Here is a 55,353-nt window from a genome sequence, read left to right as displayed (position 1 = left end):
CGAAGAAGTGGTCGCGGATGTACGAGCCGGGCTCGGTGGCATACGTCTGGAACTGGCCGTCGGGCGTGGTGTTCAGCTTGTTCACCAGGACGCCGTCGCGGTCCTGCGCGAGCAGCGGGTCCCAACTGCGGTCCCAGACCAGCTTGATGACGTTCCAGCCGGCGCCGCGGAACTGCGACTCGAGCTCCTGGATGATCTTGCCGTTGCCGCGGACCGGGCCGTCGAGGCGCTGCAGGTTGCAGTTCACCACGAAGGTCAGGTTGTCGAGGCCCTCGCGGGCCGCGATCGACAGCTGGCCGAGCGACTCCGGCTCGTCCATCTCGCCGTCGCCGAGGAACGCCCAGACGTGCGACGCGGAGGTGTCGGCGATGTCGCGGGCCTGCATGTAGCGGTTCATCCGCGCTTGGAAGATCGCGCCCAGCGGGCCGAGGCCCATGGAGACGGTGGGGAACTCCCAGAAGTCCGGCATCAGCCGGGGGTGCGGGTACGACGACAGGCCGTACGGGGCCTTCGACTTCTCCTGGCGGAACGAGTCGAGCTGGCCCTCGGTGAGGCGGTCCAGGAGATAGGCGCGGGCGTAGATGCCCGGCGACGCATGGCCCTGGAAGAAGATCTGGTCGCCGCCCGTGCCGTCGTCCTTGCCGCGGAAGAAGTGGTTGAAGCCCACGTCGTAGAGCGAGGCGGAGGAGGCGAAGGTGGCGATGTGGCCGCCGACCCCGATGCCGGGGCGCTGGGCGCGGGAGACCATCACCGCGGCGTTCCAGCGGGTCGCGTTGAGGACCTTGCGCTCGATCTCCTCGTTGCCGGGGAAGAAGGGCTCGTCCTTGGTCGCGATCGTGTTGATGTAGTCCGTGCTGCGCATCTCGGGCACGGCCACGCGCTTCTCGCGGGCGCGCTCGATCAGCCGGAGCATCAGGAAGCGGGCCCGCTCGCGCCCGCGCTCGTCGACGGCGGCGTCGAGGGAGTCGAGCCATTCCTGGGTCTCTTCGGGATCGAAGTCCGGGACCTGGCTGGGGAGGCCGCCAATGATGATCGGATTGCGATCGGATCCGGAAACCACGCTGTTCCTTCACTGTCGGTCGAGATGTGCAATTGGGTGCAATGGGGCTGCGCCGCTCCCCATCGTGTACCTCGGGGACGCAATCGTCATCTGTACCGAGGGGTAATCCGGGTGATTCCCCGGGGATCCCCGGACGGGTGCGACCAAATCGCAACGATACGCTCATGTGGTTCACCGGTTTCGTGAGGCCGTTCGGCCGAGGTGGACGACCGTCATCCACAGGGTGGGCAAATCCGGCAGATCGGTGTGGCATAGATCACCGACCTGCGGGGATCCTTGACTGGAGTTGCGGCGACACCGCCTGGAACGTCACCGTTTCGGCGGTCTCGGGGGCCGGGTACTTGCGCGATCCGCCCCGCCCGTGTGGACTACGGCCAACGCTTCGCGCACGCGCGAAGCCGCAGACAACTTCGTAAACATGATCAGGAGGCAAACCGTGAGCGCGACCGCGGACCACGCGGAGACGAACCTTGCCGTAAGGCTTGGTTTCCAGCCCGACCAGGTGGTCCAGGAGATCGGCTACGACGACGACGTCGATCAGGAGCTCCGCGAGGCTATCGAACAGGCCATCGGCTCCGAGCTCGTCGACGAGGACTACGACGACGTGGCTGACGCCGTGGTGCTCTGGTTCCGTGAGGACGACGGGGACCTTACTGACGCTCTGGTGGATGCCATCGCGTACATGGAAGAAGGCGGTTCCATCCTTCTCCTGACGCCGAAGACCGGGCGTGACGGGTACGTCGAGCCGAGCGAGATCGGCGAGGCCTCCACCACAGCAGGTCTCTCGCAGACCAAGAGCATCAACGCGGGCAAGGACTGGAACGGCAGTCGGCTCATCACCCCGAAGGGGGCCGCCAAGAAGCGGTAACCCTCCGGCGGAACCGGGATCCCCTTGTGAGGCCTTCGCGGGCGCGTTCAAGCGCGGCCCGCGGAGGCCTCACGTGCATGCGCGCGGCGGGGCAGCAGTCACCAGTGGGGCACCGGCTCCGCGGCGGCAACTAGGCTGAGCCACCCGAACAGCCCCATCGAAGGGAAGCTTGAACCATGGCGATCGAGGTCGGCACGAAGGCTCCGGATTTCGAGCTCAAGACGCAGCACGGCGAGACCGTGCGGCTCTCGGACTTCCGGGGTGAGAAGAACGTGGTGCTGCTCTTCTACCCGTTCGCCTTCACCGGCGTCTGCACCGGCGAGCTGTGCGCCCTGCGGGACGAGCTGCCGAAGTTCGTCAACGACGACGTCCAGCTGCTCGCCGTGTCCAACGACTCGCCGTTCAGCCTGCGCGTCTTCGCCGAGCAGGAGGGCCTCGAGTACCCGCTCCTGTCGGACTTCTGGCCGCACGGCGAGGCCTCGCGCGCTTACGGCGTCTTCGACGAGGAGAAGGGCTGCGCGGTGCGCGGCACCTTCATCATCGACAAGGAGGGCGTGGTCCGCTGGACCGTCGTCAACGGCCTGCCGGACGCCCGCGACCTCAACGAATACGTCAAGGCGATCGACACCCTCTGACCCCTCAGGGGTCACAAGGGCGTGCTCCGCGCATCTCTCAGGGGTGTCCCGGGGATGACACCCTGGGATTCTTCGGGTGCGGAACCTGTGGCTGCCGGGAACCGGTCACTAGGATCCAGACGTTGATCCGATACCAATGCACGACGGGGCTCCCCGCCCCCGACACCAATGGGAGGACTCGTGGGAGTCAGCCTCAGCAAGGGCGGCAACGTATCGCTGACCAAGGAGGCTCCTGGCCTGACCGCGGTCATCATCGGCCTCGGGTGGGACGTTCGTACCACCACGGGCACGGACTTCGACCTTGACGCCAGCGCCATCCTGACGAACACGGAGGGCAAGGTCAGCAGTGACGCCAACTTCGTCTTCTTCAACAACCTGAAGAGCCCGGACGGCTCGGTCGAGCACACCGGCGACAACACCACGGGTGAAGGCGAGGGTGACGACGAGCAGCTCAAGGTCAACCTCGCCGGCGTCCCGGCCGATGTGGACAAGATCGTGTTCCCGGTCTCGATCTACGACGCCGAGAACCGGCAGCAGTCGTTCGGCCAGGTGCGCAACGCGTTCATCCGCGTCGTGAACCAGGCGGGCGGGGCGGAAATCGCCCGGTACGACCTCTCCGAGGATGCCTCGACGGAGACCGCCATGGTCTTCGGCGAGCTGTACAGGAACGGCGCGGAGTGGAAGTTCCGCGCCATCGGCCAGGGCTACGCCTCGGGTCTGCGCGGCATCGCGCAGGACTTCGGCGTCAACGTCTGAGCCGAGCACGACCGTATGACCGTCCGGCGTCGCACGCGAGTGCGGCGCCGGACGTGCTGGACAACTCAAGCGACATCACACCGGGGAGGACCACGATCATGGGTGTCACGCTCGCCAAGGGGGGCAATGTCTCCCTCTCCAAGGCCGCACCGAACCTCACACAGGTGCTGATCGGACTCGGCTGGGACGCGCGATCCACCACCGGAGCCGACTTCGACCTCGACGCCAGCGCGCTGCTGTGCAAGGACGGCCGGGTGCTCGGCGACGAGTGGTTCATCTTCTACAACCAGCTCACCAGCCCGGACGGCTCCGTCGAGCACACCGGCGACAACCTCACCGGTGAGGGCGAGGGTGACGACGAGTCGATCCTGATCGACCTGTCCAAGGTGCCGGCGTTCTGCGACAAGATCGTCTTCCCGGTCTCGATCCATGACGCGGACAACCGTGGGCAGACGTTCGGCCAGGTCAGCAACGCGTTCATCCGCGTGGTCAATCAGGCGGACGGCCAGGAGCTCGCCCGCTACGACCTGAGCGAGGACGCGTCCACGGAGACCGCGATGATCTTCGGCGAGGTGTACCGGTACGGCGGCGAATGGAAGTTCCGCGCCGTCGGGCAGGGGTACGCGTCGGGCCTTCGGGGCATCGCTCTAGACTTCGGGGTCAATGTTTCGTAAAGCCGTGCGCGGAGCGGGGGAGCCCCGTCCTACCGGCGCGGGGGAGACCCGTACACACTTGATGGGGTAGCCAGTGGTTTTGAAAACCTTCGGCTGGTCGTTCGCAATTACTGCGCTCGGCCTGGTCGCGGCTGTGTTCTACGACGGATGGACAGCATTCGGGGTCGTCGCGATCCTTGCTGTCCTCGAGATCTCGCTGTCCTTCGACAACGCGGTGATCAATGCCGGGATCCTGAAGAAGATGAATGCCTTCTGGCAGAAGATCTTCCTGACGGTCGGTGTGCTGATCGCCGTCTTCGGTATGCGACTGGTCTTCCCCGTCGTGATCGTCGCGGTCAGCGCCAAGCTCGGCCCCATCGAGGCGGTCAAGCTCGCGCTCAACGACAAGGACAGGTACCAGCAGCTGGTGACCGACGCGCACCCGTCGATCGCCGCGTTCGGTGGCATGTTCCTGTTGATGATCTTCCTCGACTTCATCTTCGAGGACCGGGATGTCCAGTGGCTGCGCTGGATCGAGCGCCCGCTCGCCAAGCTCGGCAAGGTCGACATGCTGTCGGTCTGCATCGCGATGATCGTGCTCCTGATCTCCTCGTTCACCGTGGCCACGCACGCCCACCAGCACGGCGGCGTCCATGTGGACAAGGCCGAGACGGTACTCATCGCCGGCATCGCCGGTCTGATCACGTATCTCATCGTGGGCGGTCTCTCCGGGTACTTCGAAAACCGACTGGAGGAGGAAGAGGAGCGCGAGCACGAGGCCGAGGAAGAGGCCAAGAAGAGCGGCAAGGCCGCGCCGGCCATAGCGATGGCGGGCAAGGCCGCGTTCTTCATGTTCCTCTACCTGGAGGTCCTCGACGCTTCGTTCTCCTTCGACGGAGTCATCGGCGCCTTCGCGATCACCAACGACATCGTGCTGATGGCGCTCGGTCTCGGCATCGGTGCCATGTACGTCCGTTCGCTCACGGTCTACCTGGTCCGCCAGGGCACCCTGGACGATTACGTGTACCTGGAGCACGGCGCGCACTACGCGATCGGCGCGCTCGCCGTGATCCTGCTGGTCACCATCCAGTACGAGATCAACGAGGTCATCACGGGCCTGATCGGCGTCGTCCTGATCGCCTGGTCGTTCTGGTCGTCGGTGCGCCGCAACAAGCGAATTGCGGCCGCCGAGGGAAAAGCGACGACCCCGGGCGAGAAGGCTGAGGTTTCGTCCGGGCTCTGATCCTGGAACGCTGTGAGCGGGGCGGTCTGCGAGGAGAACTCCTCACCGGCCGCCCCGTCGGCGTAACTGGACCATGAAACACGGGCACTTGGGGGCGAAATGTCCTTCTGGGACGGACTGTGGCGCGGGCGTGCGGCGGATTTCGAGTCGGGCAGCGCCGCGTCGAACTCCATCGAACTCACCAAGCGGCACCCGGTCGTCTCGCTCACCAAACAGGGGGCGGCCACCGGAAATCTGCGGATCAACCTGTCCTGGCGGATGCGGACTTCGGACATCGGCGGCCCGGAGCGCGAGAGCCTGCTGCGGCACCCCTTCAAGCTGTTCAAGCCCGATGTGGTGCAGGCCCATACGCAGAGCATGGTCAATGTGGACCTCGACCTCGGCTGTCTGTACGAGCTGACCGACGGGGAGAAGGGCGTGGTCCAGCCGCTCGGCAGCTTCTTCGGCGCGCTCAACGCGCCGCCGTACGTGAAGCTCAGCGGGGACGACCGCTTCGGCTCGGCGTCGGGTGAGACGATCTACGTCAATCTCGACCATCGCGAGTCCATCAAGCGACTGCTTGTCTTCGTCTACATCTACGACCAGACACCGGCGTTCGACCGTACGCACGCCCACGTCACGCTCTACCCGAGCAACGGCCCGCGCGTCGAGATCAGCCTCGACGAGCGCGCCCCGCAGGCCCGCTCCTGCGCCGTCGTCACGATCGAGAACGTCAAGGGTGAGCTGATCGTGCGACGCGAGGTGAAGTTCGTGTACGGGTTCCAGGCCGAGCTGGACCGGCTGTACGGGTGGGGCCTTCAGTGGGGCCGGGGGTACAAGTCCAAGGTCGGGGAGCGCTAGGGCATCTCCGGCGGATCGGACGCCGGGGCCCTGTTCCGTCGCCCGGTCCGGCCCCGAGTCGCCCGGGGCCGGTCGCGGGCTCAGCGTGAGATGAACTGCGGGCCCTGCGGCGGCAGGGCGAAGTTCGGGTCGGGCAGCGGCTGCACCGGCTGCGGATAGCCGTAGGCGGGCTGCGTCGTCGGCACCGGCATGACCAGCGGCGCGGGCTGCGTGGGCGCCGCGGGCGGGTACCCGTACGAGGGCTGGGAAACGGGCTGGGGCGCGGGCTGAGGGAGCGACGCGGCGATGGGCTGCTGCGTGGGCGCCTGCGGATACCCGTAGTCCGAACCCGAACCCGAACTCGAACCCGAACCCGAACTCGAACCCGAACCCGAACCCGAACCCGAACCCGCACCCGACCCCGATCCCCAATCCGGCTCCGACCCCATGATCGAGGTGTCGGGGGCCGGAGGCGGGAAGGACGGCTCGGCGGCCGGCATCGGGCCCGGAGGCGACGATGTCTGGAGATCCGGCGCCGGCTCCGACTCGTCCACCGAGATGCCGAAATCGGTCGCCAGGCCGACCAGGCCGTTCGAGTAGCCCTCGCCCAGGGCCCGGAACTTCCAGCCCTCACCGCGCCGGTACAGCTCGCCGCAGATCAGCGCCGTCTCGGCGCCCGTCTCCGGCTTCACGTCGAAGCGGGCGAGGGGCTCGCCCTCCGCGGCCGCGGCGTCGTAGATCAGGATCCGCAGGGCGGGTACGCGATCGAAGGGGACGTCGTCCGCCGAGGCGACGAGCAGGACGCGGCCGACCTCGGGGCCGAGGCCCGCCAGGTCCGACTGGATCGTGTCGGTGAGTCCGTCGGCGGCGCGCTTCTTGCCGAGCCGCCAGACCTTGCCCGAGGGGTGCCGGGGCTGGTTGTAGAAGACGAAGTCCTCGTCGGACCGTACGCGACCGTCGGGGCCGAGGAGCAGCGCCGAGGCGTCGACGTCGGGCACGCCCTGGCCGGTGGCCCAGCGCAGCACGGCGCGGACCGCCGTGGCCTCGAGCGGGACGTTCGACCCCTTCAGCATCGCGTGCGTCATGCGGTCATCCTGCCTTCCCTGTCCTGGCCAGGACAACGCGGGGGCCCGAGACTGTGGGACCGAGGGACATACTCGACATGGGTGGGTTACCTGAATTTCATGCCCGGTGGGAACCCTTGACATGGATCCCTACGTACTATTACCGGCCACTAAAATTCGGGCCAGAGCGGCACGACGGGGGAGTCTCATGCGTCATTTCGGGCATATCGCCCCTGAGGTGCGGCAGCAGCTGTTCCACCGGGAGCCCGGTGACTTCACCGCGGACTCGCCGCCCCGCATGCTCGCGGCGGCCCTCGGAGCCACGCTCTACAGCCCGGCCACGCGGCCGCGCCTCGCCGACGACGTCCTCAAGCAGGCGGGCCGGGGTGTCGTCTCGATGGTGCTGTGCCTGGAGGACTCGATCGACGACGCCGAGGTCGCGGACGCCGAGGAGAACCTGGTCGCGCAGTTCACCGACCTCGCGGCCCGGCCGGACGCGCAGCCTCCGCTGCTGTTCGTCCGCGTCCGCGCCGCCGGACAGATCACCGACCTCGTCCGCCGCCTCGGTCCCGCCGTGCGGCTGCTGTCCGGATTCGTACTGCCGAAATTCACCGAGGAGCGTGGCGTGCCGTTCCTGGAGGCGCTCTCCGCCGCCGAGGCGGCCACCGGGCGGCGCCTCTTCGCGATGCCCGTCCTGGAGTCGCCCGAGCTCCTGCACCTGGAGACGCGGGGCGACACCCTCGCCGGGATCGCCCGCACCGTCGACAAGTACCGCGACCGCGTCCTGGCCCTGCGCCTCGGCGTGACCGACTTCTGCTCCGCGTACGGGCTGCGCAGGCCGCCGGACATGACCGCGTACGACGTCCAGATCGTGGCCTCCGTGATCGCGGACGTGGTCAATCTGCTCGGCCGGGCCGACGGCACCGGCTTCACCGTGACCGGGCCCGTCTGGGAGTACTTCCGCCACCAGGAGCGGATGTTCAAGCCGCAGCTGCGCCGCAGCCCCTTCCAGGAGAGCCGGGCCGTCGAGCTGCGCCAGGCCCTCATCGAGCACGACATGGACGGCCTGCTGCGCGAGATCGAGCTGGACCGGGCCAACGGCCTGCTCGGCAAGACCTGCATCCACCCCTCGCACGTGATGCCCGTGCATGCACTGTCCGTGGTCAGTCACGAGGAGTACGGCGACGCTCAGGACATCCTGCGGCCCGAGCGCGGCGGCGGTGGCGTCCTCAGGTCCGCGTACACGAACAAGATGAACGAAGTGAAGCCGCACCGGGCCTGGGCCGAGCGGACCCTCCAGCGGGCGGAGGCCTTCGGTGTCGCCCGTGAGGACGTCGGCTTCGTGGAGCTGCTCAACGCAGGCCTGCCCGCGTGACGAGCGCGCGAGTCATGATGATGATGAAAGCAAGGAAAAGGGGCGAAGTGGTCTGGTCGGGGACATGGGTCGCACAGCGGCTCGGGGTCGAGCTCGTCGGTGACGAGGAGATATCCGGGCTGCTGGGCCTTGCCCTGCGCCGCAATCCCAAGCGGGCCCATCTGCTCGTGTCGAACGTCCTCGGCAAGCACGTTCCCCAGTCCCCGGCCGTGGTCTGGCGCGCCGGGTACGACCTCGGCCTGAGGGTGCGCGAGCTGCTCGGCGACGACGCGGCGCGACAGGCGGTCGTGCTCGGATACGCCGAGACGGCGACGGGTCTCGGGCACTGCGTCGCCGACGGCCTGGGCCACGCGCCCTATCTGCACTCGACGCGGCGCCCCGTCGACGGGGTGGCGCGCGCGGGAGGCTTCGAGGAGTCCCACTCGCACGCCACCTCGCATCTGCTGCTGCCGGAGGACCCCCGGCTCCTCGCGGGCGACGGGGCGCTCGTCCTCGTCGACGACGAGTTCTCCACGGGCAATACGGTCGTCAACACGATCCGCGCCCTGCACGAGCGCTACCCGCGCGGGCACTACGTCATCGTCGCCCTCGTCGACATGCGTTCGCCCGACGACCGGGGCCGCCTGGCCGACTTCGCCCGTGAGATCGGCGCCCGCGTCGACCTGGTCGCGTCGGCGTCCGGCACCGTCCGGCTTCCCGACGGCGTCCTCGCCAAGGGACAGGCGCTCGTCGCCCACCACGAGTCCCTCGCCGGGACCCCGACGGAGCGCACAGGGCCGGGCAGCGAGCCGCCCACAGAGCCGGGCAGTGAGCCGGGCAGCGTGACCCGCGTGGACCTCGGCTGGCCCGCGTCCGTGCCCGACGGAGGCCGGCACGGCTTCACGCCGGAGCACCGCGCGGCGCTCGACGCCGCGCTCCCCTCGATGGCCGCCCGCCTGAGCGCGCCCCTGGGGGACGCCCGCCGCGTACTCGTCCTCGGTTTCGAGGAGCTGATGTACGCGCCGCTCGCCCTGGCCCGCGAGGTCGAGAAGGGCACGGGGGCGCAGGTGCGCTACTCCACCACGACCCGTTCGCCGGTCCTCGCCGTCGACGACCCCGGCTACGCGATCCGTACCCGACTCGTCTTCCCCGCCCACGACGACCCGGCCGACGGGCCGGGCCAGCGCTACGCGTACAACGTCGCGGGCGGTGACTTCGACGCGATCGTCGCCGTCGTCGACTCCACCGCGGACACGCCTCAACTGCACGCCCCTGACGGCTTGTTGGCGCGCCTTGCCGAGCACACCCCGCGCGTGCTGCTCGCCGTCGTGCCTTCCTACGTCCCCCAGGGGACTGCCCCCGAAAGGCCCCTTGTGTCCCCCACGCTCCCCGAGCCCCTCCGCGGCCCCGCCTTCTCCTCGTACGCGCCCGACGAGGTCGGCTGGCTGCTCCAGGACCTCTCGGACGTCGCGCTGGAGGCGCCGACCGAGGAGCGCGAGGAGGCGATACAGGGCGGTGGCGCGCACTACGCCGAGTCGCTGCCCGTCGAGTACCAGCCGAGCGCCGAGTACCAGGCGCTGTTCCAGTCCGCCCTCGAGGTATCGGCCGCGCGGATCGCGCAGGCGGTCGGCGTCGTGACCGAGACCGTGCTCGCGGAACGGTCCCCGCGTCCCGTACTCGTCTCGCTCGCCCGCGCCGGGACGCCCGTCGGCGTGCTGATGCGCCGCTGGGCGCAGGCGCGGCGGGGCCTCGACCTGCCGCACTACGCGGTTTCGATCGTGCGCGGCCGCGGCATCGACGCGAACGCGCTGCGCTGGCTCGCCGCCCACCACGACCCGGCCGATGTCGTCTTCGTCGACGGCTGGACCGGCAAGGGCGCGATCACCCGCGAACTGGCCGAAGCACTCAAGACCCATCAGCGTAATGAGGGCGGCCCCGGATTCGACCCGGAGATCGCGGTACTCGCCGACCCCGGGTCCTGCGTGCGCACCTACGGCACCCGCGAGGACTTCCTCATCCCGTCCGCGTGCCTCAACTCGACGGTCTCCGGGCTGATATCGCGTACGGTGCTGCGCGCCGACCTCGTCGGACCGAACGACTTCCACGGCGCCAAGTTCTACCGCGAGCTCGCCGAGGCGGATGTCTCGACGCACTTCCTCGACACCGTCGAGGCCTGCTTCGACGAGGTCGCCGACGCCGTGGACGCCCAGGTCAAGGAGATGCTCTCCGCCGACCGCGCGCCCACCTGGGAGGGCTGGGCGGCCGTCGAGCGGATCAGCGAGGAGTACGGGATCCACGACGTGAACCTGGTGAAGCCCGGTGTCGGCGAGACGACCCGTGTGCTGCTGCGCCGTGTCCCGTGGAAGATACTCGCCCGCACGGGCGCCGGCGCCGACCTCGACCACGTACGCCTGCTCGCCGAGCAGCGCGGGGTACCGGTCGAGGAGGTCGCCGAACTCCCTTACACCTGCGTCGGGTTGATCCACCCGAAGTACACGCGGGGCGCCACCGGCGCGGACGGCAAGGCGGTGGCCGCGAAGTGAGCGCCACGCCCGTCACCCTGGTCGCCAGTGACCTCGACCGCACCCTGATCTACTCCGCCCCAGCACTCGGCCTGACCATGCCCGACGCGCAGGCGCCACGCCTGCTGTGCGTCGAGGTCTACGAGGGCAGGCCCCTCTCCTACGTCACCGAGGCCGCGGCCGAGCTGCTCGGCGAACTCGGCCGCAGCGCTGTCTTCGTCCCGACCACGACCCGCACCCGTGAGCAGTACGGGCGCATCCACCTCCCGGGCCCCGCAGCGCAGTTCGCGATCTGCGCCAACGGCGGACACCTGCTGGTGGACGGCGTCTCCGACCCGGACTGGCGGGCCGCTGTCGACGAGCGGCTGGCCGCGCAGTGCGCGCCGCTCGACGAGGTGAGGGCGCATCTGGTGCGGACGGCCGACCCGGCGTGGCTCCTGAAGGAGCGCGTCGCCGAGGACCTCTTCGCGTATCTCGTGGTCGAGCGGTCCCTGCTCCCGGAGGGCTGGGTCAAGGAACTCGCCGTCTGGGCGGAGCCCCGCGGCTGGACGGTCTCCCTCCAGGGCCGGAAGATCTACGCCGTGCCGAAGCCGCTCACCAAGAGTGCGGCCATGCGTGAGGTGGCCCGCCGCTCCGGCGCCGACCTCACGCTCGCGGCCGGCGACTCCCTGCTCGACGCGGACCTGCTCCTCGCGGCCGACCACGCCTGGCGCCCCGGCCACGGCGAACTGGCGGACGCGGGCTGGACGGCGCCGCACGTCACGGCCTTGGAGGACCGGGGCGTCGCGGCGGGCGAGACGATCCTGCGGGAGCTGGTCGAGAGGGTCCGGCAGCCGCGTCCGCACCCCTGAGGGACCTCTGCGTTCACCCGCAGCAGCCCCCGCCGCAGCAGCCCCCGCCTCCGCCCCCGCCGGCGGGGCGGGCCGGTGCGGCGGCCGATGCCGTGCCGCCCACGGCGACCGTCGACAGCAGCTTCACCGTGTCGTCGTGGCCGGCGGGGCAGTCCGCGGGGGCCGAGGACTCGGCCATGGGGCGGCTCAGTTCGAACGTGTCGCCGCAGGTCCGGCAGCGGTACTCGTAGCGTGGCATGGGCACAGGTTAGCTGGCCGTGCCCCGCGGGCGTCAGCGTACGACCGTGCCCTGGCCCGCGCCGAGCAGCCCGAGTTCCGCCCGTGTGGGTGCCCCCTCCCAGTCGCCCGGCTGCGCGACCGCGAAGGCGCCCGTCGTCACCGCCCGGTCGAGGCGCCCGGCGGTGTCCTCGCCGTCGAGGAGCGCGGAGAGATAGCCGGCGACGAAGGCGTCACCGGCCCCGACCGCGTCCACGGCGCGCACCGGCCGCGCCGGGACACGCAGCTCACCGTCGGCCGAGTGGGCGATCGCCCCGTCGGCGCCGAGCTTGACGACGACCTCGCGCACCCCGAGACCGAGGAGGGCCTTGACCGGGTCGAGCCCGGGCGGCGCGCACAGCGGCAGCTCGTCGTCGGAGGCGATGAGGACATCGACGTACGGGATCCAGTCACGCAGTTCCGCGGCAGCCGCCTGAGAACTCCACAGCCGGGACCGGTAGTTGGCGTCCAGGCTGACCGGAACGCCGTGTTCGCGGGCGAGCCGCAGAGCGCGCCGGCACGCGTCGCGCGCGGAGGTGCTGAGCGCGGGCGTGATCCCCGTCAGATGCAGGACGCGGGGCGGCGGACCGGCCGCGAAGGCCCGCTCGACGCGGTCGGCGTCGAGCCGCGAACCCGCCGAGCCCGCACGGTAGTACTGCACCCGCGTCACCTCGGGCAGTCGCGGCTCGAACAGGATCAGCCCCGTAGGGGCGCCGCTGTCACGGGTGACGCAGGACGTGTCGACGCCCTCGGCGCGCAGCGTGCGCAGGACCAGTTCGCCCGCCTCGTCGGCGCCGACCGCGCCCGCCCAGCGGACGCTGTGCCCGAGCCGGGTGAGACCGATGGCGACGTTCGACTCGGCGCCCGCGACGGACAGGTCCATCGAGCCGCCCAGCTTGAACGGGCCGTGGCCGCGCAGCGCGACCATGGTCTCGCCGAAGGTGAACACGTCGACGGGGGAGGCGGGGGAGGCGGGGGAGGCGGGGGCCCCGGCCGGAGCGGGGCTCGCCGAACCCGGCGCCGTCATCCGCACACCGCCTTGAACTCGGCTGCCCGCTTGCGCAGTTGGCCCAGGTCCCCGCCGTCCGCCGCGTCGCCGATGAGGGGTGAGCCGACCCCGACCGCGATGGCGCCGCCCTCCAGATAGGCGGTCGCGGCCGCCGCGTCGACCCCGCCCACCGGCACGAACGGCGTTCGGGGGAACGGTCCCCGCAGCGCCTTCAGATACGACGGGCCGCCCATCGCCGACGCCGGGAAGATCTTCAGGGCCGTCGCCCTGGCCGCCTCGGCCGCGATGACGTCGCTCGGCGTGAGTACCCCGGCGAGTACGGGCAGGCCCTGCCGCAGCGACTCGTCGACCCCGGCGCCCAGCCCGGGCGTCACGATGAGGTTCGCCCCGGCGGCGGCCGCCTCGCGGGCGTCCTCGGCGGTCAGCACCGTGCCGGCACCGAGCCAGACGTCGTCGCCGAGCTCGGCCCGCGCCCTGCGGATCACGTCGAGGGCGTCACTGCCGCTGAGGGACACCTCCACCAGCGGGATACCGGCCTCGGCCAGGGCCATGACCGTACGGAACGACGCGTCGGCGTCGCTTCCCCGGACGATCGCCACGAGGCGCTCGGCGCGCAGTGCGGTAGTGAAGTCCATGGTGCTCCTCCTCGATTCCTTTCATGGGTGGGCGTTTCGCAGGGCGTTTCATGGGTCACCACTCGGCGAACGAGCCGTCCTCGTACCGCCACACGGGGTTGCGCCAGGTATGGCCCTTGGCGTCGGCCGCGCGTACGGCCGCCTCGTCGATGTCCACGCCGAGGCCCGGCCGTTCCGTGCGCAGCAGCGAGCCCGCGACGAAGCGGAACGGCTCGCGGTCGGCGACGTAGTCGAGGAGCTCGGCGTCCTTGTTGTAGTGGATGCCGATCGACTGCTCCTGAATCAGGAAGTTCGGTGTGGTGAAGGCGACTTGGAGGCTCGCGGCGAGGGCCACGGGCCCGAGCGGGCAGTGCGGCGCGATGTGGGCCCCGTACATCTCGGCGAGCGCGGCGATGCGGCGCAGCTCGGAGATGCCGCCCGCGTGCGAGATGTCGGGCTGCACCACGGCGACGCCGGCCTGGAGCGGGGCGAGGAACTCCCGCCGGGTGAAGAGCCGTTCGCCGAGCGCGATCGGGATGTTGGAGGCGTTCACCAGATCGGGGACGGCCTGCATGTGATCGGAGAGGACGGGCTCCTCGACGAACAGGGGCGCGTAGTCGGCGAGCAGGGGGAGTAGCCGGCGGGCGTTCGCGGGGGAGACGCGGCCGTGGAAGTCGAGCGCGAAATCCCGTTCGTCGCCCAGGACTTCACGGGCGGTCTCCGCGCGCAGCAGGCACGCACGGACCTCCTCGCGCGTGGCGAGCGGTGTCATGCGCCCGCTGGCGTTCATCTTCACCGCGGTGAACCCGGCCTCGACCTGGGCGCTCACCGCGTCCCTGACCTCGTTCGGCTCGTCACCGCCCACCCAGGCGTACGCCCGGATCCGCTCACGCACCGGCCCGCCGAGCAACTGGTGCACCGGCTGCCCGTACGTCTTGCCCTTGATGTCCCACAGGGCCTGGTCGAGCCCGGCGACGGCGGACGACAGGACCGGCCCGCCGCGGTAGAAGCCGCCCTTGGTCATGACCTGCCAGTGGTCCTCGATGCGCAGCGGGTCCTGGCCGACCAGGTACTCGGCGAGCACCTCGACGGCTGCCCGCACGGGCTCCGCACGCCCCTCGACGACCGGCTCACCCCAGCCGACGACCCCTTCGTCGGTCTCCACGCGGACGAACATCCAGCGGGGCGGCGCGAGGAAGGTCTCGATGCGGGCGATCTTCACGTAGGGGTTCCTCTCGGGGTGTCACGGGGGTGGGGCGGCGGCGAGGCGTCAGGGATGGCCGCGCCGGGACAGTTCGATCACGTCGAGCATCGCCGCGAACGCGCCGTCCCGGTCCCGCGCGCGGACGCGGTCGGCGACCAGGGCGTGGGCGGGCAGCGGGTGTTCGTGCCGTCCGGCGTGCACGAGCCGGTCCCGTACGACCAGGGCCGGGATGATGACGCGCCGCATCTGCGCGAAGAAGGGGTTGCCGGAGGCGGTGAGGAGCGCCGTGTGAAAGGAGGCGTCGGCGCGCACGGCGAGAACGGGGTCGCTGTCGGTCATGACGGGATCGGCGGTCACGGGTGTCTGCTCGGCGGCGGCCATCGCGCTGAGTGCGGCGTCGAGGCCGGCGAGATCCGCGTCCGTGCGGTGCAGCGCGGCGAGCGCGGCCGCGGCGGGCTCGACGGCGCGGCGCAGCTCGAGGAGATCGGTGAAGAAGGCGCCGGGCGCGCCGGAGTCGATCGTCCAGCGCAGCACGTCGCTGTCGAGAAGGTTCCAGTCGTCGCGCGGGCGTATGAACGTCCCCCGCTTCTGCCGGGCGTCCAGGAGACCCTTGGTCGTCAGCACCTTGATCGCCTCGCGCAGCACGGTCTGGCTGACGTCCAGCTCGGCCATCAGCCCCGGCAGATCGAGGAGATCCCCCTCCGCGTACGTCCCGTCGAAGATCCGCCGGGCGAGCGCCTCCACGACGATCCGGTGGACGCCGCGCCCGGTGTACGAGACCCCTGGCGTGCCGCTCGCGCTGTCCGTGCGCGGGCGCTCCGTACGGGAGCTGCCCCTGTCCTTGCGCGTCATGGGGGCAGCCTCGCACGTGGGCGGGTTATTTATCAATTATTCTCGGCGGCCCGGGACCATCGGTGACTTTGGTGGTCCCGGTGGCACCGGGGGCTGTGGCGACTCCGGGGGCATTCGTCGCCTCGAGGGTGGGGTGCGGCTGCCGGGCGGCGCGGGCACGGTCCTCGCGGGCGGCGGATTCCGGGTGGCGCGCGCGCCAGTACGGATTGTCGTGCGGCAGCGTTCCGCTGACGCGCCCGTACATCCCGAAGGCCATGAGCATCACGCCGACCACGAAGCTGAACAGTACGTTCTGGATCTTGAACGCGAGGAAGTTGTAGTCGGTCTGGAGCAGGGCGAGGTTCACGAAGCCGCTGATGATGAACAGGACGCCGACGGTCATGTTGATCGTCGAGGCGACGTTCCGTCCGATGACCATGCCGGCGAACAGCAGTGCGCCGATAAGGATCGACAGGACGCTGAGGGCACCGTTGGTGTTCAGGCCGGCGACCTTGTCACCGCCGGTGTCGAAGAATCCGATCTGGTCGATGAGGCCCAGGATGCCGAAGGCGACCAGCACGAGCCCCATCAGGCCCGCGCCGATCCGGTAGACCTTGCTGAGGCCGTGGTCGACGGGCAGATGATCGTCGAGAACGACACGCGGATGCCGGAGCCGGGGGGCTGGGCGGATGTCGGGTACATGCGTGGCCATGATCGCCTCCCTTGCACGTACGTATCTCAAGGATCCGCCCGTAGCCCCGAGGGCGCCAACAGGGACGGGGCCCGGAGGCGGGGCAGGAGCGCGGCAGCTCAGGAGGGGGCGCCGCGGTCCTCCCTGATCTGCGCGACGACGCGGGCGACCGTCTGCCGGACGGCCTCCGTCTCCGTGAGGAAGTGCCAGTAATCGGGATGGCGGCCCTCGAGAGCGGCGACGGCGCGGTCGAGGCGGGCCACGGAGTCGTCGAGGGGGCGGGCGTGCCGCGGCTCGGGCGTGCTGCGCCCCGACATGGCGAGCCGCTGCGCGTCACGGATGGCGAACCGCGTCCGGTCGATCTCCTGCTGCGGGTCCTTCGCCACGGCGTTCAGCCGGTGCAAACGGTCGGAGGCGGCGGACACGTCCTCGTCCGTCGTGTTCAGCAGCGCACGCACCGTCGACAGGAGCGACGTCGCGTCCGGCCAGCGCTGCTCGTCCCGCGCCGCACGCGCCTCGGCCAGCTTCCGCTCCGCCTGCCGTACGTTCTCCGAGGCGCGCTCCGGCACATGCTGGAGGTCCTGCCAGCACTGGGCCGAGAACCGTCTGCGCAGCTCGCTCAGGACCGGCTCGACCTGCCCGGCCCGCGTGGTCAGGGCCTGCGCGCGCGTCCGCAGTGAGACGAGGCGGCGGTCGATCTCGGCGGCGCGCTCCGGCAGCCGCTGGGCCTCGGCCCGCACGGCTTCCGCATCCCGCGCGACCCGCTCGGCGCGCTCCAGGGTCTCCGGCACGCCGTGCCGGCCCGCGCCCTGGTTGAGCCGGGTGAGCTCGGGGCCGAGGGCGGCGAGGCGGGCGGCGAGATTGTCGGCCTTGAGCCCGGCGCCGCGCACGGCGTCCAGTGAGTTGCTCGCCGCGAGGAGCGACTGCCGCGCCCGCTCGACGGCGGGGGCCAGCCGCGCCAGCTGTGTCTCGGCCTTCCCGAGCAGCGGGCCGAGGCCCTGCGAGAACCGGTCGAGGTCCAGCTTCACCTTGCTCAGCTCGTCCTTGGCCCGGCTCAGCTCGGCGCGTGCCCGCGAGGCGACCGAGGCCTCCAGGTCGTCCCGGTCGAGGTCGTGCGCGTCCACCGCGGTGATGTACTGCAGGCTGGCCTCGTCGATGCGCCGGCCGAGGGCCTCGAAGTCGGAGACGGTGCGGCGCGCGGCGGGCGAGTCGTCGACGGCCGTGATGGTCTCGATGGAGATCCGCAGATCGCGCTGGGCGGTGTCGAGTTCGTAGAACGCGGCCGCGGCGGCGTCCTTGGCGGCCTGCGCCTCCGCCCGCTGGCCCTCCCCGCGCCCGAACCAGCGCCGGGTACCGCCCCCGGCGAATGCCGCCGGCGCCGCGGCGACGGCTACGGCGACGAGAGGCAGCGGAAGCAGGACGAGCCCGAGCAGATCACGAAGCGCGGCGCGCGCTCGCCTGGACGACGCATACGGCCGCATCGGTGGTGTCGCCGTCACTACCCTCTCCCGTGCTGCCCTCGCCCGTGCACTCATCCGCCCTGCCCGCTGTCATTCTCCCACCGGTTAATGACGAACACACGGGCCGGATAGTTCGCTCTGGGCCCTGGGACTTTGCCGGACGATACGGGTTTGCGGGGTACCGCCACGGGCAAGGTAGGCTGTCGAATCATCCCGGGCGCGTAGCTCAGTGGTAGAGCGCTGCCCTTACAAGGCAGATGTCGGCGGTTCGAAACCGTCCGCGCCCACCTGGGAGAAGACCCCCGGCCGGTTTCGGCCGGGGGTCTTCGACATCCAGGGCCGACATCGACGCCTATGGTCACTCACGGTCGAGCAGTCTGCTGATCAGCCGGTCCATGGGGCTGGCAGCCTCGCGCTGCGTGTCCTGGACCACATGCGTGTACACGTTCATCGTGACCGCGATCTGTCCGTGCCCCAGGATCTCCGTCACGACGCGGGGCGCCACGCGGGCGGCGGTGAGTTAACGAGGCTCGACGTGGTCGTTCGGCAAGTGGCGGCGCAGCAAGTTGATTGCCAGGGTGGTCCCGTCGGCCCGGTCGTGATGTCGGCGAAGATCAGCGCATCCAAGAGGGGCGAGTCCTTGCCCTCGTACGCGGCCGGCTCGGCAGTCAGTCCGCGTTGCTCCGACTGGTGAGCCACAAGGCGGACGAGGCGTTCGGGGGGCACCCAGGCCGTCCAAGTACCGTGCACCATCGAGGGGATGGAACCCTGTCTGCCGCAACTCCGCCGCGTAGCCGATGTCATGGAGCCAGGCCGCAGCCACTAAGAGGCCTCGTTCATCCCGCGAGACCGCCCAAGACACCTGCTGCGCCCGCGTCGCCACTTCCTGGGTGTGCAGCCAGCGGTCCCCGCGCGGAGACAGCAACGACTGCGCGAGCAATGACCCGGTGTGCCTGCGAGTCGCGGTCATCCGCTGGTGCCTGCCGGCTCCATCAATCTGGGGCGGGGCCGCGTCAGTTTTGCGTGGTGATCAGGTCGGCCCCTCCGTCCAGTGCTGATCGTGGGTGTCATCGCCTGCGCGTACTGCCGGCCTGACACTGAACTCGGCATGCTCGACGCGTGCATGTCCGGCCGATCATGGGACACGCGGAGCTATGGACGTGCGATGCGCCGGGTGTCATCATCACGCTGCCGTTGGGCGTGGGCCTCAGTACGCAGGAGCGAAACCGTGACGCTGTACATCGCTGTCCCTCTTGTGCTGTTGGCCTTGTTCTACGCCGCCACCGGCGTTGCGGCGGTGACCCGCGGCTGGATGCTCCCCATGAACCGGCGCCGTGTTCACGCCCCGCGGGTCTATGGCTGGGGGCAGCTGATGGTGGCCTTCGCGCTGTGCTGGCAGGCGGCCTTTGGGCTCAGCGCCTCGGACACCCTGCCGTCGGCGCCGCTGATCGGCAGCGCGATTCTCGTGGCCGGCCTCATCGTCATGATGGTGGGGCAGCGCGCCGGCGGTAAGCGCAAGCGCGGCGGCACGCCGTAGGCCTTGTCCGAGCAAGATGCAGCCGGGCACACGCCTGCGTGCGCACGGTCATGTCCCCCCTGAGCCGGTACACGTACAGAAGGGGCATTATGCGTTATGTGAAGGAGTTGTGAAGGGGTCTTCCGTTATGTGGTGTCGCAGGAGAGTGGAATGTCTATGTGGGGCGGGTGTGTTGTCGTCGCGCCGTGCGCCTGACGTCGTAACTTCCGTCACTCCGCGGGGGTTTCACGCGGCCTTCACGTGCGTGGACGTAGGCTTCACGTTATGGCCACGACTTCCGAACCCGCGACCGTGCGGACTGCCGCCGAGGTGAACGAGCAGATACGTGCCCTTTGGCTGCGCGCCGGGGGGCGGTTGAGCGCGGAGGAACGGGTGGAGTACGAGGCTCTCGTGGTCGAGTGGGCCGCCGCCATGCGTGAGGCGGCTTGAGCGTCGCCGGGGGTGATCCGCTGAGGTTCGGGTGATCCGCTGAGGTTCGGTCACTCCGGGGCGTCGGCCTCGCGGGTCCGCTTGAGGTACATGCGGGCGTCCACCTTGTCCGGGCCCGATACGTCCTTCCAGTAGCGGTGGCATGTCACGAAGACCGCCAGCTCGCGCTCCCGCTGCCGCAGCTTTTCGACCTCGGCCTGTTCGTCCGGGGTCCAGCCAGGGGATGCGGGGCGCTCGCGCTTGCGCCAGCCGTGGTCGTCGCTGAACCCGTCGAGGGGGTCCACCGACCAGGGAAGCCGCTTCAGGAGGGTCAGGAGCTCCGCCCTGACCTGGTGCAGCTCCTCCTGGCCTGCCAGGAGGTCACTCGGGAAGTCATAGGTCGCTGCCACGCGGCAATGCTACGCCTGTTCGATTTCTTGGGGCGAGGGATGGCCGGCGTGTTCATTCGTACGTGTGTTTCGAACGCAGGTTCTTTGCGAAGGTGTGCGCGAGGGCGGCGGAGCGCGCGAGACTGGAGGCATGTGCCGCAGCATCAAGACCCTTCGCCCGCCCGTCCTCCCCGAAGAGGCCACCGAGGAGGAGATCCGGGCCGCAGCCCTGCAGTACGTGCGCAAGGTGTCCGGCTTCCGGGCGCCCGCCGCGCACAACAAGGAGGTGTTCGACCGGGCCGTCGATGTCGTTGCCCAGGCGACCGCCGAGCTGCTCGACGGGCTTGAAATCCGTGGCCAGGGACGCCAGTTGGCCCAGGAGCCGGCCGCCTAGGCGAGGGGTCGAGCCAGGTCCCGGAGCGGGCCTGGGGCGGGCCTGGGGCGAGCCTCGGGTGGGTCAGCCCGCCCGTTCCGCCGCCGGTCGCCGCATCAGGAACGCAGCCCCCGCCCCCGCCGCGAACAACGCGAGCAGTGACACCCCCGTGGCCAGCCAGCTCGCGCCGAGCCACTGGCCGCCGAAGTAGCCGAGGGCCACGCTGTAGCCCGCCCAGGCCACGCCCGCGAGGGCGGACCACGGCAGGAACTCGCGGACCCGGCGATGAGCCGTGCCCGCCGCGAACGAGACGATCGAGCGGCCCGCCGGGGCGAAGCGGGCGATGACCACGAGGATGCCGCCGCTGGAGCGCGCCAGCGCCCCGCCGAGACGTTCCTGCGCGCGGGTCAGGCGGCGGGAGCGGGCGATCGCGCGGTCGAGACGCTCGCCGCCGCGCCAGGCGATGCGGTACGCGACCAGGTCGCCCAGTACCGACGCCGTGGCCGCCGAGAGGATCAGCGCCAGGATGGACGGCACCTCGGGCGTCACCTGCCCGGCCGCCGTCCCCGTGCCGGCCGCCGCGGCGGTGGCCGCGGTGATGACCAGGACGCCGCTCGGCAGGACGGGCAGGAACACGTCGAGCAGGACGGAGAGGGCCACCACCGCGTAGATCCACGGACCGCCGGTCAGCGACCCCACACTCTCCAGCACCGCGACCCCCCGTGATCTGTGTTCGTGAATTCCCCGGTCGGCGACAGACGCCGCGATGTCGCGGGGAGCGGCAGGGGCGGCTGATGACAGCTGTACAGCGTACGCCTCGGTTGTGGCTGGAGGGTCACCAGGGGCTCAGGTGTTCTCCACATCGCGTTCACTCGGGTGCCGCCTCGCACGCGCGGTACGCCCCGGTAGCCCCGTACGAACTACGGAGCGGGAGGACCCGCGAGCGGGAGAGCGCGAGCCGGAGGAGCGGACGATGGCGGCGGGAATCGCGGCGGGAGCGGTGGCGGCGGCCGTGCTCGCGGCCGGCAGCGGGGTGGCCGGCGGCGGGACGGCCGGCAACGGCAGGCCACGGGAGTGCGGGCGGCTGGTCGGCGGGCCGTGGGGCGGGGGAGCCGGCTCGTTACGGGGTGCGGGAGTTCAGGCCTGGCGGGGCGCGGTCCGTGGTGCTGCACGGGATGCCGGGCGGAGCGGGCGCCCGGATCGCGTGCTTCACGGTGCCGTTCGAGCCGGCGTCGGCTGAGCCGGTGCTGTTCGAGCCACCGGGTCACCGGGGGAGATGAGGGGATACCGGCACTCGCGCGCCGGCACCCCCATCAAGCGGTCAAGCCATCAAGCAGGCAAGCCATCAAGCAGGCCGTGCATCAAGCCGCGGCAGGCTCCGGCTCGGACTTCGAAGCCGAAGTGGCCGGCGTCTCGGCCTTGCTCTCGCCGCGTGCCGTGAAGAGCCGGTCGAGGCCGAGCGCCCCGGAGCCGGTGAAGACCAGGAGCAGCATGGCCCAGCAGAACATCGCGGACGGTTCGCCGCCGTTCTGGAGCGGCCACAGGGCCTCCGGCTGGTGGACCTTGAAGTACGCGTAGGCCATCGAGCCGGAGGCTATGAAGGCCGCGGCGCGGGTGCCGAGGCCGAGGGCGACGAGGGCGCCGCCGACGAGCTGGATGACGGCCGCGTACCAGCCGGGCCAGGTGCCCGTGGGGACGGTGCCGCCGCCCATCGCTCCGCCGAGGACGCCGAAGAGCGAGGCGGCGCCGTGGCAGGCGAAGAGCAGGCCCACGACGATGCGGAACAGGCCGAGGGCGTAGGGCTGGGCGCTGTTGAGACGTCCAGTCATAGAGGGACTCCTTGTGTCGGTCGGGGACGAACCGATGGAGGCCACAGGTTAGGGGACCCTAATCAACGCTTGCAAGTTCAACATTCGGCCATGACCGGCACTCCGCGCCGGGCTCCGTACGGTCCTCGGCGGCCGTCCGCAGGGCCGCTCGCGCGACCGCGTCCGCGTCCGACAAGGTCACCGAATCCACCCCGGGGCGGGCCCCCGCCGCGGTCACCCAGTGCACCCCCTCCGTGGGCACGCCGATGGCGAACCGCCGTGCGTGCGGCCTGCCCTGACGGTCGATCAGACGGTACGGGCGCGGTGTCACATCCACCCCGCCCGTCACGTAACCGTCGAGTGTGTGCGGCCGGACGTGGCCCGTCTTCAGGAGCCCGGCGAGCAGTTGGTCGCCGGTGCGCGCCACGTCCGTCTCCGGCAGCCGCGCCTCGACGAGTGTGGTGGCTCTCACGGATGATCCGGGCACATCGGGCGAGTGCGCGACGAAAGCGCCGTCCTCGGTCCGCACGTCGAGGCGCGGCCCGATCACCGTCAGGACGCCGGACTCGACGAGCGCGGTCATCTCCTCGATGCGCCGCCGGGGCGGGCCGATCGACAGGAAGGCGTTGAGCGGGGTGTACCAGCGGTCGAGGTGGTCGCGGCGCGAACCGCCGCCGATCCCGCCGTGGTCGACGGCCTGGCGCAGTTCGTTGCGCAGGTCGCGCAGCACGTCCAGGGCGGCCTTCACGGGGCCGTCCACGTTGCCGAGCGCGGCGTGCGCCGCGTCCTCGCGCAGATGGGCCAGGAGCCAGGTCCGCCACGCGTCGGGCGAGCCGAAGCGCAACTCCGCGTGCGGCCGGGAGATGCGGTCCCAGGACCAGCGGACACCTTCCGGGATCCCGAACTCGTACAGGACGTCGGCCTCTTCGGAACTCTGGTGCGGCGCGGCGAGGAAGCCTTCGCGGAAACCGGCGTCCCCCGCGCCCGCGCGGCGCAGCAGTGTCTCGTAATAGACGGTCTCCACCTCCTTCGCGACGAGTGGCCAGATCTCGCCGAGGAAGTCCGGCGCGTCCCCCGAGTCCGCGCGCTTGCGGAAGCGCGCGATGACCTCGGCGGTGAGGACGGCCGGTTCGTGACGCCCGTACGCGCCCTTGGCGTTGTCGCCGCGCGCCTGGTACGGGATGCCGCGGCGCGAACCGGCGTACAGACGCGGCTCGCGGCCCGAGGGCTTGTACCGCAACTCCCCCGCGGACGTGCGGCGGTAGCGTCCGCCGCGGCCCTCGGTGAGCAGCGCCATGTGGTCGAAGAAGTTGAGGCCGAGCCCCCTCAGCACGACGGCTTCACCCGGGGCGAGGGCGGAGAGGTCCAGATCGGCCGGGTTGGCGGGCGGCACGTGGCGCAGGCCGTGGCGGAGCGCGTACTCGGTGAGGCGCGTCTGCGCGGCGCTCGCCGCCGCGGGCAGGTGGCCCTGGGCGAGGACGACGGCGGACAGGCCGGTCAGTTCCCGCCCGTTGTCGAGTACGAGGGTCTGGCGGCCGTCGTTCGCGTCGTCGAGGCGCACGGCTCGCGCCCGGTGCACCTGAACGCGTAGGGCGTCGGGCGCGCAGCCCACGGTGTCGGCGAACACCCATTCCAGGTACGCGCCGTAGAGGGCGCGGGACGGATAGTCGTCGGGGCCTAGGGGGAGTCCCTGGTGCTGGGCCCACTCATGCAGGCTCGGGCCCCGGCGTACCGGACCCGAGCAGTCCACGCTGTCGTCGGTGAACAGCGTGACCTGTGAGGCGACAGTGTTCATCAGGAGTTCAGGTGCCTGCGATGTGCGCCAGACACTGCCCGCTCCCGGCGGCGCCGGATCGACGACGTGGACGGTGAGACGGGCGCCGGGCGGCAGGAGCTCGCAGGCGGAGGCACAGAGTCGTTCGAGGACGCTGGTGCCGCGCGGGCCCGCGCCGACTATCGCTGCGGCCGGCGCCGAGCACACTGCGGACAAAGAGGGACTCCAGGGGCGTGGGTGGCTGCTGGAAGCGGAACGTCCGCTCATCATGCCGGGTCGCCCTGTCAAGGGAAGAGCGGAGTCCGGGTGTGCGCCGTATCTTCACCGGGCGGCCCCGTGGGCGACAGGCCTGGTCACGCACGGTCATTCACGCCATTCACTCAGTACGGTCACTGACTCGGTACGTCACTCGCTCACTCGGTGAGGTCATTCACGCATCACGATGTCCGCCGCTTCCCGCAGCCGGGGCTTTCCGCCCGGCACCGGCTGCGCCTCCTGGAGCCGTAGTCGCGCCGCGCGACCTCGCAGCGTCAGTGTCATCAGCTGGTTGCCGAACCAGGGCCCGCCCGTCTTGCGCCAGGAGACCGGGGGAGTGGTGAGCCGGCCGTGCCGGGCGAAGCGCCGTCCGAGGGCGCGGCCGAAGCGGCTCCAGCCGAAGCGGAATCCGAGCTTTATCGAGCCGGGGATGGAGTTGTGCAGCGGCGAGCAGGTCAGCTGGAGGACGCGCGCGGCCGGGGCCGGTGTGCCGGCGGGCCAGGCGGGTTCGGCGACGTACGCGTGGTGGACGTCGCCGGAGAGCACGCACACCGTCGCCGGCGCGTCCTCGCCGCCGCCCGCCTCGGCGATCAGCGCCGTCAGCGCGTCGAACGACGCGGGGAACGCGGCCCAGTGCTCCAAGTCGGCCCGCCTGCGCAGCTTTTCGCCGAACCGGGCCCACCGCGCGCCGCGCTCGCCCCGGCACAGCGCGGCGTTCCACCCCTCGGCGTCGTGCACGAGATGCGGCAGCAGCCAGGGCAGCGAGGTTCCGATCAGGAGATGGTCGTACGCGCCGGGGGACTCCAGCGCCTGCTCCCGCAGCCACGCCGTCTCCGTCGGATCGAGCATCGACCGGTCCGGCTCGGCCAGCACGCGGGCGGCCCGCGTGTCGACCATCAGGAGCCGCACGCGGCCGAAGTCGCGCCGGTAGCTCCATCGCACGGAGGCCGGGTCGGCATCCGCGCGGGCGGCGAACTCCCTGAGCACGTCCGTCCCGTCGGGGTCCGCGCGCACCGCCGCGTAGACGGGGTCGGCGGCCAGTTCGGCGGGCGCCAGATTGCCCAGGTGCTGATGGACCCAGTACGACATGAGGCCGCTGAGGATCCGCTCGTTCCACCAGTCGGTGGCCCGTATCTCCGCGAGCCAGGAGGCGCTGGTGTTCCAGTCGTCTATGACGTCGTGGTCGTCGAAGATCATGCAGGAGGGGACGGTGGACAGCAGCCAGCGCACGTCGGGGTCGAGCCAGGACTCGTCATAGAGCCGGGTGTACTCCTCGTAGTCCGCGACCTGGTTGCCCGGGGCGTCGCGCAGGTCGCGGCGGGCGGCGAGATAGCGGCGGGTCGCCGGTGAGGTCTCGTCCGCGTAGACCTGGTCGCCGAGCAGGAGCAGTACATCGGGGCGGCGCTCGGCGTCGGGCGCGGCGGCGAGTTCGGTGGCCAGCGTGTCCAGGGCGTCCGGGCCGACGGGGTCGTGGTCGTCGGCGGGCGGCGCGGCCCAGCGGCACGAGCCGAACGCGATACGGACGGGGCGGGCCGCGTCGTCGTACGCGGGCGTGCGGATCGTGCTCGGCGGAAAGGGCGAGTCTGCGAGCGGCCAGACCTGAACGCCGTCGAGCAGCACCTCGTAGGCCGTCGCGCTGCCCGGCGTGAGGCCGGTCACCGGGATCAGCGCGTAGTGGTGGCCGCAGATCTGGAACGTGCGGGCGCGGCCGGACGAGCCGTCCGCGCAGCGCACTTCGGCGGTGCACGGACGGCTCGCCTCGACCCAGACGGTCGCCGACGACTCGTCCACGTATCTCAGCAGCGGTCCAAGTCGCAGCCGTGCCACGTGATCAGCCTCCTCAGTCGCCCCGTACGGTACGGAACGACGGAGGCCGGCGGGGTGGTTCCGGGAAGCCGGGGTTCAGGTCTTCGGCCCCAGGGGTCAGCAGCCGCTGAGGTACGAGGTCAGCGCACTCTTCTCGGCGGAGTCCACCGAGAGGTTGTAGTAGTGCTTCACCTGCACCCACATGCGGACATAGGTGCACTTGTACGCGGTGCGCGACGGCATCCACTTGGCCGGGTCCTGGTCGCCCTTGGACTGGTTGACGTTGTCCGTGACGGCGATGAGCTGGGGGCGCGTGAGGTCGTTGGCGAAACCCTGGCGCTGGGCGGTCGTCCAGGCGTTGGCGCCGGACTTCCAGGCCTCGGAGAGCGGCACCACGTGGTCGATGTCGACGTCGGCCGCCGCGCTCCAGGTCGCGCCGTCGTACTCGGAGTACCAACTGCCGGACGTGGCGGCACAGCTGGAGTCCGTCACGACGTTCGTGCCGTCGCGCTTGAGGACGACCTCGCGGGTGTTGCAGGTCCCGGACTGGGTGATCCAGTGCGGGAAGAGGTCGCGGCTGTAGCCGTCGGAGGAGCCCTCGGCCTTGACCGTGAGCTCGGAGAGGTACGTGCGGGCGGTGGCCCCGCTGACCGGGGTCGGGGGAGAGGCCTGCGCGGCCGGGCCGTTCAGCAGAGTGAGGGCGGAGACGACGGCGGTGACGGCGCCGAGTGCGGCGGCGCGTCGACGCGCGTAGAACATGCGCATGTGAACTCCCTTGAAGTGGGGGGAAGTTGGCCGAGCGGGCCCGGCCATGCTGGCGCTCCGGGGTTTCCGGGAGATGTGCGCCGAGTGACAGGGTCGCGTCAACGACGCGTACACATCAAGGGGGCGGACGCGACTTCCGGGGAGCGGGTGTGACGTGGGGTGCGGGCCGGTGGTGCCGGGGTGGCGCGTACGGGCGTGACGCGGGTCATGCTGATTCGCTCAGCAGTTCGCGTACGATGGACGGCGCAGAAGGGGAGTAGCTCTTCGCCGGACCGTCGACATACTGCTCAGCTCGTTCTGAGCCGGCGCCCGGAGGCAGGACCCGTACACCCGGTCCGGCCAGCGAGACCTTCGGCAAAGCAGTGATTCATCCGTGTGCACACCTGTGTGCGCGCCTGAGCGCTGCCGTGCCGAGGTGTCGTCAAGGACTGCATGACTCTCGGCGGGGCAGCCCGACCGATTGAGGAATCTTGATCAGCATCAGCGTGATGGCGGTCGTCTTCGGCATCGTCTTCCTGGCCGAACTCCCCGACAAGACCGCGCTCGCCGGACTCGTCCTCGGCACGCGCTACCGCGCCTCGTACGTCTTCGCCGGTGTCGCCGCCGCCTTCGCCGTCCATGTCGCGCTGGCCGTCGCCGCGGGCAGTGTCCTGACCCTGCTGCCGCAGCAGCTCGTGCACGCCCTGACCGGTGTGCTGTTCCTCGGCGGCGCGGCCGTCCTCCTGATGAAGAAGGACGAGGAGGAGGAAGAGGTCCGCAAGCCCAAGGACCAGAGCTTCTGGAAGGTCTCCGGCGCGGGCTTCATGCTCATCCTGGTCGCGGAGTTCGGTGACCTGACGCAGATCATGACCGCGAACCTCGCCGCCCGCTACGACAACCCGCTCTCCGTCGGCCTCGGCGCCGTCCTCGCCCTGTGGGCCGTCGGGGGCCTCGGCATCGTCGGCGGCAAGGCCCTGATGAAGCGGGTGCCGCTCGCGCTCATCACGAAGATCGCCGCGGTCCTGATGCTCGGCATGGGCGTGTGGAGCCTCTACGAAGCGGTGGCGTAAGCCGTGGATCCGGCCCTGACCAGGGCCGCTGGCGTAGTCGCCACCCTGTTTTGTACAGTTGAGGAACAAAGTGGCTCCCGCCCATTCACCCTGACCGGTGGGCGGGGTCACCTTGTTCCTACGCCTGGAGGACCCTGCCGATGACGGCCGCCACTGTTCTGTCCGCCCGCGCCCTTCTGCTCGACATGGACGGCACGCTGGTCAACTCCGACGCGGTGGTCGAGCGCTGCTGGCACCGCTGGGCGGCCCTCCACGGGCTCGACGCCGTCGAGGTCATGAAGGTGGTTCACGGCCGCCAGGGCTACGCGTCCATGGCGCTCCTCCTGCCCGACCGTCCCATGGCCGAGAACCACGCCGAGAACGCGCGCATGCTCGCCGAGGAGACCGCCGACGTCGACGGTGTCGTCCCCGTGCCGGGCGCCGCACAGTTCATGGCGTCCCTGCGCGAGGGCGGTCTCGCGCACGCTCTGGTGACCTCGGCCGACGTGGCCCTGTCCACCCGCCGCATGGCCGCCGCCGGCCTCACCCAGCCCGACCTGCGCATCACCGCCGAGAGCGTCGGCGCCAGCAAGCCCGACCCCGAGGGGTTCCTCAAGGGCGCCGCCGAGCTGGGCATCGACCCGACCGACTGCGTCGTCTTCGAGGACTCGGAGGCCGGGATCGCGGCCGGCCGCGCCGCCGGGATGCGCGTCGTCGGCGTCGGCCCGCGCGCGGGCGCGCACGGCCCCACGGTGGCCGTGGACGACCTGACGCAGGTGTGGGTCGAGGCGGGCGCCGCCGGAGAGATCCTGCTCCACATCGGCTGACCCGCACCCCTGTAGCGGCGAGCCCGCACCCTTATATCTGTATCGGCTGCAACTGTGCCGGCGGGCCCCGCGCCGCACCGTCCGCCGGGCCGCGACCCACCGTCCGCCGGGCCGCGACGCACCGTAGCCCGGCCCGCGACGCGCCATCAGCCCGGCCCGCGCCGCCGCACCCCTCCTGGGCGCCCCGGTCTCAACAGGCCAAACCGGGACTCACCCACCATCCTGGTACATGGCAGAGCCCCCGCCGGCAGTGTCCGGCGCGGTGTCTCAGGAGGTGTCCATGACCCAGGACGCTAGCGGGGGCCTTCCCCGCACGGACCTGACGGCAGGCCCCGGCGTTGACCGCACCAGCTCCACGATCGGCGGCGGCCATGCCCCCCGCAGCGTGATGGTCTCGATCGGTGCGCTGCTGCTCGGCATGCTTCTCGCGGCGCTCGACCAGACCATTGTCTCGACGGCGCTGCCGACCATCGTCAGCGACCTCGGCGGCCTCGAACACCTGTCCTGGGTCGTGACCGCGTATCTGCTGGCGTCGACGGCCGCCACGCCCCTGTGGGGCAAGCTCGGCGACCAGTACGGTCGCAAGAAGCTCTTCCAGATCGCCATCGTGATCTTCCTGGTCAGCTCGGCGCTGTGCGGCATGGCGCAGAACATGCCGCAGCTGATCGGCTTCCGCGCCCTCCAGGGACTGGGCGGCGGCGGACTGATGGTCCTGTCCATGGCGATCGTCGGCGACATCGTCCCGCCCCGTGACCGGGGCAGGTACCAGGGCCTGTTCGGTGCGGTCTTCGGCGCGACGAGCGTGCTGGGCCCGCTGCTCGGCGGGCTCTTCACCGAACACCTCAGCTGGCGCTGGGTCTTCTACGTCAACCTGCCCATCGGTGTCGTCGCGCTCGTCGTCATCGCGACCACGCTCCACATCCCCGTACGCTCCGCCAAGCACACGATCGACTACCTCGGCACCTTCCTGATCGCCGCCGTGGCGACGTGCCTGGTCCTGGTCGCCTCGCTCGGCGGAACGACCTGGGCCTGGGACTCGGCGCAGATCATCGGCCTCGTCGTACTCGGTGTGGTCCTCGCGGTGGTGTTCGTCCAGGTCGAGCGGCGGGCCGCCGAGCCGGTCCTGCCGCTGAAGCTGTTCCGCATCCGCACGTTCACGCTCTCCGCGGTGATCAGCTTCGTCGTCGGCTTCGCCATGTTCGGCGCGATGACGTATCTGCCGACGTTCCTCCAGGTCGTCCAGGGCATCTCGCCGACGCTGTCCGGCGTGCACATGCTGCCGATGGTCATCGGACTGCTGCTCTCCTCGACGGCGTCCGGCCAGATCGTCAGCCGTACGGGCCGCTGGAAGGTCTTCCCCGTCGTCGGCACCGGCGTCACCACCATCGGTCTGCTCCTCCTGCACCAGCTCGACGAGAACAGCTCGACGGGCGAGATGAGCGCCTACTTCTTCGTCTTCGGCCTGGGTCTCGGCCTCGTCATGCAGGTCCTCGTCCTGATCGTGCAGAACGCCGTCTCGTACGAGGACCTGGGCGTCGCCACCTCCGGCGCGACGTTCTTCCGCTCCATCGGCGCCTCCTTCGGCGTCGCGATCTTCGGCACGATCTTCTCGAGCCGCCTGGGCGACAAACTCACGGACGCCCTCGCGGGCCGCGGCCTGCCGCCCGGCGTCGACGTGAACGCGCTCCAGTCGGACCCACGAGGCATCGGCGGCCTGCCCCCCGCCGTACGCGGACCGGTCCTGCACGCCTTCGCGTCGTCCATCACGGACGTCTTCCTCTACGCCGCCCCGGTCGCCCTCGTCGCTTTCGTACTGGCCTGGTTCCTGCGTGAGGACAAGCTGCGCGGCTCGGTCACCGCGCCGGACGCGACGGAGACCCTGGCCAGCAACCCCGTACAGCGCTCGTCGCGCGACGAGGTGGCGCGGGCCCTGTCGGTGCTCGGCACCCGGGAGGGCCGCCGCGAGATCTACGAGAAGATCACCGAACGGGCGGGCTACGACCTGCTGCCCGCCGCGAGCTGGCTCCTGCTGCGCATCAAGCGGTACGGGTGGGCGGAGCCGGCGGCGCTCGCCGAACACAGCGCCGTACCGCTGCCCGTGATCATCGCGGCGGCACGTCAGGTGGAGGAACGGCGTCTCGCCACGCGCGTGGGTGTCGACCTCGTCCTCACCGACGAGGGCCGCGAGGTCGCCGCGCGGCTGTCCGCGTCCCGCGAGGAGTCGCTCGCCGAACTGCTGGGTGACTGGTGGGGCCCGGACCGCCCGACGGACCTGGTGAAACTGGTGGAGGAGCTCAACGCGGAGCTGTGCGGGTCGGACGCGGAGCGTCCGCACGACGGCCTGACGGCCGGCCCCTGACGCCACGGCTCAGGCGCTCCGGGCCCGGCTCCTCATCAGGCTCGTCAGCGGAGCTTCTTGGTGAACCAGTGCTCGGCGAACTCCTCGTCGTTGTGCGGGGCCGTCTCCCGGTAGCCGTGGCGCGCGTACAGCATGCGGGCCTCCACCAGGTCGCCCCGCGTGTCGAGCACGACCCGCTCGGCGCCGAGACCCCGCGCGGAGTTCTCGACCTCCGCGAGCAGCACGGAGCCGCCGCCCTTCCCGCGCATCTGGGGCCGTACGAAGACGCGCTTCAGCTCGCCGGTCGAGGCGTCGATCATCCGCACGCCCGCGGTCCCGGCGGGCTCGCCCCGGTACCGCGCGACCAGCAGCACCCCGCCCGGCGCCGCGAGATAGGCCCCCGTGTCGGCGGCGACCTCGCGCTCCAGCTCGTCGGGGTCGGTCGTGTGCCCCTCGTGCAGCAGGTACCAGCGGTCGCTGACCTCCGTGTAGTACGCGCGCCACAGGTCCGCGGCGACGGCGGAGTCGAACGGCTCGGGGGTGACGGTCCACGGCGAGTTCATGCGGGCATTGTCGGCGAAGGGACGGCGCCGGACGCAAGCGGGTTTCGACCTGTACAGGTACCGGGGGTTCGGACATGCTCTGTTTCTGTGACCGACGTACCTGTGACCGACGTACCGGATGTACCTGCGACCGACGTGGCAAAGACCGAGGCGACCTGCGACGAGACGGGCGCCGCCGAGATCGAGGCGCTGCTCAACGCTCTGCGCGGACAGCGCCGCCACATCCTGGGCATCATCGACGGGCTCGGCCCCGAGGCGCTGCGGCGACCCGTGCTGCCGTCCGGCTGGTCGTGTCTGGGACTGGTCCAGCACCTGGCTCTCGACGTCGAACGCTTCTGGTTCCAGGCGGTTCTGACGGGTGATCAGTCAGTCATCGACGGTCTCGACGCCACCGAGGACGCCTGGCAGGTCGCCCCGGACGTGCCGGCGGCCGACGTCCTCGAGCGGTACCGCCGCGAGACGGACCGCGCGGACGCGATCATCACCGCCACCCCCGCGGACGCGCCCCTCGCCTGGTGGCCGCACCACCTCTTCGGACCACCGCACCTGCACAGCCACCGGGACGTCCTGCTGCACGTCATCACCGAGACCGCCTGCCACGCCGGACACCTGGACGCCGCCCGCGAACTCATCGACGGGCGGCGCTGGTTGGTGCTCACGGAGGATCCCGAAGCGGACCGGTCCTAGGCCGCTACGACTTGGGCGAAGCCTGCTGCGCCACCTCGAAGGACCACACCGAGGAGCTGCTCGAGGCCGGCTTCGGGCGGTCGGCGCCACCCTGGTGGGCCTCCTTCATGGAGCCCTCCATCCACGCGGTGAACGACGCCTCGTCGCGCCACCGCGTGTACACCAGGTAGTCGTCCGTGCCCTCGATCGGGCGCAGCAGCTCGAACCACTCGAACCCGTCCGAGTTCTCCACCGCGCCCGCGCGCGAGGCGAAGCGCTTCTCCAGGGTTTCCCGCTGTTCAGCCGGGACGGTCAGGACGTTGATCTTCACGATGCTCATGGCGCCCATCCTCGCGCACCGGCGCGTGAGATCGGCGTCAGGCCCCGTGCGCCCCGCGTCGCTCGTGCCAGTCGCGGACGATCTCCTCGACGTCGTACGGCTTCAGGCCGAGCGGCGGGCCCGGCGGGGGCTTGAACATCATGTCGCGGATCTTGTCGTTGATGTCCGTGATGATCTTGCGGACGATCCGTTCGGAGGGGGCCTGCGCCGCCTCGGCGAGTGCGTCCTCGGCCTCCTTGCGCAGGGCGAGCGACGGGGGCAGCACGGAGAAGCCCTCGCGGGCCATCTTCTGCTTGATCCACCAGTTCTCGTCGTACGTCGTGTCGGCCGTGCTCGGCAGCGGCTTGCCGGCTCCGGCGAGGTGGGAGAAGTCTCCTGCGCGCTCCGCGTCGCGGATCTGCTTGTCGACCCATGACTCGAAGCTGACGTCGGGTGGCTTGCGTTCGGTCATGGGCCCATTGTCCCAGAGGGCATCCCGTAGGGGCAGGGGACAACTTAGGATGCGGCGTCGGCGGACCCGGTACCGACGGGCCGCGAAAGACCGAAGGAGCTGTGCGGGTGCTGGAGCTGACCATGGCCTCCGTCGCGGGGGCGGACGCGGGTGCGACGGCCGGGATGCTGATGGCCGACGCGCCGAGCGAGGCGGGAGCCGTGCTGCGCGTGGGGCGTGACCGGAACGTGTGCCGGCTCGCGACGCCCGACGACTGGCTGTTCGTCTCGCGCGTCCATCTGGAGTTCCGCTGCGGGCAGGACGGCGCCTGGTCCGTGTTCTGGCTGCGCGGCTCGCACCACGAGCCCTCGTCCGAGGTGCGCCTCACGCTGACGGGCGGGGAGCCGCGGCCCCTCGCGTACGGAGGGGCCGCGGCTCTCGCACCGGGTGCGTCCGGTGAGGTCGTGGTCCTGGACCGCAATGAGCCCCGCAGCGTGAACGTGGGCTTCTACCACGAGATGTGATGATTCGTCAGGCCGCCGTAAGGACGTAGGACCGTAAGGCTGTCAGGGCGTCAGGAACGGCACTACGGCACTACGGCAGTACGCGGGCCAGCGCGAAGCCGTCGTAGCCCTTGCTGCCCACCGTCTGGACCGCCGTGCCGTCCAGCCTCGGGTGGTCGGCGATCATCCGGAGCGCGGTGCGGGTGCCGCGGATGTCGGGGGCCGCATCGGAGTCGTCCGTCACGCGGCCGCCGCGCACCACGTTGTCGACGATGATCACGCTGCCGGGGCGGGTCAGGCGCAGCGCCCACTCGACGTAGTGCGGGTTGTTGGCCTTGTCGGCGTCGATGAAGACGAGGTCGAAGGGGTCGGGGTGGTCGGCCGCGACGCCGGGCAGCGAGTCGAGGGCGGGGCCGACCCGCACCTCGGCGATCTTGTCGAGGCCGGCGCGGGCGAGATTGCCGCGGGCCACCTCGGCGTGCCGGGGGTCGTACTCGAGGGTGACGAGGACGCCGTCGGCGGGCAGGGCGCGGGCCAGCCAGATCGTGCTGTACCCGCCGAGCGTGCCGATCTCCAGGACGCGGCGCGCGCCCTGGATCTGTGCGATCAGGTGGAGGAACTTGCCCTGGTTCGGGGCGACGGCGATGTGCGGGAGGCCCGCCGCCTCGCTGTCCGCGAGGGCCGCCGTCAGAGCCTCGTCGCCGGGGGCGAGGAGGCCGGTCAGGTAGTCGTCGACGGCGGTCCACTGCTCTTCGGATGCATGCTCAGCCATGGCCCCATCATGGGCGCACGCGGCGGCGGCCCGGGCGGGATTCAGCCCAACGGCGGCGGGGCGTGCACCGGCGGCGGGGGCGGCACCGGCCGACGGGGGCGCCGCCGGAACCACAGGACGGCGGCCGCCGGCAGGAGCAGGGCCACGGGCAGCGCAACGGTGAGCAGCCACACCGGGACGCCCCCGGCGGTGAGGAGTTCGTCGTCCCACACGACGCTGCGGTGCGTGGCGTCGCTCGCGGTGCGCCGCAGTTCGTGGTCGTCGTCAATGCGCGACGGCTGCGGGAAATCCTGGGTGAGCGCGGTCAAGTACCTCTCGCCGCCCGCGAATTCGGGCAGCGGCCCGCCGGTCCCGGCCGGGATCCGGCCCGCGTACGTGACCTCCGGGGCGCCGCCGCCGATCCTGGAGCGCGGCTCCATGCGGTGAGCGGAGAGCACGTACAGGCGCAGGTGCTGTTCGGTGCGGGCGAGCTTCGACAGCCGCATCGGGTAGACGGGGCGGTCGCTGGCGAAGGTGAGGTGAAGCGGGTCGAGGGCGCCGCCGAGCACGCTGTCGCCGTCGGCGGGCGCGAGGCGGATCGCCACGTACTCCCAGCCCTGGCCGACGTACGGGCGCAGCGCGTTGTCGAGACGGTCGGGGAGCCGGAAACCGTTCTCGTCGAGCCAGCCGGCGAGTGCGCCGGGGTCGGTCGCGGTGAGGCGGGCGACGTCGAACGGTCCGAGGTGCTCTCGGCCGACCACCTCGACGGGGCCGCCGGGCGCGGGGGCGCCGGCCGAGGCGCCGTCGCCGTTCCCGCCGCCGAAGGGCCAGTCGTCGGCGCCGGGCCAGAAGTGGTGCCGGGTCCGCTCGACCGGCGCCGTCACCTCGCTCAGCTGCGAGAAGAGCCCCGGGTCGCCGAGTTCGACGGACGCGCGGTGCGGTACGGGCATGATCCAGGCGGCGTCGCGCACGTTGCCGCTCACCGACAGGCTCATCACGATCTGCTCGACGTGCCCGTCCCAGCGCACCGCGGACGTCTCGTCGTACACGGTGAGGTCCGTGCCCGCGGGCGGCACCATCGCGCCGCATCCGCACGCGTACGCCGGTGACACGAGCGCGGCGGTCTGGAACGCCATGAGGGCCAGGGCTGTCAGCAGCGCCCTGGCCCTCAAGGTCAGTGGTTGTGCGGTTCTCATGCCGGCCCCCGATGTCGCGCCCTGTGTCTTTGTGCCGTGTGCGGCGAGGGAGCAGACGGCGCGCGGGGGAGCGCGGTTGCGGGTGTTACGCGGCTGTAGCGGTCACGGGCCGCGGCAGGTCGCAGGGCTCGACCGCGGGCAGCGAGCCCGGCAGCGGGCGGCGTGCCGACTCGGTCATGAACCACACCGCGACACCGCCGATGACGGCCGCGGCCATCATGTAGTACGCGGGCATCATCATGTTCCCGGTCGCCCCGATGAGAGCGGTGACGACCAGCGGGGTCGTGCCGCCGAAGAGCGAGACGGAGATGTTGAAGCCGATCGACAGCGAGCCGTAGCGCACCCGGGTCGGGAAGAGCGCGGGCAGCGCGGACGGCATCGCCGACGTGAAGCAGACCAGGAGCAGGCCGAGCGCGCCCATGCCGAGGGCGATGGCCCACAGGGAGCCCTCGCGGATCAGGAGCAGGGCCGGCACGGACAGCGCGAGGAACCCGACGCAGCCCGCGGCGATCACCGGGCGGCGGCCGACACGGTCGGAGAGCGCGCCCGCGAACGGCTGGACGATCATCATCAGCGCCATCACGGCGAGGACCACGAGGAGGCCGTGCGTCTCGTCGTAGTGGAGCTCACTGGTGAGGTAGCTCGGCATGTACGACAGGAGCATGTAGTCGGTGACGTTGAAGACGAGGACCAGGCCGACGCACAGGAGCAGCGCCTTCCACTGGCCGGTGATCATGTCGCGCACCTTGACCTTGGACCGGGCCTTCTCCGACTCGTGCGCGTTCTTCAGCTCGGCCGCGAACGCCGGGGTCTCTTCCAGCCGCATGCGCAGATAGAGGCCGATGATGCCCATCGGGCCCGCGATCAGGAACGGGATGCGCCAGCCCCAGGAGAGCAGGTCGTCCGAGGAGAGCAGCGCCGTCATCAGGGTCACGAGGCCGGCGCCGCCGATGTATCCGGCGAGGGTGCCGAATTCCAGCCAGCTTCCGAAGAAGCCGCGCTTCTTGTCGGGCGCGTACTCGGCGATGAAGGTGGACGCGCCGCCGTACTCACCGCCGGTCGAGAAGCCCTGCACCAGACGGGCCAGGAGCAGCAGGATCGGCGCCCAGACGCCGATCGTCGCGTACGACGGGATCAGGCCGATCGCGAACGTGCCCGCCGCCATCATGATCATGGTGACGGCGAGGACCTTCTGCCGGCCGACGCGGTCGCCGAGCGGTCCGAAGACCATGCCGCCGATCGGACGGACGAGGAACGCCGCCGCGAAGGCGCCGAACGTCGACAGGAGCTGGGCCGTGGGGTTGCCCGACGGGAAGAAGACCTTGCCGAGGGTGACGGCGATGTAGCTGTAGACACCGAAGTCGAACCACTCCATCGCATTGCCGAGCGCCGCCGCCTTGACCGCGCGCTTGACCAGCGCTGGATCGGTGACGGTGACGTCGGGGGAGGCGCCCTTCGCGGGGGCGGTGGTCCTGGCTGCGACGCTTAGGGCACTCGACAAGGGTCTGCTCGCCTGCTTTCGACGGGGACAGGGACATGTCCGCGTGGGGACGGACGAAGCCGCCCACGGCGGGGCGGCCAGAAATCGACCATAGGGGCATGCGCGATCATTGCGGGTAGTGTTCGAACCGTCGCGCACCGTGGGAAAAGTGGGTCCGGCCAGGCATGACGCCCCGGTTCCGGCGCGGCGTAAACGGACAGATCTGTGAGCTTTGTCGCGGCCCTCGACCGCAACCACGCAGACCCCACAGGCCGCGCGTCATCGTCTTCCGGTCAAAAACCGGTGGACGCTCAGGTGAAGCGAGGGTTGCCTGCGTCTCACCCCGGGGGAAGTGCGAGCCTCTTGGGACAGTACGCATGGCGGGAGGGCCGACGGCGCGTGGCGAACGTGGAGCATGGACCGGGCAAAGCCTTGGTGGCGGGGGCCGCGACAGTGCGGTTGGGCATGGTCCGGGCGGGCCTCTGGCTGATCGCCGCGGTGCTCGCGGTGCGGCAGGTCGTGGCCGTCCTGAGCACGCCGAGCGGGGAGCGGCTCACGGACCTGGAGACCTGGATCGGTCCTGAAGGCGTCCTCCACGTGAAGGACTCCCTCTACGATGCCGACCGGTTCACCGGTACCCCGTTCGGGGGACTGGTCCTGAAGCCGCTCGCGCGGGGCGCCGAGCAGGCGCTGGGCTGGGCCTGGACCTTCGGGACGCTCGGCCTCGTCGTCGTCCTCGGTCTCGTCGCCGCGCGCGCCCTGCCCAGGCCCGTCACCCGGCGCACCTCGCTCCTCGCCGCCCCGGTCGCGGTCAGCCTCCTGATGCTGTCGCTGCCGGTGCGCAACACCCTGCATCTCGGCCAGACCAGCATCATCCCGGTCCTCCTCGTCCTGCTCGGCTGCTTCACCGCCCGCGGCGAGAAGAGCTCGGGGCTGCTCATCGGCATCGGCGCCGCCCTCCAGCCGACCGTCCTCCTCTTCGCGCCGCTCCTGTGGTTCACCGGGCGGCGGCGCGCCGCCGTGTCCTCGGGCGTCACGTTCGCGGCGTGCACGCTCCTCGCGTGGGCCGCGATGCCGCACGACTCGTGGACGTACTGGGTGCACCACGTCGCGGGAGCGGGACTCGGTTCGAGCCCTGACGGGCTCGCCAACCAGTCGCTGCACGGCGCACTCCTGCGCTTCGGCCTGGAGGGCCCCCTCGAGATCGGGCTCTTCCTGCTCCTCGGCTCCGCCGTCGCGGTCGTCGGCCTGCGGCGCGCGGTGAGCTACGCGCAGGACGGACAGCTCCTCCTCGCCGTCGCCCTGACCGGCTGCGTCGCCGTCGCCGTGTCGCCGACGACCTGGCAGCACCAGCTCCTGTGGGTGCTGCTCGCCGTGGTCGGCCGCGTCGGCAGGAAGGCGTCCGACCGGTACGTGTGGCCGGTCGCGGTCATTCTCGTGATGACGCTGCCCGCGAGGATGCTGCTGCCGGGCACGGCGCTCGCGGATCCGCTGCGCGACAACGTTGTGCTGATCGCCGCGGTCGCCGCGGCCACGCTCGTCCCGTTCCTGTCCCGCACCGCGCCCGAGTACCGCGCGCCCATCCCCACCGCGTACGCGAAGCCCGTCCCGTCGCGCTGGTCACGGGTCCCGCTCATGCCGTTCTGGCGCCGGGTCCTGACCCGCCCGAACCTGCTGCTCGAACTGCTTCTGATCCGCGTCGGCTACTACGCGTACCAGCAGGTCAGGCTCGCCGCCACGGGCGGCACGACCACCGGGGGCCGGGCCACCGCCGAGGCGCACGGCACGCAGGTCCACTCCCTGGAGAAGTTCTTCCACATCGACATCGAGCACTGGGTCAACCACGCGGTGGTGCACGTCCCGTGGCTCAAGTCGTTCTTCAACTTCTACTACGAGTCGTTCCACTTCATCGTGCCGCTGTGCGTCCTCGGCATCCTCTACGTCCGCAGGCCCGCCCAGTACCGCTGGGCCCGCTCGGCGCTCGGCTTCGCCACGGTGCTCGCCCTGATCGGCTTCTGGTTCTACCCGCTGGCCCCGCCGCGCCTGATGCCCTCGCTCGGCTTCATCGACACGTTGCACGGCGTCCAGGACTTCTCCAAGCCGGACTACGGGACGCTGACCGCGCTCACCAACCAGTACGCGGCCATGCCCTCGCTGCACTTCGGCTGGTCTCTGTGGTGCGGGCTCGTCATCGCGATCCTCGCCCCGAAGCGGTGGATGAAGGCGATTGCACTGCTGCACCCCCTGTTCACCATCTCCGCGATCATCGCGACCGGTAACCACTGGGTGCTCGACGCCGTGGGCGGCGCGACGGTCGTCGGCGCGGGCTTCGGGCTCACGTACCTGCTGTGCGGGCCGCGCGCCCGTCTCACGAGCGGGACGGTCCCGGCGCAGGCGAAGGGCGAGGTCGGCCATGCGCGGCTGCCGGCCGAACACCACCGGCCCTGAAGCGCAGATGCAGGATGCGCCGGTGCAGGGAGCCCAGACGGGCGGCGGAGTGCGACTGCACCTCCAGACAGCCCTCCCTGGACAGGGCCTCCAGCTCGTCGGCGTATGGAAGAGCGCGTCGGCGAAGGTCATGCTCAGGGTGGGAGAGGGGTTGTACCGCCGGCCGACGCGCTTGGCGCGCCGTAAGGCGATGCGGGCGCCGATGCGGTACGCGCCGTGCAGCGAGTCGAGGCTACGCAGGGAGGCAGGGGCGTGGCGTAGGGGGACAGCCCCTGCCTCCCTGGGCCGGCGTGCGGCCGCCCGCGGTCAGCCGGTGGTGACCTGGAGTTCCTTGACGCCGTTGAGCCAGGCGGAGCGGAGCCTGCGCGGGTCGCCGGCCAGGCGCAGGTCGGGCATGGCGTCGGCCACGGCGTTGAAGATGAGGTTGATCTCGAGCGTGGCCAGCGACTTGCCGAGGCAGAAGTGCGGGCCTCCGCCGCCGAATCCGAGATGCGGGTTCGGGTCGCGGGTGATGTCGAACTCGTCGGGGCGGTCGAAGACTTCGGGGTCGTGGTTGGCCGACGAGTAGAAGATGCCGACCCGGTCGCCCTTCTTGATCCGCGCGCCGCCGAGCTCCGTGTCCTGGGTCGCGGTGCGCTGGAAGGAGACCACGGGGGTCGCCCAGCGGACGATCTCCTCCGCCGTCGTCTCCGGGCGCTCCCGCTTGAACAGCTCCCACTGGTCCGGGTTGGTGAGGAAGGCGTGCATGCCGTGCGTGATGGCGTTGCGCGTCGTCTCGTTTCCGGCCACCGCGAGCAGGATCACGAAGAAACCGAACTCGTCCGAGGAGAGGTTCCCCTCGTCCTCCGCCGCCACCAGCTGGCTCACGATGTCCTTGGCCGGGCACTCCTTGCGGTCGGCGGCCAGGTTCATGGCGTAGCTGACGATCTCCATGGCGGCCTCGGCGCCGACCTCCTCGGTGATCGCGTACTCCGGGTCGTCGTACGCGGCCATCTTGTTGGACCAGTCGAAGATCTTGGTGCGGTCGTCCTGGGGGACGCCGATCAGCTCGGCGATGGCCTGGAGCGGGAGTTCGACGGCGACGTTCGTGACGAAGTCGAAGGACCCGTCGGGCGCGGCGTTCGCGAGCGCCGTCTCGACGATGGAGCCCGCACGGCTGCGCAGGGCGTCCTCGAGCGAGCGGATGGCGCGGGGCGTGAAGCCGCGCTGGACGATCTGCCTCACCCGCGTGTGCTCCGGCGGGTCCATGTTGAGCATGATCAGCTTCTGGACGTCGATCTGGTCGCGGCTGATCGACTCGTTGAAGCGGATGACGGCCGTGTTGAGGTTCGAGGAGAACAGCTCCGGGCGCGTGGAGACGTACTTGACGTCCGCGTGCCGGGTCACGGCCCAGTAGCCCGAGTCCGCGAAGCCGGAGATGCCGGTCGGCTGGGCGATCCACCGGACCGGTTCCGTCTGCCGCAGCTGGGCGAACTCGGGGAAGGGGACACGGTGTTGGAGGAGGTCGGGGTCGGTGAAGTCGAACCCTTCGGGCAGCGCTGGGCACGGCATGGGCAACTCCCGGTGACGGTCTGACGGGGCGTCAGCTTGTCGGCACCGTAGTAACGGGTTCTACAAGTGGCAAGACCCGTGGTACGCCCGATTGCGCGCGCGGTACGTGCACGACCCTTGCGTACCGGGAGTAGCACCGTCGAGACTGCACGGAGAACTGGTACGCGTTCTAGTTCTTACGTCTTCTGGTTCGGTCCGGGAATGTGTGGAGAGGACGACAGCTCATGGCCGCGGAACCCGTCATCGTCGAAGCCGTACGTACCCCGATCGGCAAGCGCGGAGGCGCGCTCGCCAATCTTCATCCCGCGTATCTCCTCGGCGAGACGTACCGGGAACTGCTCGGCAGGACCGGCATCCACGCCGACTGCGTCGAGCAGATCGTGGGCGGTACGGTGACCCACGCGGGCGAACAGTCCATGAATCCGGCGCGCACGGCCTGGCTCACCATGGGCCTGCCCTACGAGACGGCGGCCACGACCGTCGACTGTCAGTGCGGCTCCTCGCAGCAGGCCTCGCACATGACCGCCAACATGATCGCCGCCGGTGTCATCGACATCGGCATCAGCTGCGGCGTCGAGGCGATGTCGCGGGTGCCGCTCGGCTCCGGCTCCAAGCACGGTCCCGGCAAGCCGTTCCCCGAGGAGTGGAACGTCGACCTGCCCAACCAGTTCGAGGCCGCCGAGCGCATCGCGCGCCACCGCGGACTGACCCGCGAGAACGTCGACTCGCTGGGGCTCATCTCCCAGGAACGCGCCGCGATCGCGTGGGCCGAGGAGCGCTTCAAGCGCGAGACGTTCGCCGTGCAGGTGCCCACGAACGAGGACGAGCAGGCCGCAGGGCAAGGCATGTGGCGGCTCGTGGACCGGGACGAGGGCCTGCGCGACACGACCATGGAGGGCCTTGGCGGGCTCAAGCCGGTCATGCCGACCGCCGTGCACACCGCGGGCAACTCCTCGCAGATATCCGACGGCGCCTCGGCGATCATGTGGGCGTCCAAGCGGATGGCACGGGCCCTGAAGCTCAGGCCGCGCGCCCGGATCGTCGCCCAGGCTCTCGTCGGCGCCGACCCGCACTTCCACCTGGACGGGCCGATCGACGCCACGCGCGCCGTGCTCGGCAAGTCGGGCATGTCACTCAAGGACATCGACCTCGTCGAGATCAACGAGGCGTTCGCGTCCGTCGTGCTCAGCTGGGCGCAGGTCTTCGAGCAGGACCTGGCGAAGGTCAACGTGAACGGCGGGGCCATCGCCCTCGGCCACCCCGTCGGCGCGACCGGCGCCCGGCTCATCACCACGGCCCTGCATGAGCTGGAGCGCCAGGACAAGGAGTTCGCGCTGATCACCATGTGCGCGGGCGGCGGTCTTGCGACGGGCACGATCATCCAGCGGCTGTAGCGGGGCCCGCTCCGGGGCGGCCCGGAACGCACGGCGAAGGCGGCACCCTCCCACGGGGGGAGGATGCCGCCTTCTCAGGTCAGCTGTGGGCCGGCCGGGCTCAGTACGAGCCGGCGGACTGCCAGTGGGTCCAGGCGGCGCAGGGGCTGCCGTAGCGCTCGTTCATGTAGGTGAGGCCCCATTTGATCTGGGTCTCGGGGTTGGACTTCCAGTCGCCGCCGGCCGAGGCCATCTTGTTGGCGGGCAGGGCCTGGACCAGGCCGTAGGCGCCGGACGAGGCGTTCGTCGCGTGGGGGTTCCAGCCGCTCTCGTGGGACACGATCTTGTCGAAGCACGCGAACTGTGCGGCGCTCATCTTCTGCTGTGCGATCGCCTTCGGCGAAGAGGTGGCGGCGGCGTTCGACGCCGGGGCGGCGGCCATGACCATGCCGGCCGTGGCGGCGGCCAGGGCGACACCGGCGAGGGCCTTCTTCGGAGCGGCGATGCGGCGGAGGATGGTGGCGGACAAAGCGTGAACCTTCCGTGGGGGACAGGGGCTGCTTCGCACGCCCTGCGGTGCACGGAGGCGCCGGGGCCCTGGCGGGGGCCGTCGGCGCCTTGCGACTCCTCCAAAGAAACAGGCCCGGACCACGGCGGCAATCACCCCTTTTACTAGTTGAGGTCGCATGTGGTCGAAATGTCCCCTGCGTGACCTGGCTCCCATCCCCAGGCCGGAGGGCATTTTGGCGGGGGCACGTCAAGCGATCGCGTCTACGGCCGTGCCTCGTAGGTGACGTGGGTCATGTGGGGTGCTTCACGGCGCGGGCACGATTCGGTGACGCAGCGCGCGTGAAGCCCTACGGCTCGGTGCCCTCGAATGTGACCGGGGCCTCGAACGCGGCACGGCGCGTGGCCCGCCGCAGCGCCCTCAGGAGCGCCGGGCCGACCGTGACGGTGAGGACGACGGTCAGGGCCGCCCGGCCCAGGTCCCAGCCCAGCGACGTGGCCAGGCAGTAGGCGAGGAAGCGGACCAGGTTGTCGTGCAGCGGGGCGCCCGGCTGGAACGCGACGCTCGACGACAGCGAGTCCAGGAACGGCCAGCCGGCCAGGTTCATGACGGTGCCGTACGCGAACGCGGCGAGGAACCCGTACGCCGCCAGCATCAGCACCTCGGCGCGGCCGCGCAGCCTCCCCCAAGCTCTCGGCTTCGCTCGAGCAGGGGGGACCCCCATGGCACCGGGGAGCAGCCCCGCGCCCATCGTGAACCAGCCCATCGACAGCATCTGGAACGGCATCCACGGGCCGACCCCGCCGGTGAGCAGCGCGGACGCGAACATGGTCACGGACCCGAGTACGAACCCGAAGCCCGGCCCGAGCACCCGCCCGCTCAGCACCATCAGGAAGAACATCGGCTCGATCCCGGCGGTCCCCGCCCCGATCGGCCGCAGCGCCGCGCCCGTCGCGGCGAGCACCCCGAGCATCGCCACCGCCTTGGGCCCGACCCCGCCCTCGGACACGGCGGCCGCCACCACGCCCACCAGGAGGACGAGCAGCCCCGCGAACAGCCAGGGCGCGTCCTGCGCATGCGCGCTGACCTGTGACGAAGGGCCCGCGAGCAGCGGCCACCCGAAGGCGGCCACCCCCACGGCACTCACGAGGAGCAGGGCCGCCACGGAGCGGGGGCCGAGACGTACGGCGCGGGCCTGGCGGTCGGGGCGCCCGGTCCCGGGTGCGGTCTTCATGCCCTTTCCTCCGGCCCGCCCGCGGCCTCCAGGGCCTCGCGGACCTGGGCCACCGTGAGCCACTTGCCCGGGGCCAGGACCTTGGCGACCTGGGGGGAGAAGGCGGGGGAGGCCACGACCACCTCGGACGTGGGCCCGTTCGCCACGATCTCGCCGTCGGCGAGGACGGCGACGCGGTGGGACAGCTCGGCGGCCAGTTCCACGTCGTGCGTGGCCAGGACGACGGAGTGCCCCTCGGCCGCGAGGCCGCGCAGGACCGTGATCAGGCGGGCCTTCGCCGCGTAGTCGAGGCCGCGCGTCGGCTCGTCGAGCAGGAGCAGCGGAGGGCGGGCCGTCAGCACGATCGCCAGGGCGAGGGTGAGGCGCTGGCCTTCCGAGAGGTCACGGGGGTGGGTGTCGTCCGCGATGCCGGGCAACAGCCGCGAGACCAGGGCGCGGCAGGTGCCCGGACCCGCGCCCGCGTCATGGTCGGCGGCGGCGCACTCGGCGGCCACCGTGTCCGCGTACAGGAGGTCGCGCGGTTCCTGCGGGACCAGGCCGACGCGGCGGATCAGCTCGCGCGGGCCCGTGCGGTGCGGGACCGCCCCGCCCACGAGGGCCGTGCCGGACGACGGGCGGACCAGGCCGACCAGGGTGGACAGGAGAGTGGACTTCCCGGCGCCGTTGCGGCCCATCAGGGCGACGATCTCGCCGGGCCCGACCGTGAGGTCGACGTGGCGCAGCGCCTCGACGCGCCCCCGCCGCACCGCGAGCCCCGCGACCTCGGCGACGGCGGCAGCCTCGGGCTGCTTGCGGGTGCGGCGCAGCGGGGACCGGCGGGATTCGGGGGAGGCAGTGGGCTGCGGCTGTTCATGAGGCTCGCGCGGCTCGAGCCCCGCCAGGCGCTCCCGCAGCTCCCCGGACCCGCGCCGCGCGTCCCGCACCGTCAGCGGCAGCGGTGACCAGCCCGCGAGGCGGCCCAGGTCCACGACCGGCGGAAACACCGGCGACACGGCCATGATCTCGGCGGGCGCGCCGAGCAGCAGGGGCTCGCCGGGTCCCGCGAGGAGCGCGACCTGGTCCGCGTACTGAACGACCCGCTCAAGCCGGTGCTCGGCCATCAGGACCGTCGTGCCGAGGTCGTGCACGAGGCGCTGCACCACCGCGAGGACCTCCTCCGCCGCGGCCGGGTCGAGCGCGGACGTCGGCTCGTCGAGGACCAGGACCCGCGGGTGCGGGGTGAGGACGGAGCCGATGGCGACGCGCTGCTGCTGCCCGCCGGACAGCGTCGCGATGGGACGGTCGCGCAGATCGGCGAGGCCGAGCAGGTCGAGGGTCTCCTCGACGCGGCGCCGCATCACGCCGGGCGCGAGCCCGAGCGACTCCATGCCGTACGCGAGCTCGTCCTCGACCGTGTCGGTGACGAAGTGGGAGAGCGGGTCCTGCCCCACCGTGCCCACCACGTCGGCGAGTTCGCGCGGCTTGTGCGTACGGGTGTCGCGCCCCGCTACTGTGACGCGCCCGCTCAGCGTGCCCCCGGTGAAGTGCGGCACGAGGCCGCTCACCGCGCCGAGCAGCGTCGACTTGCCGACGCCGGACGGCCCCACGAGCAGCACCAACTCGCCCTCGGATACGTCGAGTTCGATGGCGCGGACCGTGGGTGTCGCGGCCCCGTCGTACGTCACCGAGACGTCCTCGAACCGGATCATGAAGCCTCCTTCGAGGGCGTTTCGGCGAGCGGCGGCGCGGGCGCCACGAACGCGGGGAGCAGTCCGAGCAGCACCCCGGCCGCGGGCCACAGCGGCAGCGTCGGCGCGGCCAGCGGCACGACGCCGGGCGCAAGGGCCGAGGGATCGTAGGAACCGGCCCGGATCATCACGGCGGCGACGGCCGCCCCCGACGCGGCGACGAGCCACGCCCGCACGCCCCACGCGTCGGGCCGGTACCGGGTGCGGACCGAGCGGCGCCCGCCGAGCCAGAGCCCGCCGAGCGCGGCCGCCACCCCGGCGAGCAGCACGGGCAGCCCGTACCGCGCGCCGTCCGCGGTCAGCAGCCCGTACGTACCCGCGCACACCCCGACCAGGCCGCCCAGCGTCAGCACCGCGGTGGCCCGGCGCACGGCGGCCGGCACCTCGGCCGTGCGCCCGTACCCGCGCGCGTCCATCGCGGCGGCCAGCGCCACCGACCGCTCAAGTGCGCCCTCAAGGACGGGAAGACCGACCTGCGCCAGGCCCCGCAGCCCCTTGTCGGGCCGGCCGCGCAGCCGGCGCGCGGCGCGCAGCCGCCGCACGTCGGCGATCAGGTTGGGCGCGAACGTCATCGCGACGACGACGGCGACCCCGGCCTCGTACAGCGCGCCCGGCAGGGACTTGAGGAGGCGGGCCGGGCTCGCGAGGGCGTTCGCCGCGCCCACGCAGATCAGCAGCGCGGCCAGCTTCAGACCGTCGTACAGCGCGAACACCAGGCCCTCGACCGTGACCCGGCCTCCGATCCGCACCCCCTGCGCCCACTCCGGCAGCGGCACCTCGGGCAGCGTGAGGAGCAGGTGCGTGCCCGGGATCGGCGACCCCAGGAACACCGCGAACGCCAGCCGGATCCCGATCACCGCGAGCCCCAGTTTCACGAACGCCCCGTACGAGCGCGCCCACGGCGCCGACGTGCGCCGCGCGGCCACCACGTATCCGGCCACCCCGATGAGCAGCGCGAGCAGCAGCGGATTCGTCGTCCGGGATGCCGCCGTGCCGAGCCCGAGCGCCCAGAGCCACCAGGCGCCCGGGTGCAGCGCGTTCGAGCGGTGGGCCCGGGGCGCGGCGAGGGGATGACGGCGCGCGGACGGCCCCGTCCCCGGGTCGCGCGCGAGGCGCGTACGCGGGGCGGGGTGCGGTGAACCTGCGCCGGTGCTGCTCATCGAATCGTCGTGTCCGTGTCCGTGTCCGTGCCTGCCTCAGCCGCGCCGGCGGCGGGCCTGCCAGGCCGCGCCCGCCCCGAGCACGACGACGGCGGCGCCGCCCGCGATCAGGCCGACGGAGGGGCCACCGCCGTCGGACGCCGCGTCCTTGGACCTGCCCTGCTCGGTCCCCTCGGAAGTCCCCTTGCCGGAAGTCCCCTTGGAGGAAGACACCTGCTCGCCGCAGCCCGTCTTCGGGAAGCCGGCGATGGCGCACAGCAGCGCCTGGTCGTTGTAGCGCAGCGGCTTCGCGACGGCGGCGAGCGCCTCCGCGCTGGTCGCGTCGTCCGCGACGCGCGCACACGCCGTACGCGGCTTCGGCGGCGTCTCACCGGACGGCGCGTCCTGCGCCGTGCCGAAGTCGACGAGGAGCGCCACCCGCTTCTCGCCGCCCTTCGCCGGAGTGTCCGCGCAGATGGCGTCGAAGGAAGCAGCCCCGCGCGGCTTCGCCGAGTCCTGCGAGTCCTCGCTCACGGAGAACCGGAACCCCTGCACATCGCCGTCCGACGGCCGGGCCGTCGACGGGCCCTGCGACGCGTACACCCAGGCGGAGCCGTCGCGGTCCCAGAACGACCAGTAGCGATAGCCGGTCGCCTGCGCCTGGCCCGCCCCCGCGATGAGCGCACCCAGCACGCCACATATGAGAACGGCCAGGCCTCGGCGGCGGTACGTGGTCACAGCTGCTGCTTCTTGCGGCCGCTGAACAGGAAGCCGATGCCGATACCGGCGACGGCCGCGACGGCGACGACGTACCAGACGCTGATGCCGCTGTCGTCCTTCTTCTTGTCGGCCTTGGCGGCCTTCGTGGACGCGGGCGCGGGACCGGTCGCGTTCAGGGCCTTCACGAGGTCGGTGCCGCCGAAATCACGGGGGTCGTTGCCCGTCGCGTGCGCGGCGAAGATCAGCTGGGCGTAGGCGGCCGGACCGGACTGCTCGGCCCAGTCACCGGCGTTCTTCTCCAGCCAGGCGTACGGGTCCTTCGTGTACTTGACGCCCTCGGCGGCCGCGATCGAGGTGACCGCGTCGGCGGTGTTGCCGTAGTCGGGCTGCGACTTGGTGCTGCCCGGGGTGACGGCCTTCAGGTACAGGTGGGTGCTGAGCTGGGTCTGGAGGTAGACGGCCGCGTTGTGCGCGAGGTCCCCGGTCGTCCCGCCGTCCTTGCAGACATAGCTGTCCGGGGCCTTGCCCTTGCCGGGCGCCATGCCGGTCCCGAGCGCGCCGAGCACGCCCGCGGCGGTGGCGTCCGCGTTGGCGGCGAGCTTGCCCTTCTTGTCGGGCTGGTAGGCGAGCGCGCCGCCGTCCTTGCCGTCCGAGCAGGGGAGCGCGAGACCGGCCAGGGCGTCCTGGCCGGTCCTGTCGCGGCCCGACTTCACGTCGGCGGGCTTCTCGCCGGCGGCGACGAGCGCGCCGGTCACGACGGCGGTCGAGTTGGCGTCGCTGTCCATGCCGACGTTGTAGCCCCAGCCGCCGTCGCCGTTCTGCGCCTTCTTCAGCCAGTCCACAGCGCGGGTGACCTCGCCCTCGCGGCCGCCGACCGCGACGAGGGCCTGTACCGCGGCGGCCGTGCTGTTGCTGTCGACGAGCGTCTTCTTGTCGCACTCCTTGCCCGGCTCGGGGCGGAACGCGGCGAACCCGCCGTTCTCGCACTGCTGTCCCGCGAGCCAGGCCACGGCCTTGTCGGCGGGCTTCACACCGACGGTGTCCTGCGCGAGCAGCGCGAGCGACTGCCGCCAGACACCGTCGTACGTCGGGTCGGTCTTCCCGTAGAGCCCGGAGGGAATCGCCACCGAGGGGGACGCGGAGGGCGCGGAGCCGTCCGCGAGGGCGGCCGGGGCGGTGGCCATGCCGATGACGGCGGTGGCCGCCACGAGCGCGGCGCTGCGGCGAATGTTCATGGTGGGGCGGGTGCCTCTCCCTGCGGGGAGCCGGGCGGCACGGCACACGCGGGCACCGGGCGGCTCCGGCTCCGTATGCCTCGACGGTGCCGGCCACCGGCGAAGGCCGATGGCACGAGCCGGTCACGCGCCGCACGGGGCAGTCCGGCTCACCACCTACGTGGTTCACGGATTGGGGCCTCCCCTGCTCGAGCGGAGCCGAGAGCTCGGGGAAGGGGTCAGCGCCGGATTCGCACCGGCTTCCCCCCGCGCGGGCATGATGACGACCCGCCCACTGTACCGGCCCGTAGGGGACCTCCCCCGGGCGCCCGAAGGGCCGGGGCAGACCGAAGCCTGCCCCGGCCCTTCGGGACCGCGCCTGCCGGTGACGACCGGGCTCAGCGGATGTCGACCGGCCCGTCGTCGCCGTCACGGCCGTCGCGACCGTCCACCGGGCTCGACGCCGCCCCCAGGTACCGCTGGATCTCCATCTCGCCGCCGTTCTTCTTGGCGTCGCCGTCCGGCGTGCCCAGGTTGCGGCGGACCGAGTCGAGGATGGTCAGCCCCTGGCCGACGAGTCCGGCCGCGATCTCACCGAGGCCGTCCGCGCCGTTGAGCACGTTCACGTTGGCGCCCTTGAGACCGCCGGCCGCCTCCTTCACGATCTGCGGCAGCTGGTCGATCAGCATCCGGTCGAGCGCGACCCGGTCGTACGACGCCGCGGCGGCGGCCTGGATCTTCATGCGCTCGGCCTCGGCGATGGCCATCACGCGGATCCGCTCGGCGTCCGCCTCCGCGGGCTTCACGACCTCGGCGACCAGCTGCTGCTGGCGCAGTTCGGCGGCCCGCTCGGCCAGTTCGGTGCGCGCCGCGAGGACCTCCTGCTCGGCGTGCGCCTGGGCGAGCGGCCCGGCCTGGGCGGCCGCCGCCTGTGCACGGTCCACCTCGGCCTTGTACTCGGCCTGGACGACGGCGGTCTGCCGCGCGTACTCGGCCTGGTTGCGCTGGGCCTCCTGCTGCGCCTGGGTCGAGGCCTGGGTGGCCTGTGCCTGGGCGATCTGGGCCTGTCGCTGGATGGCCGCCTTGTGCGGAGCGGACATCGCGTCGATGTAGCCGGTGTTGCCGTCGTCGATGGACTGGATCTGGAGCGAGTCCACGATCAGCCCGATCTTGGCCATCTCGGCCTTCGAGGTGTCGAGCACCTCGGCGGCGAGCTTCTGCCGCTCCGTGACGATCTCCTCGACCGTCATCGAGCCGATGATGGAGCGCAGGTGACCGGCGAAGATCCGGCCGGTCAGGACCGACATCTGGTCCTGGTCCGACAGGAAGCGCTGGCCGGCGTTGACGATGGATTCCGTGTCGTTGCCGACCTTGAACGCGATGACGGCGCGCACGGTCAGGGCGATGCCCTGCCGGGTCACGCACTTCTCGACGACCTCGGCCTCGGACATGGCCAAGGACAGAAAGCGGGTCTTGCGGAAGATGGGTAGGACGAATTTTCCGTGTCCCGTCACGACCCGGAACGGCGCTCCCCCAAGTCCCCGCCTGCCACCCGAGATCAGCATCGCCTCATCGGGAGCGGGAACGCGATATCCGAACATCCTTCAGTCTCCTTAGCGGGCGTCCCCCGTGTCGCCGGAGCCGTCGGCCCATCCTTCGAGCGACGGATCGCTCCAGGCCATGACGACGACCTGGCGGGTGCCGCGGGACTCGATCACCAGGACCGTCGCCCCGCGCTCCAGGGGTTCGTCGGACCACGCGAGAAACGTCTCGCTGCCGCCCCGCACCCGCACCAGTGCCTCGCCCGGGCCGTCGGCTCCGCGCGTGGCGATGACCAGCTTCCCCGTACAGCCGACCACGGCCTCGTCCGGCGCCATCGGTGGCCGCCCCCTTGTCGGTCCAGTTCTGAGATGCCAGACATTACGCCTGTTGCCACCCGCCGACCATGCGGCGGAAGGCCCGCCGGGCAGGCTGTTTCGTACGTCCGGTAAAGATCGCGCAACGCGGGTAAAGCGCAGGTCAAGTGCATAGGTCAGACCGGCGCATACGTCACCGGGTCGCTCCCGGCGACCGCCTCCGCGCGGCCCAGTTTCACCAGTCGGCGCAGATGGGCCTCGGCCTCCGAGACCGCGATGGTGCGTGACCCGTAAGGGATCTGTTCCCACGGCCGGTTCCACTCCATCCGCTCGGCCAGCTGCCAGGGGGTGAGCGGGGTGGCGAGCAGCGTGAGCAGGCCGGTGAGGCGCTCCTCGTGGTGGTCGAGCAGCTCCCGTACGCGGGCGGGGGCGTCGGTGAACGTGTGCTGGTGGGCCGGGAGCACCTCGGCGGGGGCCAGGCGCCCGACGCGTTCCAGCGAGTCCAGGTAGTCGCCGAGCGGGTCGGTGACCGTGGCGTCGTCGGGGTCCTCGTAGAGGCCGATGTGCGGGGTGATGCCGGGGAGCAGGTGGTCGCCGGAGAAGAGACGGCCGTTGCCCGCGAGCCCGGCGGGGTGGTCCTCCTCCAGGTGCAGGCAGACATGGCCCGGGGTGTGGCCTGGCGTCCAGATCGCGCGCAGGCGGCGGCCCGGCAGGTCGAGCAGATCGCCCGGGGTGATGGTGCGGTCGGGGAGCGCGGGGGCGAGGCCCGGGAGGCTGCGGGCCCGGCCCGAGTCGCGGGCGGCGATCAGCGGCGCCATGTGCTCCTCGGGGGCGCCGGCCGCGGCGAGCTTCGCGGCCATGAACGCGTACCAGCGTTCCGGCGGGTTCTCCCGGGTGCGGCGCACCACGGAGACATCCGCCTCGTGCATGGCGATCCAGGCGCCGGACGCCTCGCGCACCTTGGCCGACAGGCCGTGGTGGTCGGGGTGGTGATGGGTGATCAGGACCCCCGTCACCTCACCGACGCTCGTGCCGCAGGCGGCGAGGCCCTCGGTGAGCGCGTCCCACGACTCGGGGTCGTCCCAGCCGGTGTCGATGAGGACCGGCCCGCGGTCGGTGTCGAGGAGGTGGACCAGGGTGTAGCCGAGCGGGTTGTCGGGGATCGGCACCCGAAGGGACCAGACGCCTCCGCCGTGGTCGGTCACCTGCGTCATCGGGCCCCACCTCTCGTACGACGACCTCGAACTCCCGCCACTGTAGTAGAACTTGTTCCAATGGTCGCCCGGGTCGACTTGTTGTACGACGGCCGCCTTGCCGACCCGTGGACCCGTGGACTCCTGGAACTGGAACTGGTATCAGTTTCCAAAGGTTCTGATGCAGTGTCAGAAAACGTCCCGCGAGAGGCGGTCGGTCATGACCGGGCATGGGGAACGGCTTGAGCACGAGTTCGTGGAGCACGGACAGCTCTACATAGGCGGGGAGTTGACGCAGCCCTCCGGCACGGACGTCATCGAGGTGATCTCCCCGCACACCGGTGAGGTCTTCGGGCGCGTGCCGCACGCGGCGCCCGCCGATGTCGACCGCGCGGTCGCCGCCGCCCGCCGGGCGTTCGACGAAGGACCCTGGCCGCGGCTACCGCTCGACGAGCGGATCGCGGTCGTCGAGCGCATCAAGGACGCGATCGCCGTACGGCACGAGGAGATCGCCCGCCTCATCTCCTGCGAGAACGGCTCCCCGTACTCATGGAGCGTCCTCGCGCAGGCCCTCGGCGCGATGATGGTGTGGGACTCCGCGATCACCGTCGCGAAGAACTTCACGTATGAGGAGACGCGCGACGGCGCGCTCGGGAAGATCCTCGTGCGGCGCGAGCCGGTCGGTGTCGTGGCGGCCGTGGTCCCGTGGAACGTCCCGCAGTTCGTGGCCGCCGCCAAGCTGGCGCCCGCGCTGCTCGCCGGCTGCGCCGTCGTCCTCAAGCCGTCGCCGGAGTCGCCGCTCGACGCGTATCTGCTCGGCGAGATCGCGAAGGAGGCCGGCCTTCCCGAGGGGGTCCTGTCCATCCTTCCCGCGGACCGCGAGGTCAGCGAGTACCTCGTCGGGCACCCGGGCGTCGACAAGGTCTCCTTCACCGGATCGGTGGCCGCGGGCAGGCGCGTCATGGAGGTCGCCTCGCGCAACCTCACCCACGTCACCCTCGAACTCGGCGGCAAGTCCGCGGCCGTCGTCCTGCCGGACGCCGACCTCGCGACGACCGTCCCCGGCCTCGTCCAGTCCGCCTGGATGAACAACGGCCAGGCCTGCGTCGCCCAGACCCGCATCCTCCTGCCCCGCTCGCGCTACGACGAGTTCGCCGGAGCGCTCACGGAGGCGGCGGCGGCGCTCGTCGTCGGCGACCCGCTCGACCCGGCGACCCAGGTCGGCCCGCTGGTCGCCGAGCGCCAGCAGCGCCGCTCGCTCGACTACATCCGCATCGGGCAGGAGGAGGGCGCCAAGATCCTCACCGGCGGCGGCCGTCCCGCCGGGCTCGACCGGGGCTGGTACGTGGAGCCGACCCTGTTCGGCGGCGTCGACAACTCGATGCGCATCGCCCGCGAGGAGATCTTCGGCCCCGTCATCTGCCTGCTCCCGTACGGCGACGAGGCCGAGGCGGTGAAGATCGCCAACGACTCCGACTACGGGCTCAGCGGCAGCGTGTGGACGGCCGACGTCGCGCACGGCATCGACGTCGCACGGCAGGTGCGCACCGGCACGTACAGCGTGAACACCTTCAGCCTCGACATGCTCGGCCCCTTCGGCGGCTACAAGAACTCCGGTCTCGGCAGGGAGTTCGGGCCCGAGGGGTACAGCGCCTACCTGGAGCACAAGATGATCCATCTGCCGGCCGGCTGGGAGGCGTGATGGGGGACCGCTGGCACGTGGAGGTCGACCGGGGCGTCTGCATCGGCTCGGCCCAGTGCGTCCACCACGCCCCGGACGCCTTCCGTCTCGACTCGGGCATGCAGTCCCGTCCGGTCGAGGCGGAGACCGACGCCAACGAGAAGATCCTGGCGGCGGCGGAGGGCTGTCCCGTGGAAGCCGTCATGATCACGCTCCTCGGCAGCGGGGAACCGGTCTTCCCGCCGGAAGACTGAAGAAAAAAATCCCCTTTGGTGGGTTGCATCACGGCATGGGCGGCTTATTCTGGAATTGGCCTATGAGGCGAGTGAGGGAGTCCCACCGGAGTAGCCGACTGGGGCGTGATGCAAACGGCATCCGCCGTGGCCGACGTCGACGGTAGGGCTGAGAGGCCGGAAGGCAGTAGCAGAGCCGGAAGGCGACCCCTAACACCTGATCCGGACCATGCCGGCGCAGGGAACCCGTCTCGTAGGTCTTTCGCGTGCCCCGGCCTTTCGCGTGCCCCGGCGCCGCTCGCGGCCCGGGGCCGGTATCCCGCCGGGGCGTCTACTTCTTCTCGTTCTTCTCGTCCGGCGTGGTGAGGTCGATCAGCCGGCACACCGTCTCGATGTCGATCTTCACCTGAGCGATCGAGGCGCGCCCCGACAGCCAGGTGATGAGCGCCGAGTGCCAGGTGTGCTCGATGACGCGGACCGCGGAGAGCTGCTGCGGCGTCGGGTCGTCGAGCTCCATGGCGTCCAGGATGATCGCCGTCGTCTGGCGGGAGACCTGGTCCACCTCGGGGCTCACGCTGCGGTCGGCGAAGGTCAGGGCGCGCACCATCGCGTCGGCGAGGTGCGGCTCGCGCTGGAGTGCGCGGAAGGCCCGCATCAGGGTCTCCGCGACCCGCTCCGAGGGCAGGTCGGACGAGGGCGGGCGCTTGCGGACCGTCGCGTGCATGTGCTGGAGCTGGTCCTGCATCGTGGCCACGAGGAGATGCACCTTGGACGGGAAGTACCGGTACAGCGTGCCGAGCGCGACCTGCGAGGACTCGGCGACCTCACGCATCTGCACCGCGTCGAACCCGCCGCGGCTGGCCAGCTGGGCGCTCGCGTGCAGGATGCGGCGGCGGCGCGCCTCCTGGCGCTCGGTGAGGGGCGGCGACGCCGGATGTGCTGTCTTCGCTTCCGCTGTCATGTGTCCCGTTCCGTGGCTGTCAGGCCGTAATCCGGTGCTTTCGAGAGGCTCATCATGGCAGGGGAGCGGGGGCTCCGTCGTGGCGCGAATCACCTGATCCGAGCGTTACAGCGAGGCTACCTGCCGGTAGATTCTGTGCTCCTTGAAGGATCAAAGAGCCGGCAACTCTGAAACTTGTTCTAGATTACCGCCCACGCGTAGTCTCGCGTGAACGTGCCGCGAGAAGGGGGCCACGAGTGACCGCTGAGGCCATGGAGGCGGGCCCCAGGGCCGGGTCCTCCGCCGACGGTGACCGTCCGTTGCGCATCGCTCTCCTTACGTACAAGGGGAACCCGTTCTGCGGCGGGCAGGGCGTCTACGTCCGCCATCTGTCCCGCGAACTCGCCCGG

Annotated in this window: 54 protein-coding genes, 1 tRNA gene and 2 pseudogenes (2 of these 57 running past the window's edge); 23 read left to right on the top strand and 34 right to left on the bottom strand. The window is 71.1% G+C overall.

Annotated elements, in window-relative coordinates; translation table 11 throughout:
- Positions 1-1,060 carry the start of a pyruvate dehydrogenase (acetyl-transferring), homodimeric type gene (gene aceE, locus ACWIGU_RS26770; protein ID WP_454404227.1) on the bottom strand. The gene continues 1,688 nt to the left of window position 1, outside the view, so only the first 1,060 of its 2,748 coding nucleotides appear in the window; the start codon lies at positions 1,058-1,060; its stop codon lies off the left edge, out of view.
- Between the two features lie 436 nt (positions 1,061-1,496).
- Between aceE and ACWIGU_RS26765 the strand changes: the two genes are divergently transcribed.
- The 6 genes from ACWIGU_RS26765 (at position 1,497) to ACWIGU_RS26740 (ending at position 6,055) form a co-directional block, all read left to right on the top strand.
- Positions 1,497-1,928 (top strand): DUF3052 domain-containing protein, encoded by a 432-nt coding sequence (locus ACWIGU_RS26765; protein ID WP_356272755.1) that lies wholly within the window; start codon positions 1,497-1,499, stop codon positions 1,926-1,928.
- A 176-nt stretch (positions 1,929-2,104) separates the two neighbouring features.
- Positions 2,105-2,563, top strand: coding sequence for a peroxiredoxin (locus ACWIGU_RS26760; protein ID WP_356272757.1), 459 nt, complete (start codon positions 2,105-2,107; stop codon positions 2,561-2,563).
- 180 nt (positions 2,564-2,743) lie between these two features.
- Positions 2,744-3,319 carry a TerD family protein gene (locus tag ACWIGU_RS26755; protein ID WP_100591939.1) on the top strand — a complete coding sequence of 192 codons (576 nt, stop codon included), beginning with the start codon at positions 2,744-2,746 and terminating at the stop codon, positions 3,317-3,319.
- 98 nt (positions 3,320-3,417) lie between these two features.
- Positions 3,418-3,993 (top strand): TerD family protein, encoded by a 576-nt coding sequence (locus ACWIGU_RS26750; RefSeq protein WP_100591940.1) that lies wholly within the window; start codon positions 3,418-3,420, stop codon positions 3,991-3,993.
- A 73-nt stretch (positions 3,994-4,066) separates the two neighbouring features.
- Positions 4,067-5,215, top strand: coding sequence for a DUF475 domain-containing protein (locus tag ACWIGU_RS26745; RefSeq protein ID WP_454404226.1), 1,149 nt, complete (start codon positions 4,067-4,069; stop codon positions 5,213-5,215).
- A gap of 99 nt (positions 5,216-5,314) precedes the next feature.
- Entirely contained in the window at positions 5,315-6,055 is a 741-nt protein-coding gene (locus ACWIGU_RS26740) for a TerD family protein (protein WP_100591942.1), read from the top strand.
- An 80-nt stretch (positions 6,056-6,135) separates the two neighbouring features.
- Here ACWIGU_RS26740 and ACWIGU_RS26735 read toward each other — a convergent pair whose 3' ends face one another.
- Positions 6,136-7,119, bottom strand: a complete 984-nt coding sequence (locus ACWIGU_RS26735) for a TerD family protein (RefSeq protein WP_454404225.1) — start codon at positions 7,117-7,119, stop codon at positions 6,136-6,138.
- A 187-nt stretch (positions 7,120-7,306) separates the two neighbouring features.
- Here ACWIGU_RS26735 and ACWIGU_RS26730 point away from each other — a divergent pair, with 187 nt between their 5' ends.
- From ACWIGU_RS26730 to ACWIGU_RS26720, 3 genes are all read left to right on the top strand, one after another.
- Entirely contained in the window at positions 7,307-8,473 is a 1,167-nt protein-coding gene (locus tag ACWIGU_RS26730; RefSeq protein ID WP_454404224.1) for an HpcH/HpaI aldolase/citrate lyase family protein, read from the top strand.
- A 17-nt stretch (positions 8,474-8,490) separates the two neighbouring features.
- On the top strand, positions 8,491-10,995 hold the full coding sequence (locus ACWIGU_RS26725; RefSeq protein ID WP_454404332.1) for a phosphoribosyltransferase: 2,505 nt from the start codon (positions 8,491-8,493) through the stop codon (positions 10,993-10,995).
- Positions 10,996-11,072: 77 nt separating this feature from the next.
- The gene (locus tag ACWIGU_RS26720) at positions 11,073-11,825 is read left to right on the top strand and encodes an HAD family hydrolase (RefSeq protein ID WP_454404331.1); all 753 of its coding nucleotides are present in this window, start codon (positions 11,073-11,075) and stop codon (positions 11,823-11,825) included.
- 13 nt (positions 11,826-11,838) lie between these two features.
- Here the strand turns inward: ACWIGU_RS26720 and ACWIGU_RS26715 are convergent, their stop codons facing one another.
- The 7 genes from ACWIGU_RS26715 to ACWIGU_RS26685 all read right to left on the bottom strand — a co-directional run bounded on the left by ACWIGU_RS26715 (position 11,839) and on the right by ACWIGU_RS26685 (position 17,910).
- Positions 11,839-12,063 carry an FmdB family zinc ribbon protein gene (locus tag ACWIGU_RS26715; RefSeq protein ID WP_454404223.1) on the bottom strand — a complete coding sequence of 75 codons (225 nt, stop codon included), beginning with the start codon at positions 12,061-12,063 and terminating at the stop codon, positions 11,839-11,841.
- 33 nt (positions 12,064-12,096) lie between these two features.
- On the bottom strand, positions 12,097-13,107 hold the full coding sequence (locus ACWIGU_RS26710; RefSeq protein ID WP_454404222.1) for a sugar kinase: 1,011 nt from the start codon (positions 13,105-13,107) through the stop codon (positions 12,097-12,099).
- Entirely contained in the window at positions 13,104-13,724 is a 621-nt protein-coding gene (locus ACWIGU_RS26705; RefSeq protein WP_454404221.1) for a bifunctional 4-hydroxy-2-oxoglutarate aldolase/2-dehydro-3-deoxy-phosphogluconate aldolase, read from the bottom strand. The genes ACWIGU_RS26710 and ACWIGU_RS26705 overlap by 4 nt, the downstream gene beginning before the upstream one ends.
- Before the next feature lie 55 nt (positions 13,725-13,779).
- Positions 13,780-14,925: a galactonate dehydratase gene (dgoD, locus tag ACWIGU_RS26700; protein ID WP_454404220.1), complete on the bottom strand. Its 1,146-nt coding sequence runs from the start codon at positions 14,923-14,925 to the stop codon at positions 13,780-13,782.
- 48 nt (positions 14,926-14,973) lie between these two features.
- Positions 14,974-15,759 carry a FadR/GntR family transcriptional regulator gene (locus ACWIGU_RS26695; protein WP_454404219.1) on the bottom strand — a complete coding sequence of 262 codons (786 nt, stop codon included), beginning with the start codon at positions 15,757-15,759 and terminating at the stop codon, positions 14,974-14,976.
- 25 nt (positions 15,760-15,784) lie between these two features.
- The gene (locus ACWIGU_RS26690; RefSeq protein WP_454404218.1) at positions 15,785-16,450 is read right to left on the bottom strand and encodes a DUF4383 domain-containing protein; all 666 of its coding nucleotides are present in this window, start codon (positions 16,448-16,450) and stop codon (positions 15,785-15,787) included.
- Positions 16,451-16,548: 98 nt separating this feature from the next.
- On the bottom strand, positions 16,549-17,910 hold the full coding sequence (locus ACWIGU_RS26685; protein WP_454404330.1) for a hypothetical protein: 1,362 nt from the start codon (positions 17,908-17,910) through the stop codon (positions 16,549-16,551).
- A gap of 194 nt (positions 17,911-18,104) precedes the next feature.
- Between ACWIGU_RS26685 and ACWIGU_RS26680 the strand changes: the two genes are divergently transcribed.
- Positions 18,105-18,176: transfer RNA gene (locus ACWIGU_RS26680), tRNA-Val, on the top strand.
- 71 nt (positions 18,177-18,247) lie between these two features.
- Here ACWIGU_RS26680 and ACWIGU_RS26675 read toward each other — a convergent pair.
- Positions 18,248-18,409, bottom strand: a pseudogene (locus ACWIGU_RS26675) (site-specific integrase); the annotation flags it as partial.
- A gap of 708 nt (positions 18,410-19,117) precedes the next feature.
- Here ACWIGU_RS26675 and ACWIGU_RS26670 point away from each other — a divergent pair.
- Both ACWIGU_RS26670 and ACWIGU_RS26665 read left to right on the top strand, forming a co-directional pair.
- Positions 19,118-19,426: a hypothetical protein gene (locus tag ACWIGU_RS26670; RefSeq protein WP_454404217.1), complete on the top strand. Its 309-nt coding sequence runs from the start codon at positions 19,118-19,120 to the stop codon at positions 19,424-19,426.
- Between the two features lie 264 nt (positions 19,427-19,690).
- On the top strand, positions 19,691-19,855 hold the full coding sequence (locus ACWIGU_RS26665; protein ID WP_454404216.1) for a hypothetical protein: 165 nt from the start codon (positions 19,691-19,693) through the stop codon (positions 19,853-19,855).
- A gap of 50 nt (positions 19,856-19,905) precedes the next feature.
- Here ACWIGU_RS26665 and ACWIGU_RS26660 read toward each other — a convergent pair whose 3' ends face one another.
- Positions 19,906-20,244: a hypothetical protein gene (locus tag ACWIGU_RS26660; protein ID WP_454404215.1), complete on the bottom strand. Its 339-nt coding sequence runs from the start codon at positions 20,242-20,244 to the stop codon at positions 19,906-19,908.
- Positions 20,245-20,374: 130 nt separating this feature from the next.
- Here ACWIGU_RS26660 and ACWIGU_RS26655 point away from each other — a divergent pair, with 130 nt between their 5' ends.
- Positions 20,375-20,617: a DUF2277 domain-containing protein gene (locus tag ACWIGU_RS26655; protein ID WP_100591958.1), complete on the top strand. Its 243-nt coding sequence runs from the start codon at positions 20,375-20,377 to the stop codon at positions 20,615-20,617.
- A 63-nt stretch (positions 20,618-20,680) separates the two neighbouring features.
- On the opposite strand, the gene ACWIGU_RS26650 is transcribed toward ACWIGU_RS26655, so the two are convergent.
- From ACWIGU_RS26650 to ACWIGU_RS26630, 5 genes are all read right to left on the bottom strand, one after another.
- The gene (locus ACWIGU_RS26650; protein ID WP_356272783.1) at positions 20,681-21,307 is read right to left on the bottom strand and encodes a DedA family protein; all 627 of its coding nucleotides are present in this window, start codon (positions 21,305-21,307) and stop codon (positions 20,681-20,683) included.
- Positions 21,308-21,957: 650 nt separating this feature from the next.
- Positions 21,958-22,425: a DoxX family protein gene (locus ACWIGU_RS26645; RefSeq protein WP_454404214.1), complete on the bottom strand. Its 468-nt coding sequence runs from the start codon at positions 22,423-22,425 to the stop codon at positions 21,958-21,960.
- Between the two features lie 58 nt (positions 22,426-22,483).
- Positions 22,484-24,445, bottom strand: a complete 1,962-nt coding sequence (locus ACWIGU_RS26640) for an FAD/NAD(P)-binding protein (RefSeq protein WP_454404329.1) — start codon at positions 24,443-24,445, stop codon at positions 22,484-22,486.
- Between the two features lie 159 nt (positions 24,446-24,604).
- Positions 24,605-26,260 carry an alkaline phosphatase D family protein gene (locus ACWIGU_RS26635; RefSeq protein ID WP_454404213.1) on the bottom strand — a complete coding sequence of 552 codons (1,656 nt, stop codon included), beginning with the start codon at positions 26,258-26,260 and terminating at the stop codon, positions 24,605-24,607.
- Between the two features lie 96 nt (positions 26,261-26,356).
- Positions 26,357-27,004 (bottom strand): HNH endonuclease family protein, encoded by a 648-nt coding sequence (locus ACWIGU_RS26630; protein ID WP_356272793.1) that lies wholly within the window; start codon positions 27,002-27,004, stop codon positions 26,357-26,359.
- A 470-nt stretch (positions 27,005-27,474) separates the two neighbouring features.
- On the opposite strand from ACWIGU_RS26630, the gene ACWIGU_RS26625 reads away from it, so the two are divergent.
- The 3 genes from ACWIGU_RS26625 (at position 27,475) to ACWIGU_RS26615 (ending at position 31,218) form a co-directional block, all read left to right on the top strand.
- Positions 27,475-28,053, top strand: a complete 579-nt coding sequence (locus ACWIGU_RS26625) for a TMEM165/GDT1 family protein (RefSeq protein WP_454404212.1) — start codon at positions 27,475-27,477, stop codon at positions 28,051-28,053.
- Between the two features lie 140 nt (positions 28,054-28,193).
- Positions 28,194-28,859: an HAD-IA family hydrolase gene (locus tag ACWIGU_RS26620; protein WP_454404211.1), complete on the top strand. Its 666-nt coding sequence runs from the start codon at positions 28,194-28,196 to the stop codon at positions 28,857-28,859.
- Between the two features lie 388 nt (positions 28,860-29,247).
- Positions 29,248-31,218, top strand: coding sequence for a DHA2 family efflux MFS transporter permease subunit (locus tag ACWIGU_RS26615; protein WP_454404328.1), 1,971 nt, complete (start codon positions 29,248-29,250; stop codon positions 31,216-31,218).
- Positions 31,219-31,262: 44 nt separating this feature from the next.
- Here ACWIGU_RS26615 and ACWIGU_RS26610 read toward each other — a convergent pair whose 3' ends face one another.
- Entirely contained in the window at positions 31,263-31,760 is a 498-nt protein-coding gene (locus tag ACWIGU_RS26610) for a GNAT family N-acetyltransferase (protein ID WP_454404210.1), read from the bottom strand.
- 135 nt (positions 31,761-31,895) lie between these two features.
- On the opposite strand from ACWIGU_RS26610, the gene ACWIGU_RS26605 reads away from it, so the two are divergent.
- Positions 31,896-32,447: a DinB family protein gene (locus ACWIGU_RS26605; RefSeq protein WP_454404327.1), complete on the top strand. Its 552-nt coding sequence runs from the start codon at positions 31,896-31,898 to the stop codon at positions 32,445-32,447.
- A gap of 4 nt (positions 32,448-32,451) precedes the next feature.
- Here ACWIGU_RS26605 and ACWIGU_RS26600 read toward each other — a convergent pair whose 3' ends face one another.
- Together ACWIGU_RS26600 and ACWIGU_RS26595 are read right to left on the bottom strand one after the other, a co-directional pair.
- Complete coding sequence (locus tag ACWIGU_RS26600) at positions 32,452-32,766, bottom strand: antibiotic biosynthesis monooxygenase family protein (protein WP_454404209.1); 315 nt, start codon at positions 32,764-32,766, stop codon at positions 32,452-32,454.
- Positions 32,767-32,803: 37 nt separating this feature from the next.
- A complete protein-coding gene (locus tag ACWIGU_RS26595) occupies positions 32,804-33,217 on the bottom strand; it encodes a DnaJ family domain-containing protein (RefSeq protein WP_454404208.1) in 414 nt (137 codons plus the stop codon).
- Between the two features lie 107 nt (positions 33,218-33,324).
- Here ACWIGU_RS26595 and ACWIGU_RS26590 point away from each other — a divergent pair, with 107 nt between their 5' ends.
- A complete protein-coding gene (locus tag ACWIGU_RS26590) occupies positions 33,325-33,720 on the top strand; it encodes a hypothetical protein (protein ID WP_454404207.1) in 396 nt (131 codons plus the stop codon).
- Positions 33,721-33,790: 70 nt separating this feature from the next.
- On the opposite strand, the gene ACWIGU_RS26585 is transcribed toward ACWIGU_RS26590, so the two are convergent.
- The 3 genes from ACWIGU_RS26585 to proP all read right to left on the bottom strand — a co-directional run bounded on the left by ACWIGU_RS26585 (position 33,791) and on the right by proP (position 37,147).
- Positions 33,791-34,471 (bottom strand): O-methyltransferase, encoded by a 681-nt coding sequence (locus ACWIGU_RS26585; RefSeq protein WP_454404206.1) that lies wholly within the window; start codon positions 34,469-34,471, stop codon positions 33,791-33,793.
- A gap of 41 nt (positions 34,472-34,512) precedes the next feature.
- Positions 34,513-35,646 carry a DUF2330 domain-containing protein gene (locus ACWIGU_RS26580; protein ID WP_454404205.1) on the bottom strand — a complete coding sequence of 378 codons (1,134 nt, stop codon included), beginning with the start codon at positions 35,644-35,646 and terminating at the stop codon, positions 34,513-34,515.
- 85 nt (positions 35,647-35,731) lie between these two features.
- Positions 35,732-37,147: a glycine betaine/L-proline transporter ProP gene (proP, locus tag ACWIGU_RS26575; RefSeq protein WP_454404204.1), complete on the bottom strand. Its 1,416-nt coding sequence runs from the start codon at positions 37,145-37,147 to the stop codon at positions 35,732-35,734.
- 378 nt (positions 37,148-37,525) lie between these two features.
- On the opposite strand from proP, the gene ACWIGU_RS26570 reads away from it, so the two are divergent.
- On the top strand, positions 37,526-39,574 hold the full coding sequence (locus ACWIGU_RS26570) for a bifunctional glycosyltransferase 87/phosphatase PAP2 family protein (protein WP_454404203.1): 2,049 nt from the start codon (positions 37,526-37,528) through the stop codon (positions 39,572-39,574).
- A 4-nt stretch (positions 39,575-39,578) separates the two neighbouring features.
- Here ACWIGU_RS26570 and ACWIGU_RS26565 read toward each other — a convergent pair.
- Positions 39,579-39,811, bottom strand: a pseudogene (locus ACWIGU_RS26565) (PucR family transcriptional regulator); the annotation flags it as partial.
- 69 nt (positions 39,812-39,880) lie between these two features.
- Complete coding sequence (locus tag ACWIGU_RS26560; RefSeq protein WP_454404202.1) at positions 39,881-41,125, bottom strand: cytochrome P450; 1,245 nt, start codon at positions 41,123-41,125, stop codon at positions 39,881-39,883.
- A gap of 224 nt (positions 41,126-41,349) precedes the next feature.
- Between ACWIGU_RS26560 and ACWIGU_RS26555 the strand changes: the two genes are divergently transcribed.
- Positions 41,350-42,519 (top strand): steroid 3-ketoacyl-CoA thiolase, encoded by a 1,170-nt coding sequence (locus ACWIGU_RS26555; RefSeq protein ID WP_454404201.1) that lies wholly within the window; start codon positions 41,350-41,352, stop codon positions 42,517-42,519.
- Positions 42,520-42,619: 100 nt separating this feature from the next.
- On the opposite strand, the gene ACWIGU_RS26550 is transcribed toward ACWIGU_RS26555, so the two are convergent.
- The 9 genes from ACWIGU_RS26550 to ACWIGU_RS26510 all read right to left on the bottom strand — a co-directional run bounded on the left by ACWIGU_RS26550 (position 42,620) and on the right by ACWIGU_RS26510 (position 52,110).
- The gene (locus ACWIGU_RS26550; protein WP_454404200.1) at positions 42,620-43,027 is read right to left on the bottom strand and encodes an aggregation-promoting factor C-terminal-like domain-containing protein; all 408 of its coding nucleotides are present in this window, start codon (positions 43,025-43,027) and stop codon (positions 42,620-42,622) included.
- Positions 43,028-43,355: 328 nt separating this feature from the next.
- Positions 43,356-44,240, bottom strand: coding sequence for an ECF transporter S component (locus ACWIGU_RS26545; RefSeq protein ID WP_454404199.1), 885 nt, complete (start codon positions 44,238-44,240; stop codon positions 43,356-43,358).
- Positions 44,237-45,928 carry an ABC transporter ATP-binding protein gene (locus ACWIGU_RS26540; RefSeq protein WP_454404198.1) on the bottom strand — a complete coding sequence of 564 codons (1,692 nt, stop codon included), beginning with the start codon at positions 45,926-45,928 and terminating at the stop codon, positions 44,237-44,239. The genes ACWIGU_RS26545 and ACWIGU_RS26540 overlap by 4 nt, the downstream gene beginning before the upstream one ends.
- Complete coding sequence (locus ACWIGU_RS26535; protein ID WP_454404197.1) at positions 45,925-47,127, bottom strand: energy-coupling factor transporter transmembrane component T; 1,203 nt, start codon at positions 47,125-47,127, stop codon at positions 45,925-45,927. The genes ACWIGU_RS26540 and ACWIGU_RS26535 overlap by 4 nt, the downstream gene beginning before the upstream one ends.
- A gap of 36 nt (positions 47,128-47,163) precedes the next feature.
- Complete coding sequence (locus ACWIGU_RS26530; RefSeq protein ID WP_454404196.1) at positions 47,164-47,844, bottom strand: SCO2322 family protein; 681 nt, start codon at positions 47,842-47,844, stop codon at positions 47,164-47,166.
- A complete protein-coding gene (locus ACWIGU_RS26525) occupies positions 47,841-49,061 on the bottom strand; it encodes a prenyltransferase/squalene oxidase repeat-containing protein (protein ID WP_454404195.1) in 1,221 nt (406 codons plus the stop codon). Before ACWIGU_RS26525 ends, ACWIGU_RS26530 begins: the two co-directional genes overlap by 4 nt.
- A gap of 377 nt (positions 49,062-49,438) precedes the next feature.
- Entirely contained in the window at positions 49,439-50,641 is a 1,203-nt protein-coding gene (locus ACWIGU_RS26520) for an SPFH domain-containing protein (protein WP_454404194.1), read from the bottom strand.
- Between the two features lie 12 nt (positions 50,642-50,653).
- On the bottom strand, positions 50,654-50,917 hold the full coding sequence (locus ACWIGU_RS26515) for a hypothetical protein (RefSeq protein ID WP_454404193.1): 264 nt from the start codon (positions 50,915-50,917) through the stop codon (positions 50,654-50,656).
- A gap of 155 nt (positions 50,918-51,072) precedes the next feature.
- On the bottom strand, positions 51,073-52,110 hold the full coding sequence (locus ACWIGU_RS26510) for an MBL fold metallo-hydrolase (RefSeq protein WP_454404192.1): 1,038 nt from the start codon (positions 52,108-52,110) through the stop codon (positions 51,073-51,075).
- A gap of 199 nt (positions 52,111-52,309) precedes the next feature.
- On the opposite strand from ACWIGU_RS26510, the gene ACWIGU_RS26505 reads away from it, so the two are divergent.
- On the top strand, positions 52,310-53,791 hold the full coding sequence (locus ACWIGU_RS26505; RefSeq protein WP_454404191.1) for an aldehyde dehydrogenase: 1,482 nt from the start codon (positions 52,310-52,312) through the stop codon (positions 53,789-53,791).
- A complete protein-coding gene (locus ACWIGU_RS26500) occupies positions 53,791-54,024 on the top strand; it encodes a ferredoxin (protein WP_356272833.1) in 234 nt (77 codons plus the stop codon). The genes ACWIGU_RS26505 and ACWIGU_RS26500 overlap by 1 nt, the downstream gene beginning before the upstream one ends.
- Positions 54,025-54,334: 310 nt before the next feature.
- On the opposite strand, the gene ACWIGU_RS26495 is transcribed toward ACWIGU_RS26500, so the two are convergent.
- Positions 54,335-54,964, bottom strand: coding sequence for a TetR family transcriptional regulator (locus ACWIGU_RS26495; protein WP_454404190.1), 630 nt, complete (start codon positions 54,962-54,964; stop codon positions 54,335-54,337).
- Between the two features lie 236 nt (positions 54,965-55,200).
- Here ACWIGU_RS26495 and ACWIGU_RS26490 point away from each other — a divergent pair, with 236 nt between their 5' ends.
- Positions 55,201-55,353, top strand: partial view of a glycosyltransferase family 4 protein gene (locus tag ACWIGU_RS26490; RefSeq protein WP_454404189.1) — the 5' end (the start) only. Its footprint extends 1,242 nt past the window's final position; 153 of the gene's 1,395 nt are visible here — the first part of the coding sequence; its start codon is at positions 55,201-55,203; its stop codon lies off the right edge, out of view.

The organism is Streptomyces sp. NPDC055400, from assembly GCF_053644375.1.
Note: the sequence above shows the minus strand (reverse complement) of the source record. Positions and strands in the feature narration are given on the sequence as shown.

Excerpts from the sequence above, each read along its gene's own strand:
- ACWIGU_RS26620 (WP_454404211.1), top strand. The coding sequence starts at position 28,194 with ATGACGGCCGCCACTGTTCTGTCCGCCCGCGCCCTTCTGCTCGACATG.
- ACWIGU_RS26560 (WP_454404202.1), bottom strand. The coding sequence starts at position 41,125 with ATGCCGTGCCCAGCGCTGCCCGAAGGGTTCGACTTCACCGACCCCGAC.
- ACWIGU_RS26610 (WP_454404210.1), bottom strand. The coding sequence starts at position 31,760 with ATGAACTCGCCGTGGACCGTCACCCCCGAGCCGTTCGACTCCGCCGTC.
- ACWIGU_RS26495 (WP_454404190.1), bottom strand. The coding sequence starts at position 54,964 with ATGACAGCGGAAGCGAAGACAGCACATCCGGCGTCGCCGCCCCTCACC.
- ACWIGU_RS26520 (WP_454404194.1), bottom strand. The coding sequence starts at position 50,641 with ATGTTCGGATATCGCGTTCCCGCTCCCGATGAGGCGATGCTGATCTCG.
- ACWIGU_RS26735 (WP_454404225.1), bottom strand. The coding sequence starts at position 7,119 with ATGACGCACGCGATGCTGAAGGGGTCGAACGTCCCGCTCGAGGCCACG.
- ACWIGU_RS26500 (WP_356272833.1), top strand. The coding sequence starts at position 53,791 with ATGGGGGACCGCTGGCACGTGGAGGTCGACCGGGGCGTCTGCATCGGC.
- ACWIGU_RS26725 (WP_454404332.1), top strand. The coding sequence starts at position 8,491 with ATGATGATGAAAGCAAGGAAAAGGGGCGAAGTGGTCTGGTCGGGGACA.
- ACWIGU_RS26695 (WP_454404219.1), bottom strand. The coding sequence starts at position 15,759 with ATGACGCGCAAGGACAGGGGCAGCTCCCGTACGGAGCGCCCGCGCACG.
- ACWIGU_RS26555 (WP_454404201.1), top strand. The coding sequence starts at position 41,350 with ATGGCCGCGGAACCCGTCATCGTCGAAGCCGTACGTACCCCGATCGGC.
- ACWIGU_RS26630 (WP_356272793.1), bottom strand. The coding sequence starts at position 27,004 with ATGCGCATGTTCTACGCGCGTCGACGCGCCGCCGCACTCGGCGCCGTC.
- ACWIGU_RS26710 (WP_454404222.1), bottom strand. The coding sequence starts at position 13,107 with ATGACGGCGCCGGGTTCGGCGAGCCCCGCTCCGGCCGGGGCCCCCGCC.
- ACWIGU_RS26665 (WP_454404216.1), top strand. The coding sequence starts at position 19,691 with ATGGCCACGACTTCCGAACCCGCGACCGTGCGGACTGCCGCCGAGGTG.
- ACWIGU_RS26595 (WP_454404208.1), bottom strand. The coding sequence starts at position 33,217 with ATGACCGAACGCAAGCCACCCGACGTCAGCTTCGAGTCATGGGTCGAC.
- ACWIGU_RS26715 (WP_454404223.1), bottom strand. The coding sequence starts at position 12,063 with ATGCCACGCTACGAGTACCGCTGCCGGACCTGCGGCGACACGTTCGAA.
- ACWIGU_RS26515 (WP_454404193.1), bottom strand. The coding sequence starts at position 50,917 with ATGGCGCCGGACGAGGCCGTGGTCGGCTGTACGGGGAAGCTGGTCATC.
- ACWIGU_RS26615 (WP_454404328.1), top strand. The coding sequence starts at position 29,248 with ATGGTCTCGATCGGTGCGCTGCTGCTCGGCATGCTTCTCGCGGCGCTC.
- ACWIGU_RS26690 (WP_454404218.1), bottom strand. The coding sequence starts at position 16,450 with ATGGCCACGCATGTACCCGACATCCGCCCAGCCCCCCGGCTCCGGCAT.
- ACWIGU_RS26510 (WP_454404192.1), bottom strand. The coding sequence starts at position 52,110 with ATGACGCAGGTGACCGACCACGGCGGAGGCGTCTGGTCCCTTCGGGTG.
- ACWIGU_RS26580 (WP_454404205.1), bottom strand. The coding sequence starts at position 35,646 with ATGAGAACCGCACAACCACTGACCTTGAGGGCCAGGGCGCTGCTGACA.
- ACWIGU_RS26545 (WP_454404199.1), bottom strand. The coding sequence starts at position 44,240 with ATGAAGACCGCACCCGGGACCGGGCGCCCCGACCGCCAGGCCCGCGCC.
- ACWIGU_RS26585 (WP_454404206.1), bottom strand. The coding sequence starts at position 34,471 with ATGGCTGAGCATGCATCCGAAGAGCAGTGGACCGCCGTCGACGACTAC.
- ACWIGU_RS26705 (WP_454404221.1), bottom strand. The coding sequence starts at position 13,724 with ATGGACTTCACTACCGCACTGCGCGCCGAGCGCCTCGTGGCGATCGTC.
- ACWIGU_RS26750 (WP_100591940.1), top strand. The coding sequence starts at position 3,418 with ATGGGTGTCACGCTCGCCAAGGGGGGCAATGTCTCCCTCTCCAAGGCC.
- ACWIGU_RS26760 (WP_356272757.1), top strand. The coding sequence starts at position 2,105 with ATGGCGATCGAGGTCGGCACGAAGGCTCCGGATTTCGAGCTCAAGACG.
- ACWIGU_RS26600 (WP_454404209.1), bottom strand. The coding sequence starts at position 32,766 with ATGAGCATCGTGAAGATCAACGTCCTGACCGTCCCGGCTGAACAGCGG.
- ACWIGU_RS26540 (WP_454404198.1), bottom strand. The coding sequence starts at position 45,928 with ATGATCCGGTTCGAGGACGTCTCGGTGACGTACGACGGGGCCGCGACA.
- ACWIGU_RS26685 (WP_454404330.1), bottom strand. The coding sequence starts at position 17,910 with ATGCGGCCGTATGCGTCGTCCAGGCGAGCGCGCGCCGCGCTTCGTGAT.
- ACWIGU_RS26720 (WP_454404331.1), top strand. The coding sequence starts at position 11,073 with ATGCCCGACGCGCAGGCGCCACGCCTGCTGTGCGTCGAGGTCTACGAG.
- ACWIGU_RS26730 (WP_454404224.1), top strand. The coding sequence starts at position 7,307 with ATGCGTCATTTCGGGCATATCGCCCCTGAGGTGCGGCAGCAGCTGTTC.
- ACWIGU_RS26645 (WP_454404214.1), bottom strand. The coding sequence starts at position 22,425 with ATGACTGGACGTCTCAACAGCGCCCAGCCCTACGCCCTCGGCCTGTTC.
- ACWIGU_RS26740 (WP_100591942.1), top strand. The coding sequence starts at position 5,315 with ATGTCCTTCTGGGACGGACTGTGGCGCGGGCGTGCGGCGGATTTCGAG.
- ACWIGU_RS26525 (WP_454404195.1), bottom strand. The coding sequence starts at position 49,061 with ATGAACATTCGCCGCAGCGCCGCGCTCGTGGCGGCCACCGCCGTCATC.
- ACWIGU_RS26640 (WP_454404329.1), bottom strand. The coding sequence starts at position 24,445 with ATGAGCGGACGTTCCGCTTCCAGCAGCCACCCACGCCCCTGGAGTCCC.
- ACWIGU_RS26535 (WP_454404197.1), bottom strand. The coding sequence starts at position 47,127 with ATGAGCAGCACCGGCGCAGGTTCACCGCACCCCGCCCCGCGTACGCGC.
- ACWIGU_RS26505 (WP_454404191.1), top strand. The coding sequence starts at position 52,310 with ATGACCGGGCATGGGGAACGGCTTGAGCACGAGTTCGTGGAGCACGGA.
- ACWIGU_RS26655 (WP_100591958.1), top strand. The coding sequence starts at position 20,375 with ATGTGCCGCAGCATCAAGACCCTTCGCCCGCCCGTCCTCCCCGAAGAG.